Annotated in this window: 68 protein-coding genes (1 of these 68 cut by a window edge); 52 read left to right on the plus strand and 16 right to left on the minus strand. The window is 40.4% G+C overall.

Going from position 1 to position 54,788, the window contains the following annotated elements; translation table 11 throughout:
* The 41 genes from rpoC to cysM all read left to right on the plus strand — a co-directional run.
* Positions 1–2,051: the end of a DNA-directed RNA polymerase subunit beta' gene (gene rpoC, locus BVC88_RS03955; protein ID WP_075349315.1), read on the plus strand. 2,263 nt of this gene lie to the left of the window's left edge; the window shows 2,051 of its 4,314 coding nt (coding positions 2,264–4,314); the start codon falls outside the window, past its left edge; its stop codon occupies positions 2,049–2,051.
* A gap of 60 nt (positions 2,052–2,111) precedes the next feature.
* Positions 2,112–2,435, plus strand: a complete 324-nt coding sequence (locus tag BVC88_RS03960) for a DUF3467 domain-containing protein (RefSeq protein WP_075349316.1) — start codon at positions 2,112–2,114, stop codon at positions 2,433–2,435.
* Positions 2,436–2,533: 98 nt separating this feature from the next.
* The gene (rpsL, locus tag BVC88_RS03965; protein ID WP_075349317.1) at positions 2,534–2,944 is read left to right on the plus strand and encodes a 30S ribosomal protein S12; all 411 of its coding nucleotides are present in this window, start codon (positions 2,534–2,536) and stop codon (positions 2,942–2,944) included.
* Positions 2,945–2,962: 18 nt separating this feature from the next.
* Positions 2,963–3,430, plus strand: a complete 468-nt coding sequence (gene rpsG, locus BVC88_RS03970) for a 30S ribosomal protein S7 (protein ID WP_075349318.1) — start codon at positions 2,963–2,965, stop codon at positions 3,428–3,430.
* 5 nt (positions 3,431–3,435) lie between these two features.
* Positions 3,436–5,556 (plus strand): elongation factor G, encoded by a 2,121-nt coding sequence (gene fusA / locus BVC88_RS03975; RefSeq protein WP_075349319.1) that lies wholly within the window; start codon positions 3,436–3,438, stop codon positions 5,554–5,556.
* Between the two features lie 12 nt (positions 5,557–5,568).
* On the plus strand, positions 5,569–5,874 hold the full coding sequence (gene rpsJ / locus BVC88_RS03980) for a 30S ribosomal protein S10 (protein WP_024284766.1): 306 nt from the start codon (positions 5,569–5,571) through the stop codon (positions 5,872–5,874).
* A 245-nt stretch (positions 5,875–6,119) separates the two neighbouring features.
* Positions 6,120–6,752, plus strand: coding sequence for a 50S ribosomal protein L3 (rplC, locus tag BVC88_RS03985; protein ID WP_075349320.1), 633 nt, complete (start codon positions 6,120–6,122; stop codon positions 6,750–6,752).
* Between the two features lie 3 nt (positions 6,753–6,755).
* Positions 6,756–7,385 carry a 50S ribosomal protein L4 gene (rplD, locus tag BVC88_RS03990; RefSeq protein WP_075349321.1) on the plus strand — a complete coding sequence of 210 codons (630 nt, stop codon included), beginning with the start codon at positions 6,756–6,758 and terminating at the stop codon, positions 7,383–7,385.
* Positions 7,386–7,389: 4 nt separating this feature from the next.
* Complete coding sequence (gene rplW, locus BVC88_RS03995; RefSeq protein WP_075349322.1) at positions 7,390–7,677, plus strand: 50S ribosomal protein L23; 288 nt, start codon at positions 7,390–7,392, stop codon at positions 7,675–7,677.
* Positions 7,678–7,690: 13 nt separating this feature from the next.
* Positions 7,691–8,515: a 50S ribosomal protein L2 gene (gene rplB, locus BVC88_RS04000; RefSeq protein WP_075349323.1), complete on the plus strand. Its 825-nt coding sequence runs from the start codon at positions 7,691–7,693 to the stop codon at positions 8,513–8,515.
* Between the two features lie 2 nt (positions 8,516–8,517).
* Complete coding sequence (gene rpsS, locus BVC88_RS04005) at positions 8,518–8,796, plus strand: 30S ribosomal protein S19 (RefSeq protein WP_075349324.1); 279 nt, start codon at positions 8,518–8,520, stop codon at positions 8,794–8,796.
* A gap of 2 nt (positions 8,797–8,798) precedes the next feature.
* Positions 8,799–9,191, plus strand: coding sequence for a 50S ribosomal protein L22 (gene rplV, locus BVC88_RS04010; protein WP_075349325.1), 393 nt, complete (start codon positions 8,799–8,801; stop codon positions 9,189–9,191).
* 9 nt (positions 9,192–9,200) lie between these two features.
* Positions 9,201–9,932 (plus strand): 30S ribosomal protein S3, encoded by a 732-nt coding sequence (gene rpsC, locus BVC88_RS04015; protein ID WP_075349326.1) that lies wholly within the window; start codon positions 9,201–9,203, stop codon positions 9,930–9,932.
* 23 nt (positions 9,933–9,955) lie between these two features.
* Positions 9,956–10,375: a 50S ribosomal protein L16 gene (gene rplP, locus BVC88_RS04020; protein WP_075349327.1), complete on the plus strand. Its 420-nt coding sequence runs from the start codon at positions 9,956–9,958 to the stop codon at positions 10,373–10,375.
* Between the two features lie 9 nt (positions 10,376–10,384).
* Positions 10,385–10,567 carry a 50S ribosomal protein L29 gene (gene rpmC, locus BVC88_RS04025; RefSeq protein WP_075349328.1) on the plus strand — a complete coding sequence of 61 codons (183 nt, stop codon included), beginning with the start codon at positions 10,385–10,387 and terminating at the stop codon, positions 10,565–10,567.
* A gap of 19 nt (positions 10,568–10,586) precedes the next feature.
* Positions 10,587–10,850 carry a 30S ribosomal protein S17 gene (gene rpsQ, locus BVC88_RS04030; RefSeq protein WP_075349329.1) on the plus strand — a complete coding sequence of 88 codons (264 nt, stop codon included), beginning with the start codon at positions 10,587–10,589 and terminating at the stop codon, positions 10,848–10,850.
* Positions 10,851–10,852: 2 nt separating this feature from the next.
* Positions 10,853–11,221 carry a 50S ribosomal protein L14 gene (gene rplN, locus BVC88_RS04035; protein WP_075349330.1) on the plus strand — a complete coding sequence of 123 codons (369 nt, stop codon included), beginning with the start codon at positions 10,853–10,855 and terminating at the stop codon, positions 11,219–11,221.
* Positions 11,222–11,223: 2 nt separating this feature from the next.
* Complete coding sequence (gene rplX / locus BVC88_RS04040; protein WP_075349331.1) at positions 11,224–11,568, plus strand: 50S ribosomal protein L24; 345 nt, start codon at positions 11,224–11,226, stop codon at positions 11,566–11,568.
* The gene (gene rplE, locus BVC88_RS04045; protein ID WP_075349332.1) at positions 11,561–12,121 is read left to right on the plus strand and encodes a 50S ribosomal protein L5; all 561 of its coding nucleotides are present in this window, start codon (positions 11,561–11,563) and stop codon (positions 12,119–12,121) included. The genes rplX and rplE overlap by 8 nt, the downstream gene beginning before the upstream one ends.
* A 3-nt stretch (positions 12,122–12,124) precedes the next feature.
* Positions 12,125–12,394 (plus strand): 30S ribosomal protein S14, encoded by a 270-nt coding sequence (gene rpsN, locus BVC88_RS04050; RefSeq protein ID WP_075349333.1) that lies wholly within the window; start codon positions 12,125–12,127, stop codon positions 12,392–12,394.
* An 84-nt stretch (positions 12,395–12,478) separates the two neighbouring features.
* The gene (rpsH, locus tag BVC88_RS04055; RefSeq protein WP_075349334.1) at positions 12,479–12,874 is read left to right on the plus strand and encodes a 30S ribosomal protein S8; all 396 of its coding nucleotides are present in this window, start codon (positions 12,479–12,481) and stop codon (positions 12,872–12,874) included.
* Positions 12,875–12,883: 9 nt separating this feature from the next.
* A complete protein-coding gene (gene rplF, locus BVC88_RS04060) occupies positions 12,884–13,441 on the plus strand; it encodes a 50S ribosomal protein L6 (RefSeq protein WP_075349335.1) in 558 nt (185 codons plus the stop codon).
* A gap of 6 nt (positions 13,442–13,447) precedes the next feature.
* Positions 13,448–13,798: a 50S ribosomal protein L18 gene (gene rplR / locus BVC88_RS04065; RefSeq protein WP_075349336.1), complete on the plus strand. Its 351-nt coding sequence runs from the start codon at positions 13,448–13,450 to the stop codon at positions 13,796–13,798.
* Positions 13,799–13,804: 6 nt separating this feature from the next.
* Positions 13,805–14,323: a 30S ribosomal protein S5 gene (gene rpsE / locus BVC88_RS04070; protein WP_075349337.1), complete on the plus strand. Its 519-nt coding sequence runs from the start codon at positions 13,805–13,807 to the stop codon at positions 14,321–14,323.
* A 5-nt stretch (positions 14,324–14,328) separates the two neighbouring features.
* Positions 14,329–14,508, plus strand: coding sequence for a 50S ribosomal protein L30 (rpmD, locus tag BVC88_RS04075; protein WP_075349338.1), 180 nt, complete (start codon positions 14,329–14,331; stop codon positions 14,506–14,508).
* A gap of 2 nt (positions 14,509–14,510) precedes the next feature.
* The gene (gene rplO / locus BVC88_RS04080) at positions 14,511–14,957 is read left to right on the plus strand and encodes a 50S ribosomal protein L15 (RefSeq protein WP_075349339.1); all 447 of its coding nucleotides are present in this window, start codon (positions 14,511–14,513) and stop codon (positions 14,955–14,957) included.
* A 4-nt stretch (positions 14,958–14,961) separates the two neighbouring features.
* Positions 14,962–16,281: a preprotein translocase subunit SecY gene (secY, locus tag BVC88_RS04085; RefSeq protein ID WP_075349340.1), complete on the plus strand. Its 1,320-nt coding sequence runs from the start codon at positions 14,962–14,964 to the stop codon at positions 16,279–16,281.
* 1 nt (position 16,282) lies between these two features.
* Complete coding sequence (gene map / locus BVC88_RS04090) at positions 16,283–17,056, plus strand: type I methionyl aminopeptidase (protein WP_075349341.1); 774 nt, start codon at positions 16,283–16,285, stop codon at positions 17,054–17,056.
* 1 nt (position 17,057) lies between these two features.
* Positions 17,058–17,276, plus strand: coding sequence for a translation initiation factor IF-1 (infA, locus tag BVC88_RS04095; protein ID WP_009034195.1), 219 nt, complete (start codon positions 17,058–17,060; stop codon positions 17,274–17,276).
* 6 nt (positions 17,277–17,282) lie between these two features.
* Positions 17,283–17,399 carry a 50S ribosomal protein L36 gene (rpmJ, locus tag BVC88_RS04100; RefSeq protein WP_075349342.1) on the plus strand — a complete coding sequence of 39 codons (117 nt, stop codon included), beginning with the start codon at positions 17,283–17,285 and terminating at the stop codon, positions 17,397–17,399.
* A gap of 4 nt (positions 17,400–17,403) precedes the next feature.
* A complete protein-coding gene (gene rpsM, locus BVC88_RS04105; protein ID WP_075349343.1) occupies positions 17,404–17,781 on the plus strand; it encodes a 30S ribosomal protein S13 in 378 nt (125 codons plus the stop codon).
* 14 nt (positions 17,782–17,795) lie between these two features.
* Positions 17,796–18,194 carry a 30S ribosomal protein S11 gene (rpsK, locus tag BVC88_RS04110; protein WP_075349344.1) on the plus strand — a complete coding sequence of 133 codons (399 nt, stop codon included), beginning with the start codon at positions 17,796–17,798 and terminating at the stop codon, positions 18,192–18,194.
* Between the two features lie 18 nt (positions 18,195–18,212).
* Positions 18,213–18,818, plus strand: a complete 606-nt coding sequence (rpsD, locus tag BVC88_RS04115; protein WP_075349345.1) for a 30S ribosomal protein S4 — start codon at positions 18,213–18,215, stop codon at positions 18,816–18,818.
* A gap of 37 nt (positions 18,819–18,855) precedes the next feature.
* Positions 18,856–19,845 (plus strand): DNA-directed RNA polymerase subunit alpha, encoded by a 990-nt coding sequence (locus BVC88_RS04120; protein ID WP_075349346.1) that lies wholly within the window; start codon positions 18,856–18,858, stop codon positions 19,843–19,845.
* A gap of 5 nt (positions 19,846–19,850) precedes the next feature.
* Positions 19,851–20,393, plus strand: a complete 543-nt coding sequence (rplQ, locus tag BVC88_RS04125) for a 50S ribosomal protein L17 (protein WP_075349347.1) — start codon at positions 19,851–19,853, stop codon at positions 20,391–20,393.
* A 119-nt stretch (positions 20,394–20,512) separates the two neighbouring features.
* Entirely contained in the window at positions 20,513–21,610 is a 1,098-nt protein-coding gene (carA, locus tag BVC88_RS04130) for a glutamine-hydrolyzing carbamoyl-phosphate synthase small subunit (protein ID WP_075349348.1), read from the plus strand.
* A gap of 22 nt (positions 21,611–21,632) precedes the next feature.
* Positions 21,633–22,916 carry a phosphopyruvate hydratase gene (gene eno / locus BVC88_RS04135; RefSeq protein WP_075349349.1) on the plus strand — a complete coding sequence of 428 codons (1,284 nt, stop codon included), beginning with the start codon at positions 21,633–21,635 and terminating at the stop codon, positions 22,914–22,916.
* Positions 22,917–23,011: 95 nt separating this feature from the next.
* Positions 23,012–23,299, plus strand: a complete 288-nt coding sequence (locus BVC88_RS04140) for an FtsB family cell division protein (RefSeq protein WP_075349350.1) — start codon at positions 23,012–23,014, stop codon at positions 23,297–23,299.
* Complete coding sequence (locus BVC88_RS04145; protein ID WP_075349351.1) at positions 23,280–23,831, plus strand: hypothetical protein; 552 nt, start codon at positions 23,280–23,282, stop codon at positions 23,829–23,831. Before BVC88_RS04140 ends, BVC88_RS04145 begins: the two co-directional genes overlap by 20 nt.
* Positions 23,832–23,851: 20 nt before the next feature.
* A complete protein-coding gene (gene epsC / locus BVC88_RS04150; protein WP_075349352.1) occupies positions 23,852–24,697 on the plus strand; it encodes a serine O-acetyltransferase EpsC in 846 nt (281 codons plus the stop codon).
* A complete protein-coding gene (gene cysM, locus BVC88_RS04155) occupies positions 24,684–25,562 on the plus strand; it encodes a cysteine synthase CysM (RefSeq protein ID WP_075349353.1) in 879 nt (292 codons plus the stop codon). The genes epsC and cysM overlap by 14 nt, the downstream gene beginning before the upstream one ends.
* Before the next feature lie 89 nt (positions 25,563–25,651).
* Here the strand turns inward: cysM and BVC88_RS04160 are convergent, their stop codons facing one another.
* The 5 genes from BVC88_RS04160 to BVC88_RS21280 all read right to left on the minus strand — a co-directional run bounded on the left by BVC88_RS04160 (position 25,652) and on the right by BVC88_RS21280 (position 28,125).
* A complete protein-coding gene (locus tag BVC88_RS04160; protein WP_075349354.1) occupies positions 25,652–26,347 on the minus strand; it encodes a DUF2490 domain-containing protein in 696 nt (231 codons plus the stop codon).
* A gap of 50 nt (positions 26,348–26,397) precedes the next feature.
* Positions 26,398–27,171, minus strand: a complete 774-nt coding sequence (locus BVC88_RS04165; RefSeq protein WP_083638995.1) for a carbonic anhydrase — start codon at positions 27,169–27,171, stop codon at positions 26,398–26,400.
* A 114-nt stretch (positions 27,172–27,285) separates the two neighbouring features.
* Positions 27,286–27,582, minus strand: coding sequence for a hypothetical protein (locus BVC88_RS04170; RefSeq protein ID WP_075349355.1), 297 nt, complete (start codon positions 27,580–27,582; stop codon positions 27,286–27,288).
* Positions 27,583–27,661: 79 nt separating this feature from the next.
* Entirely contained in the window at positions 27,662–27,955 is a 294-nt protein-coding gene (locus BVC88_RS04175; protein WP_075349356.1) for a hypothetical protein, read from the minus strand.
* Positions 27,952–28,125, minus strand: coding sequence for a hypothetical protein (locus BVC88_RS21280; RefSeq protein ID WP_175574369.1), 174 nt, complete (start codon positions 28,123–28,125; stop codon positions 27,952–27,954). Before BVC88_RS21280 ends, BVC88_RS04175 begins: the two co-directional genes overlap by 4 nt.
* 108 nt (positions 28,126–28,233) lie before the next feature.
* Between BVC88_RS21280 and BVC88_RS04185 the strand changes: the two genes are divergently transcribed.
* Positions 28,234–28,593: a hypothetical protein gene (locus BVC88_RS04185; protein ID WP_075349358.1), complete on the plus strand. Its 360-nt coding sequence runs from the start codon at positions 28,234–28,236 to the stop codon at positions 28,591–28,593.
* A gap of 350 nt (positions 28,594–28,943) precedes the next feature.
* Here the strand turns inward: BVC88_RS04185 and BVC88_RS21115 are convergent, their stop codons facing one another.
* Positions 28,944–29,156, minus strand: coding sequence for a hypothetical protein (locus BVC88_RS21115; protein ID WP_139316521.1), 213 nt, complete (start codon positions 29,154–29,156; stop codon positions 28,944–28,946).
* A gap of 807 nt (positions 29,157–29,963) precedes the next feature.
* Between BVC88_RS21115 and BVC88_RS04200 the strand changes: the two genes are divergently transcribed.
* A complete protein-coding gene (locus BVC88_RS04200) occupies positions 29,964–30,443 on the plus strand; it encodes a hypothetical protein (RefSeq protein ID WP_075349361.1) in 480 nt (159 codons plus the stop codon).
* A 755-nt stretch (positions 30,444–31,198) separates the two neighbouring features.
* Here the strand turns inward: BVC88_RS04200 and BVC88_RS04205 are convergent.
* From BVC88_RS04205 to BVC88_RS04220, 4 genes are all read right to left on the minus strand, one after another.
* The gene (locus BVC88_RS04205; protein ID WP_075349362.1) at positions 31,199–31,630 is read right to left on the minus strand and encodes a putative quinol monooxygenase; all 432 of its coding nucleotides are present in this window, start codon (positions 31,628–31,630) and stop codon (positions 31,199–31,201) included.
* A 130-nt stretch (positions 31,631–31,760) separates the two neighbouring features.
* Positions 31,761–32,276 carry a hypothetical protein gene (locus BVC88_RS04210; RefSeq protein ID WP_139316522.1) on the minus strand — a complete coding sequence of 172 codons (516 nt, stop codon included), beginning with the start codon at positions 32,274–32,276 and terminating at the stop codon, positions 31,761–31,763.
* A gap of 257 nt (positions 32,277–32,533) precedes the next feature.
* Positions 32,534–35,680, minus strand: coding sequence for an Eco57I restriction-modification methylase domain-containing protein (locus BVC88_RS04215; protein ID WP_075349364.1), 3,147 nt, complete (start codon positions 35,678–35,680; stop codon positions 32,534–32,536).
* Positions 35,681–36,465: 785 nt separating this feature from the next.
* Entirely contained in the window at positions 36,466–37,377 is a 912-nt protein-coding gene (locus tag BVC88_RS04220; protein WP_075349365.1) for a sugar phosphate isomerase/epimerase family protein, read from the minus strand.
* Between the two features lie 110 nt (positions 37,378–37,487).
* On the opposite strand from BVC88_RS04220, the gene BVC88_RS04225 reads away from it, so the two are divergent.
* Genes BVC88_RS04225 through BVC88_RS04240 form a run of 4 tightly spaced genes read left to right on the plus strand, consistent with a single transcriptional unit; the run spans position 37,488 to position 43,739 of the window.
* Positions 37,488–38,216 carry a hypothetical protein gene (locus tag BVC88_RS04225; RefSeq protein WP_075349366.1) on the plus strand — a complete coding sequence of 243 codons (729 nt, stop codon included), beginning with the start codon at positions 37,488–37,490 and terminating at the stop codon, positions 38,214–38,216.
* Positions 38,213–40,954: a TonB-dependent receptor gene (locus BVC88_RS04230; RefSeq protein ID WP_075349367.1), complete on the plus strand. Its 2,742-nt coding sequence runs from the start codon at positions 38,213–38,215 to the stop codon at positions 40,952–40,954. Before BVC88_RS04225 ends, BVC88_RS04230 begins: the two co-directional genes overlap by 4 nt.
* Complete coding sequence (locus BVC88_RS04235; protein ID WP_075349368.1) at positions 40,954–42,108, plus strand: DUF4249 domain-containing protein; 1,155 nt, start codon at positions 40,954–40,956, stop codon at positions 42,106–42,108. Before BVC88_RS04230 ends, BVC88_RS04235 begins: the two co-directional genes overlap by 1 nt.
* 2 nt (positions 42,109–42,110) lie before the next feature.
* A complete protein-coding gene (locus BVC88_RS04240; RefSeq protein ID WP_075349369.1) occupies positions 42,111–43,739 on the plus strand; it encodes a hypothetical protein in 1,629 nt (542 codons plus the stop codon).
* Between the two features lie 34 nt (positions 43,740–43,773).
* On the opposite strand, the gene rsmG is transcribed toward BVC88_RS04240, so the two are convergent.
* The 3 genes from rsmG to BVC88_RS04255 are packed head-to-tail and all read right to left on the minus strand — an operon-like array spanning position 43,774 to position 46,159.
* Positions 43,774–44,418: a 16S rRNA (guanine(527)-N(7))-methyltransferase RsmG gene (gene rsmG / locus BVC88_RS04245; protein WP_075349370.1), complete on the minus strand. Its 645-nt coding sequence runs from the start codon at positions 44,416–44,418 to the stop codon at positions 43,774–43,776.
* Positions 44,418–45,029, minus strand: coding sequence for a sigma-70 family RNA polymerase sigma factor (locus BVC88_RS04250; protein WP_075349371.1), 612 nt, complete (start codon positions 45,027–45,029; stop codon positions 44,418–44,420). The genes rsmG and BVC88_RS04250 overlap by 1 nt, the downstream gene beginning before the upstream one ends.
* Entirely contained in the window at positions 45,020–46,159 is a 1,140-nt protein-coding gene (locus BVC88_RS04255; protein ID WP_075349372.1) for a glycosyltransferase, read from the minus strand. Before BVC88_RS04255 ends, BVC88_RS04250 begins: the two co-directional genes overlap by 10 nt.
* Positions 46,160–46,278: 119 nt before the next feature.
* On the opposite strand from BVC88_RS04255, the gene tgt reads away from it, so the two are divergent.
* Genes tgt through BVC88_RS04270 form a run of 3 tightly spaced genes read left to right on the plus strand, consistent with a single transcriptional unit; the run spans position 46,279 to position 49,393 of the window.
* Positions 46,279–47,409 carry a tRNA guanosine(34) transglycosylase Tgt gene (gene tgt, locus BVC88_RS04260; RefSeq protein ID WP_075349456.1) on the plus strand — a complete coding sequence of 377 codons (1,131 nt, stop codon included), beginning with the start codon at positions 46,279–46,281 and terminating at the stop codon, positions 47,407–47,409.
* Position 47,410: 1 nt separating this feature from the next.
* Positions 47,411–48,484, plus strand: a complete 1,074-nt coding sequence (locus tag BVC88_RS04265; RefSeq protein ID WP_075349373.1) for an LptF/LptG family permease — start codon at positions 47,411–47,413, stop codon at positions 48,482–48,484.
* Positions 48,485–49,393 (plus strand): DMT family transporter, encoded by a 909-nt coding sequence (locus BVC88_RS04270; protein WP_075349374.1) that lies wholly within the window; start codon positions 48,485–48,487, stop codon positions 49,391–49,393. It abuts the gene before it with no gap.
* Between the two features lie 5 nt (positions 49,394–49,398).
* Here BVC88_RS04270 and BVC88_RS04275 read toward each other — a convergent pair whose 3' ends face one another.
* The 3 genes from BVC88_RS04275 to ispE are packed head-to-tail and all read right to left on the minus strand — an operon-like array spanning position 49,399 to position 50,814.
* Positions 49,399–49,731 (minus strand): type II toxin-antitoxin system PemK/MazF family toxin, encoded by a 333-nt coding sequence (locus BVC88_RS04275; protein WP_075349375.1) that lies wholly within the window; start codon positions 49,729–49,731, stop codon positions 49,399–49,401.
* Positions 49,718–49,960: a ribbon-helix-helix domain-containing protein gene (locus BVC88_RS04280; protein ID WP_075349376.1), complete on the minus strand. Its 243-nt coding sequence runs from the start codon at positions 49,958–49,960 to the stop codon at positions 49,718–49,720. Before BVC88_RS04280 ends, BVC88_RS04275 begins: the two co-directional genes overlap by 14 nt.
* A gap of 41 nt (positions 49,961–50,001) precedes the next feature.
* Positions 50,002–50,814, minus strand: coding sequence for a 4-(cytidine 5'-diphospho)-2-C-methyl-D-erythritol kinase (gene ispE / locus BVC88_RS04285; RefSeq protein ID WP_075349377.1), 813 nt, complete (start codon positions 50,812–50,814; stop codon positions 50,002–50,004).
* 527 nt (positions 50,815–51,341) lie between these two features.
* Between ispE and ilvD the strand changes: the two genes are divergently transcribed.
* Together ilvD and ilvB are read left to right on the plus strand one after the other, a co-directional pair.
* Positions 51,342–53,021 carry a dihydroxy-acid dehydratase gene (gene ilvD / locus BVC88_RS04290; protein ID WP_075349378.1) on the plus strand — a complete coding sequence of 560 codons (1,680 nt, stop codon included), beginning with the start codon at positions 51,342–51,344 and terminating at the stop codon, positions 53,019–53,021.
* 70 nt (positions 53,022–53,091) lie between these two features.
* A complete protein-coding gene (ilvB, locus tag BVC88_RS04295; protein ID WP_075349379.1) occupies positions 53,092–54,786 on the plus strand; it encodes a biosynthetic-type acetolactate synthase large subunit in 1,695 nt (564 codons plus the stop codon).
* The last annotated feature ends 2 nt before the right edge of the window (positions 54,787–54,788 follow it).

The following is a 54,788-nucleotide window of genomic DNA, read 5'->3' on the forward strand; positions in this document are numbered from 1 at the left end:
ACCTTCAAGGTTCTGTTGGTGAAATCATCGAAAACCCAATTCTATCTAACTTCAAAGAGGGACTAGATGTATTGGAGTATTTCATCTCAACACACGGTGCACGTAAAGGTCTTGCTGATACTGCATTGAAAACAGCCGATGCTGGATACCTAACCAGAAGATTGGTGGATGTTGCACAAGACATGATTATCACTGAAGATGATTGTGGAACATTGAGAGGATTGATCGTTCAGCCATTAAGAGACAACGACGAGATTGTTGAGCCACTTTCTGAGCGAATCTTAGGAAGAGTTTCTGTTCATGATTTGTATGATCCAGTTACCGATCAATTGATCGTGGAAGCTGGTTCTGAAATCGATGATGAAGTAGCTCGTATCGTGGATGAGTCAACAATCGAAGAAGTAGAGATCAGATCAGTATTGACTTGTGAAACTCGAAGAGGGGTTTGTGCGAAGTGTTATGGTAGAAATCTTTCTACAGGTAACATGGTTCAAGAGGGAGAGTCTGTAGGTGTTATTGCAGCTCAATCTATTGGAGAGCCAGGTACTCAGCTTACACTTAGAACTTTCCACGTTGGGGGTACTGCTTCCAACATGGCTGTAGAAGCTTCTGTGCTTGCAAAGTTTGAAGGTGTGGTTGAATTCGATGAAGAATTGAGATGGCTAGAAACAACCAACAAAGAAGGTGAGCCACTTTCTGTTGTGATGGGTAGATCTGGTGAAATAAAAATTAATGATTCCAAAACTGGAAAAACTTTAGTTTCAAATCACGTTCCTTATGGTGCTATCCTCAACGTGAAGGATGGTCAAAAAATCGCAAAAGGTGAATCACTTTGTAAGTGGGATCCATATAATGCGGTTATCCTTTCTGAATTTGATGGTAAAATTGAATTTGATGCAATTGTGGAAGGAGTTACTTTCAAAGAAGTAGCTGATGATCAGACTGGATTCCGTGAGAAGGTAATCATTGATACAAAAGATAGAACCAAAAACCCTGCGATTCTTGTCAATTATGGTGATGAATCAAAAGGATATAATATTCCAGTTGGAGCTCACTTAGCTGTAGAAGCTGGTGAAAAAGTAAAGGCTGGACAGATTTTGGTGAAAATCCCAAGATCAGTAGGTAAGACAAGAGATATTACCGGAGGTCTTCCAAGAGTAACTGAGCTATTCGAAGCAAGAAATCCATCCAATCCGGCTGTGGTATCTGAAATCGACGGTGTAGTAACTTACGGAGGTATCAAAAGAGGTAATAGAGAAATAATCATTGAATCTAAGGATGGTGTGATTAAGAAATACATGGTATCTCTTTCTAAGCATATTTTGGTTCAGGAGAATGACTTTATCCGAGCTGGTGAGCCATTGTCAGATGGCGCAATTACTCCAAATGATATTCTATCAATCAAAGGCCCAACTGCAGTACAGGAGTATTTGGTGAATGAGATTCAGGAAGTTTACCGTCTTCAGGGTGTAAAAATCAATGACAAGCATATTGAGGTAATTGTATCTCAAATGATGCAAAAAGTTGAAATCCTTGATGCTGGTGATACTGGATTCCTTCAGAATCAAGTAGTCGATAAGTGGGCTTTCCGTGAGGAAAATGACAATATCTTGGATAAGAAAGTAGTAATGGACGCAGGTGAATCTTCGACATTGAAGCCTGGTATGATCATTTCTGCAAGAAGACTAAGAGACGAGAACTCGAGCTTGAAGCGTAAAGATCTTAAACTGGTAACAGTAAGAGATGCAGAGACAGCAGTTTCTAAGCCGACCTTGCAAGGTATTACTGCAGCTTCTTTGGGTACTGAAAGCTTTATCTCAGCGGCCTCCTTCCAGGAAACCACCAAGGTGCTTTCTGAAGCAGCCATCAGAGGTAAGCGTGATGAGCTTAAAGGATTGAAAGAAAACGTAATTGTTGGGCACTTGATCCCTGCTGGTACTGGTCAGAGAAGACTCCAGCCAATCATTGTAGGATCTCAAGAGGAATACGATAAACTTTCTGATAGTATCGAGCGAAGTAACTCGAAGAGAACTAGTGAGGCGATCCTTTAATAGGATCTTAATATGAATTGAAAGGCCTGTATCCATACAGGCCTTTTTTAATCAAATACTATGGAAGACGAGAAAGAAAAAAACAGGGCAAATCAACAAATCAATATTGAGCTATCTGAAGAAGTTGCTGAAGGTGTTTACTCTAATTTGGCTATGATCGCTCATTCTAATTCTGAGTTTGTAATAGATTTTATTCGGCTTATGCCGGGTGTTCCTAAAGCAAAAGTCAAATCACGAGTTATTGTGACTCCTGAGCATGCTAAGCGACTTTTGGCAGCATTGAAGGATAACATAGAAAAGTATGAGGCCGCATTCGGGAAGATTAACCAATCCGGTGGAGCCCCTCAATTCCCAATCAGTTTTGGGACTCCGGGAGAGGCTTGATAAAAATATAACTTCCTAAGTTTGTTCCTTTTATTAAGTTCATTACCTTTGCAGTCCAAAATTTAACAGTTTACAGGAAAACTAAATTTTATCAGTTAATGCCTACTATTCAACAATTAGTAAGAAAAGGTAGAACTACACTGGAAACCAAATCAAAATCAAGAGCTTTGGATTCATGTCCACAGCGAAGAGGAGTTTGTACCAGAGTATATACTACAACCCCTAAGAAGCCTAACTCTGCGATGCGTAAAGTGGCTAGGGTGAGATTGACAAACGGAAAAGAAGTGAACGCTTATATTCCTGGAGAAGGTCACAATTTGCAAGAGCACTCGATCGTATTGATCAGAGGTGGTCGTGTGAAAGATCTGCCAGGTGTGAGATATCACATCATCCGAGGTGCACTAGATACAGCAGGAGTAAAAGACCGTAAGCAAGGTCGCTCTAAGTATGGTGCTAAAAGACCGAAAGCAGGTAAGGGTGCTCCAGCTGCTCCGGCAAAAAAGAAATAATCAAAACATTCAAAAGAAATGAGAAAAGCGAAACCAAAGAAGAGATATATTCTTCCTGATCCAAAGTTCAATGATACCTTGGTAACCAAGTTTGTGAACTGTCTAATGGTAGATGGGAAGAAGAGTATTGCTTACAACATTTTCTACGATGCAGTAGAAAAGGTAGAATCCAAAGTAGGTGAGAATGGTCTTGAAGTTTGGAAAAAAGCGCTTAACAATATTGCTCCATCCGTAGAGGTGAAGAGTCGTAGAGTTGGTGGTGCTACATTCCAAGTTCCAATGGAAGTCCGACCTGAAAGAAAGATGGCCCTTGGAATCAAGTGGATGATCAACTATGCTCGAAAAAGAGGTGAGAAGACTATGATGGATCGTCTTGCTGGAGAAATCATTGCCGGTGCAAAAGGCGAGGGTGCTGCAGTGAAAAAGAAAGATGATACACACAGAATGGCTGAGGCTAACAAGGCGTTCTCACACTTTAGATTTTAATTAGGATGGCAAGAGACTTAAAATATACAAGAAACATAGGCATTGCTGCGCACATTGATGCTGGTAAAACCACTACCACTGAGCGTATTCTTTTTTACTCCGGTGTATCTCACAAGATTGGTGAGGTTCATGATGGAGCTGCGACAATGGACTGGATGGCTCAGGAGCAAGAGCGTGGAATCACGATCACTTCTGCTGCAACTACAGTTTTTTGGAACTATAGAGATCAAAAATATCAAATAAATATCATCGATACTCCAGGCCACGTGGATTTCACTGTAGAAGTGAACCGTTCCCTTCGAGTATTAGATGGACTGGTTTTCCTGTTCAGTGCTGTGGATGGTGTTGAACCACAGTCTGAAACTAACTGGCGATTAGCTGATAATTATAAAGTAGCTCGAATCGGGTTTGTTAATAAAATGGATCGTGCTGGTGCTAACTTCCTTGAGGTGTGTAAGCAAGTAAAGGAAATGTTGGGTAGCTATGCTGTTCCTTTGCAGATTCCAATCGGAGCTGAAGATAAATTCACCGGTGTAGTTGATTTGATCAATAACCGTGGTATCGTTTGGAACGAAGATGATTTTGGAATGACCTTCAACGAAGTTCCTATTCCAGAGGATATGTTAGAGGAAGTAGAGGAGTGGAGAGAGCATTTGCTAGAGGCTGTTGCTGACTACGATGAATCTTTGATGGAGAAATTTTTCGAAGATCCAAACTCAATTACTGAAGAAGAAATTCTAAGTGCATTAAGAAAAGCAACTATAGACATGAAAATTGTCCCTATGGTTTGCGGTTCTTCTTTCAAAAATAAAGGTGTACAAACTATGCTTGACTTAGTGATGGAGCTTCTTCCTTCACCACTAGACAAGGATGATATCATCGCTCACGATCGTGAGGACGAAGAATTGGAAGTTAGAATCTCTCCTGACGAAAAGGAACCTTTTACTGGTTTGGCCTTTAAAATTGCTACTGATCCTTTTGTAGGTAGACTTTGCTTCGTAAGAGCATATTCTGGAATCTTAGAATCTGGTTCCTATGTATTTAATAGCCGATCTGGTAATAAAGAGCGTATCTCACGTGTATTCCAAATGCATGCGAATAAGCAAAATCAGATTGAGCGGCTAGTTGCTGGTGATATTGGAGCTGTTGTTGGTTTCAAAGATATTAAGACTGGTGATACACTTTGTGATGAAAAGCGTAAAGTAGTATTAGAGTCAATGGTTTTCCCAGAGCCTGTTATTGGATATGCTATCGAGCCTAAGACTCAAGCAGATGTTGATAAATTAGGTATGGCTATCGCCAAGCTTGTAGAAGAAGATCCTACACTTCAAGTAAATACTGATCACGAAACTGGTCAGACTATCTTGAGAGGAATGGGAGAACTTCACCTAGATATTATCATCGACCGATTGAAGCGTGAGTTTAAGGTTGAAATTAATCAAGGTGCTCCTCAGGTTGCATACAAAGAAGCTCTATTTGGCTCTGTTGAGCACAAGGAAGTTTACAAGAAGCAGACTGGTGGTAAAGGTAAATTTGCAGATATCGTATTCGAACTTGGTCCTAAGGATCCTGATCCTGAGACTGGTGAAATTAAACCAGGTCTTGATTTCGTAAATGGCATTGTAGGTGGTGTAATTCCAAAAGAATTTATTCCTTCTATCCAAAAGGGTTTCGCTGAGAGCATGAAGAATGGACCTCTCGCAGGCTACCCAATTGAATCCATGAAAGTGAGATTATTTCATGGCTCTTTCCACGATGTCGATTCTGATGCACTTTCTTTTGAACTTGCGGCAAGAATTGGTTTCAAAGATGCAGCTAAGAAATGTAAGCCTCAATTGCTTGAGCCAATTATGTCTGTAGATGTAGTGACTCCTGACGAATACACTGGTCCAATTACCGGTGATTTGAACAGAAGAAGAGGACTTATGAAGGGTATGGATACTAAAGGTACATCCTCTGTAGTAAGAGCTGCAGTTCCTTTGTCAGAGTTGTTCGGTTATATTACCGATTTGAGAACAATTACTTCAGGTAGAGCAACGGCATCATTGACGTTCTCTCACTACGAGCCAGTTCCAAATAACATTGCAGAAACTGTAATTGCTAAAGTTAAAGGTCAGAAAGACTAATCAAAAATTGCGATGAATCAGAAAATTAGAATAAAACTAAAATCATACGATCATAGCCTGGTGGATAAGTCATCAGAGAAGATCGTTAAGGCAGTGAAAGCCACTGGCGCAGTCGTAGTAGGTCCAATTCCATTGCCTACTAAGAAGGAGAAGTTCACCGTGTTGAAATCTCCACACGTAAACAAGAAAGCTAGAGATCAGTATCAACTTTGTACCTATAAAAGACTAGTTGATATTTATTCAAACTCTTCTAAAACTGTTGATGCACTGATGAAAATCGAGCTTCCATCAGGTGTAGATGTAGAGATCAAAGTTTGATCGGACTTTCAAAATAAAGTAAAAGGCCTGTTTTTCGAAGCAGGCCTTTTTATTGAAAGCTCTTTTAAATTACTTCAAAAAGGTTTTTGAATTAAATTTTAAGAAAAAGGAATGAATTATTTTCTAATACTTTGAAAATATAGGAGTTCCGGTTTGTTGCAGAATTTTATTTCAGTAACTTTGCAGTCCTTTAAAAGGGCCCAAGCAAATAATTGTTTGTGGATTATCAAAATATCTTAGTATAGATGTCTGGTATTATAGGAAGAAAAGTAGGTATGACTAGCATTTTCAGTGCCGATGGACGTAATGTCGCATGCACGCTAATAGAGGCTGGTCCTTGCGTAGTGACGCAAGTAAAAAACGTCGAAACAGACGGGTACAACGCAGTGCAGTTGGCTTATGGTGAGCGTAAAGAGAAAAATACGCCAAAACCATTAGTTGGTCATTTCAAAAAGGCCGGCACAACGCCAAAGCAGAAAGTTGTTGAGTTCAGAGATTTCCGGGTCGAATTTGAAGGCCAGGTTGATTTAGGAGCTACTGTGAAGAGTTCAGAAGTATTTGTTGAAGGTGACTTCATCGATGCAATTGGAACTTCAAAAGGTAAAGGATTCCAAGGTGTAGTTAAGCGGCATGGATTTGCTGGTGTTGGTGGACAAACCCACGGTCAGCATAACAGAGCGAGGCACCCAGGTTCAATTGGTGCATGTTCTTGGCCATCCAGAGTATTCAAAGGAATGAGAATGGCTGGAAGAACTGGAGGAGATAGAGTAAAAGTAATCAACCTTCGTGTGTTGAAAATTTATGCTGAGCAAAATCTCTTGTTAGTTTCTGGTTCAGTGCCTGGTCCTAAAAATTCTTTCGTTATTCTAGAGAAGTAAGCCATGGAATTAGCAGTAATCAATCATAAAGGAGAAGACACGGGTAGAAAGATCAGTTTATCTGATGAGATTTTCGCAATCGATCCTAACGATCATGCGATCTACCTTGATGTGAAGCAGTACTTAGCCAACCAAAGACAGGGGACGCATAAGTCGAAAGAGAGAAATGAAATAGCAGGATCAACTAAAAAGATCAAAAAGCAAAAAGGTACCGGTGGTGCTCGAGCTGGATCTATCAAGTCTCCTCTATTCCGAGGTGGAGGAAGAGTATTTGGCCCACAGCCAAGAGATTATTCCTTCAAATTGAATAAAAAAGTAAAGCAACTAGCTAGAAAATCTGCCTTGTCCTACAAGATAAAGGATAACAGTCTGATGGTATTGGAAGATTTATCTTTCGATACACCAAAGACAAAAAGCTTTTTAGCACTTCTTAGTGGACTTTCCCTTACAGACAAAAAGACAATCTTGGTACTTCCAGAAGAAAACAAGAATGTATATCTGTCTAGCAGAAACCTTCCTAAGTCAAAAGTTGTGACTGTAAATGATGTAAATACTTACCAACTCTTGAATGCTGACCATTTGGTTATCTGTGAAGGATCTGTAAGTAAATTGGAAACCATTTTATCGAAATAAGACAATGGATATTCTAAAGCAGCCCCTAATTACAGAAAAGATTTCCGCCATGAATGAAAGAGGCGTTTATGGATTCATCGTAGAAAAAACCGCGAAGAAACCAGAAATCAAAAATGCTGTAGAGAAAACGTTTGGTGTAAAAGTGGTATCGATTAGAACCATGAGATATGCTGCAAAGCATAAATCAAGATACACCAAAGCTAAAGTTGTGTCAGGTTTTACAAATGCTTTCAAAAAGGCAATTGTAGAAGTAGCTGATGGAGAGGTAATTGATTTTTACGGAGAAGTTTAATTGAATCAATATCATGGCAATTAAAAAGTTAAACCCTGTTACTCCTGGAACGAGATTTAGAGTAGCTCCAGCTTTCACCGAGATTACCTCGGCTAAGCCAGAGAAGTCTCTACTTGCTCCATTGAAGAAATCAGGAGGAAGAAATAATGAAGGTAAAATGACTGCTCGCTATATCGGTGGAGGTCATAAAAGAAGACTCAGAATTGTAGACTTCAAAAGAAACAAGTTTGGTGTACCAGCTACTGTAAAGAGCATTGAGTACGATCCAAACAGAACGGCTCGTCTAGCCCTACTTTATTACGCTGACGGTGCTAAAACCTACATTATCGCTCCGGAAGGTTTGTCAGTAGGACAAACAGTGATTTCCGGTGAGAAAGTTGCACCAGAAGTGGGCAACGCTATGCATCTGGAGAATATTCCAATGGGTACAATTGTACACTGTGTGGAATTGAAACCTAATAAAGGTGCAGCTATGGTAAGAAGTGCTGGAGGATATGCGCAGATCGTAGCCCGTGAAGGGAAATACGTGACTGTGAAGCTTCCTTCAGGCGAGATGAGAATGGTTTTAGGAGTTTGTATGGCTACTGTTGGTACAGTATCAAATGGAGACCATATGAACGTAGTATTGGGAAAAGCTGGTCGTAAGAGATGGCTTGGAGTTAGACCTCGTACAAGAGGTGTGGCTATGAACCCAGTCGATCACCCTATGGGTGGTGGTGAAGGTCGTTCTTCTGGAGGACATCCAAGATCAAGAAAAGGTCTTTTGTCTAAAGGTAAGAAAACCAGATCTCCGAAGAAGTATTCAAACAAGTTCATCATTAGCAAAAGATCTAAATAATTATGGCACGTTCATTAAAAAAAGGTCCTTACATCGAGCACCATTTAGTAAAAAAGGTGGATGCATTGAACGAATCAGGAAAGAAGTCTGTAATCAAGACTTGGTCAAGAAAATCAATGATTTCTCCAGATTTCGTAGGACATACCTTCGCTGTGCATAATGGGAATAAGTTCATTCCAGTATTTGTAACAGACAACATGGTAGGTCATAAGCTAGGTGAATTTGCTCCTACCAGAAATTTCAGAGGCCACATCGCCAAAAAAGATAAAGGAAAGAGATAATCATGGAAGCAATAGCAAGATTAAATAACGTTCCTACTTCTCCGCGTAAAATGCGCCTTGTGGCTGACCTTGTCAGAGGCAAGAGAGTAGGATTAGCACTTAGCATTTTGAAGTTTACTCCAAATCACGGTGCCCTTAGACTAGAGAAATTGCTGCTTTCAGCAGTAGCTAACTGGCAGGCAAAAAACCCGGATGCTAAGTTGGAAGAAGCTGACCTATTCATCAAAACTGTAATGGTTGATGAGGGTAGATCTCTTAAGAGATTAAGACCTGCCCCTCAAGGTAGAGGACATAGAATCCGCAAAAGATCAAATCATGTAACCTTGGTAGTTGATGCATTCATCGATCAGGACGTTACCGCTGATGTAGTAGAAACAAACGAAAAGGCAAATTAAGAACAGACTATGGGACAAAAGATCAACCCAATAGGATTTAGACTTGGTGTAGTCAAAGGCTGGGATTCCAACTGGTATGGTGGGAAAGACTTCGCTGAAAAACTATACGAAGATCAGCAAATCCGTAAGTACGTCCTTGCCAGAATCCCTAAGGGAGGAATTTCCAAGGTAATCATTGAGCGAACGCTTAAGAGAATTACATTGACAATTCATACTGCCCGTCCAGGAGTCGTAATTGGTAAAGGTGGAGCCGAAGTAGATAAGCTGAAAGAGGAATTGAAAAAAATCACCAACAAGGATATTCAGATAAATATCTTTGAAATTAAGCGACCAGAAATGGATGCTAAATTAGTAGGTGAGTCAATCGCTCAGCAACTTCAAGCAAGAATTTCTTTCAGAAGAGCAATGAAGCAATCCATTGCAGCGACCATGAGAGTGGGTGCAGAAGGAATTAAAGTTAAACTTTCAGGACGTCTAGGTGGAGCTGAAATGGCTCGATCTGAAATGTACAAAGAAGGAAGAATTCCTCTTCATACTTTGAGAGCAGATATTGATTACGCACTTTCCGAGGCTAAAACAGTCTATGGAATTATCGGAATCAAGGTATGGATTTTCAAAGGTGAGGTTTACGGAAAGAGAGATCTTTCTCCAAACCAAGGTGCTGCTAATGAGCCTAAAGGCCCACGTAATGCAGGTCCTAAGAGAGATAATGGTCCTAGACGAAGAAAAAGAAATAACTAATTTTCACCCATAAGTGAGAACTCATGTTACAGCCAAAAAGAACTAAATATAGGAAAATGCACAAGGGTCGTGTCAAAGGTCTTGCACAAAGAGGGCATTCGCTTTCTTTTGGCAACTTTGGCATCAAATCCCTTGAGCCAGGATGGATCACCTCCCGTCAGATCGAGGCAGCTCGTATCGCAATGACGAGAGCGATGAAAAGAGAAGGTCAAGTTTGGATCAGAATTTTTCCTGACAAACCGATCACAAAGAAGCCCGCAGAGGTTCGTATGGGTAAAGGTAAAGGTGCTCCTGAATATTGGGTCGCAGTTATCAAACCAGGAACAATTCTTTTCGAGGCAACAGGCGTAAGCTTGGAAACCGCTCAGGAAGCGTTGAGACTTGCCCAGCAGAAGCTGCCGGTAAGTACCCGATTTGTTGTTCGTAGAGATTACGCTGAATAATATAGCACTATGAAAAATACCGAGATCAATTCACTTTCCGCAAGTGAAATTGCAGAGCGAGTAGTCGCAGAGAAAGAGAACCTGACCAAACTACGGTTTGCTCACTCAATTTCTCCAATAGAGAATCCTAATAGAATCCGCGAGACCAAGCGCTTTATCGCAAGATTAAAGACTGCATTGGCTGCCAAATAACTAGCTAACAGAAAAAAAAATGGCTACGATAGAGAGAAATCTTCGAAAAGAAAGAATTGGTAAAGTGGTAAGTAACAAGATGGATAAATCCATTACCGTAGCAGTTGAGCGTCGCGTAAAGCACGCTATGTACGGGAAGTTTATTTCCAAAACTACCAAATTGATGGCTCATGACGAGAAAAATGAATGTAACCCTGGTGACACGGTGAAAATCAGCGAAACTCGTCCGCTGAGTAAAAACAAGCGTTGGAGAGTAGTTGAAATTATTGAAAGGGCTAAATAATTATGATACAGCAAGAATCCAGACTAAGCGTAGCGGATAACTCAGGTGCCAAAGAGGTATTGGTAATCCGTGTGTTGGGTGGAACCAAGAAGCGATATGCTTCAATTGGTGACAAAGTTGTAGTGACTGTTAAATCAGCCCTTTCGTCCAGCAATATGAAAAAAGGTACCGTTTCAAAAGCGGTTATTGTCCGAACTAGAAAAGAAATAAGAAGAAAAGACGGTTCTTATATCCGATTCGAGGACAACGCAGCTGTTTTATTGAACAACAATGACGAGCCAAGAGGTACTCGTATCTTCGGCCCAGTTGCAAGAGAGTTGAGAGAGAAGCAGTTTATGAAAATCGTTTCATTGGCCCCTGAAGTATTGTAATCATGGAAAGAAAAATGAACAAGCAAACAAAGCTTCATATCAAAACCGGTGATACTGTAAAGGTGATTGCAGGAGATGATAAAGGCAAAACAGGAAAAGTACTTTCAGTTGATAAGCAAAAAAGCAGAGCTATTGTTGAAGGTCTTAACATGATTACAAAACATGTTAAACCTACTGCAGCTAAGCCTCAAGGCGGAATCGATAAAAAGGAAGCTTCAATGCACATTAGTAACCTAATGCTTGTAGATCCTAAAACAGGAGAAACTACCAGAACTGGTCGTAAAGCAGGTGAGAATGGAAAATTAGTAAGATACTCTAAGAAAACCGGGGAGGTGATCAATGGCTAATCCTAGAATCAAACAAAAATATTTGAACGATATCGTTCCAGCGTTGAAAGAGAAGTTTCAATATTCCTCTGTAATGCAGGTTCCTAAATTGACTAAAATAGTCATTAATAAAGGTATCGGTGCTGCTGTTGCAGACAAGAAATTAGTTGACCAAGGGGTTGAAGAACTTTCCTTGATCACTGGTCAGAGAGCTGTCTCTACTAAAGCTAAAACTTCAGTCTCTAACTTCAAGTTGAGAGAAGGTATGCCAATTGGAGCCAAAGTTACCCTAAGAGGTGACATGATGTATGAATTTCTTGATCGTCTAATGACAGTCGCGCTTCCTAGAGTAAGAGATTTCAAAGGCATATCTGATAAGGGATTTGATGGAAGAGGTAACTATACCCTAGGGGTACAGGAGCAAATCATTTTCCCTGAGATTAGCATCGAGAAAGTAAATAGAATTTCAGGAATGGACATAACTTTTGTCACTTCTGCAAATTCAGATGAGGAAAGCTTGGAACTAATGAGAGCTTTCGGAATGCCTTTCGTTAAAAACACTAAAGAAGACTAAATCATGGCAAGAGAGTCCATCAAAGCTCGTGAGAGAAAAAGAGAGCGTCTGGTAGCCAAGTATGCTGATAAAAGAGCAGCCCTTAAAGCTGCTGGTGATTATGAAGCACTTGACAAACTTCCAAAAAACGCATCACCTGTAAGACTTCATAATAGATGCAAGCTTACTGGTCGTCCAAAAGGCTACATGAGAAAATTCGGTATCAACAGGGTGACCTTCAGAGAAATGGCCTCAGCAGGCAAGATCCCTGGAGTGACAAAGTCCAGCTGGTAAATAAAACGACAGTAGTTTTTATTATAAAAATCAATTCGTAACTTTGCACGCCCAAAACGGGTGTAGCTAGACTTAAAAAATATCATGACTGATCCAATAGCTGATTATCTGACTAGGTTGAGAAATGCGATCAAAGCATCTCACCGAATCGTTGAGATACCTGCTTCTAATATCAAGAAGGAGATTACGAAAGTATTGCACGACAAAGGATATATTCAGAATTACAAATTTGAAGAAAACGGTCCTCAGGGAACGATCAAAATTGCACTGAAATTTAACCCTACGACGAAGCAGAACGCAATCGTAAGCCTAAAGCGTGTTAGTACGCCAGGTCTCAGAAAATATGTTAAACATACGGAGCTTCCAAGAGTAATTAATGGCTTGGGAATAGCAATCGTATCTACCTCTAAAGGTGTAATGACCGATAAAGAGGCCCGGACTGAGGGTGTAGGTGGAGAAGTTCTTTGCTACGTATATTAATTTACTATCATGTCTAGAATAGGTAAAAAATCAATAAATGTACCCAGCGGTGTTACTGTAGACGTCTCAGCTCATGGAGTTGTGACTGTTAAAGGTCCTAAGGGTACTCTTGTTCAGGAGGTTAATCCTGATATCAAGGTAAAAGTAGAAAACAACGAAATCGTTGTTGCTAGACCTACTGATTCCAAAAGACACAAATCTTTTCACGGGCTTTACAGATCCCTTATCAATAACATGGTAATTGGTGTATCTGAAGGTTACAAGAAGGATTTGGAACTTGTTGGTGTAGGTTTCAAAGCGTCAAATCAAGGACAAGTTTTAGAACTTAACCTTGGTTATTCCCACAGTATTTTCTTTGCGCTTCCGAATGAAGTGTCTTTGAAGACAGAGACTGCAAAAGGTAAAAATCCAATTATTACTTTGGAATCTATTGATAAGGAATTGATAGGACAGATAGCTGCAAAAATCAAATCTCTTCGTAAGGTTGAGCCTTATAAAGGTAAAGGTGTGCGCTTCGTTGGTGAACAAGTTAGACGTAAGGCTGGTAAGACTGCCGGTAAAAAATAATAAGTTATGGCATTTAATAAGAGTTCCAGAAGACTTAGAATCAAGCAAGGTATCAGAAGAAAGATTTCTGGTACAGATTCCAGACCTCGTTTGTCAGTATTCAAAAGCAATACAGGCATCTATGCGCAGCTTGTTGATGATCTTAAAGGTCATACTTTGGCACATGCGTCTTCCAAAGAATTGGGAGCAAAAGCCAACACAAATGTTTCAGTATCTAAGGAAGTAGGGAAAAAACTTGCTGAAAGAGCTGTAGCAAATGGAGTAAACGAAGTCGTTTTTGACAGAAATGGTTACCTATATCACGGAAACGTGAAAGCTTTAGCAGATGGTGCTAGAGAGGGAGGCCTTAAATTTTAATCCGTTATGTCTCAATTAAGAAGAAAGCCTATTAGGGCTACAGATACAGACTTAAAAGAAAAAGTAGTTGCAATCAACCGGGTAGCCAAAGTGGTTAAAGGTGGTAGAAGATTCTCTTTTTCAGCTATAGTTGTAGTAGGAGATGGTCAAGGTGTGGTAGGTTATGGTTTGGGTAAAGCCAATGAAGTAACTGACGCTATCACCAAAGGCATCGAAGACGCAAAGAAAAACTTGGTAAAAGTACCAGTTTTAAAGGGCACTATTCCTCACGAGCAACTTGGTAAGTTCGGTGGTGGATTTGTTTTGATCAAACCAGCTGCTGCAGGTACTGGTGTTATTGCTGGTGGTGCAATGCGTGCTGTATTGGAAAGTGCAGGCGTTACAGATGTACTAGCTAAATCAAAAGGATCATCTAATCCCCATAACGTAGTGAAAGCTACAATTGATGCACTTGTTCAACTTAGGGATGCGATTTCTGTGTCACAGCAGAGAGGTGTGAAAATGTCTAAAGTATTTAACGGATAATTATCATGGCTAAGATCAAAATCACTCAGACAAAAAGCATCATTGACAGACCAAAGGATCAGAAAGCTACTATTACTGCTTTAGGCCTTGGTAGAATCAGCAAATCTGTTGTTGTAGAAAATACACCTCAGATTGCTGGAATGGTAAATAAAGTTAATCACCTTGTAAAAGTGGAGGAAGCTTAATTATGAAATTGCATACATTAACCCCAGCTGAAGGATCTACCAAAAATCGTAAGAGAATTGGTAGAGGTACAGGTTCAGGAAGAGGAGGGACTTCAACAAGAGGTCATAAAGGAGCTAAATCAAGATCTGGATATAAGTCTAAACTTGGTTTTGAAGGTGGTCAAATGCCTCTTCAAAGAAGAGTTCCTAAGTTTGGCTTTAAAAGCTTGAACAGAGTTGAATATAAGCCAGTAAATTTGGATACCTTGCAAGGCTTATCTGAACAATACAGCCTCGATGTGATAAACATGGAAGCTCTAGTTGCTCATGGTATTGCTTCAAAAAATGACAAAATCAAAATCCTCGGTGGAGGAGAATTGAAGTCCAAATTAGACGTGTCCGCTCACAAATTCTCTGCTTCAGCTGTAGCTGCTATTGAGAATGTTGGTGGATCGGTAAACCAGATTTGAATTAATGAAAAAGTTTATTTCGACAGTTAAGAATATTTTCTCCATCGAAGACCTACGAGTGAGAATCATGAATACGATCGGTTTTCTGATCATATTTAGATTAGGTTCTTATGTAGTACTTCCTGGAGTGGATCCTTCCAAATTGGGAGGTCCTCAAGAAGGTATCTTTGGATTGATAGATACATTCCTTGGTGGTGCGTTTAGTAATGCATCCATCTTTGGATTGGGTATCATGCCATATATCTCTGCATCCATTGTTTTGCAGTTGCTTACTGTCGGAGTTCCCTACTTTCAAAAGATGCAGAAAGAGGGTGAGTCTGGAAGGAAGAGAATCAACCAGATCACTCGGGTATTAACCATTCTGATTACGATCGCTCAGGGTATTGGTTACGTGAGTGCCACGATTATCCCGACTGGTGCAGTAATGATTAGCACTTCACTGTTTATGGTTAGCTCTCTTGTGTTGTTATCAGCAGGTACCATGTTTTGTATGTGGCTTGGTGAGAAAATCACAGAAAAAGGTATTGGAAACGGTATCTCTATGCTTATCATGATTGGAATTATCTCTAGATTTCCTGGTGCTCTCATTGCAGAAGGTGTTGAAAAAGGTGGTTCTGGAATGCTATTATTGCTTATTGAAGCAGGTGTTTTATTCTTTGTAGTTGTAGGGGTAATTGCTCTTACAGAGGCTACAAGAAGAATTCCTGTTCAGTATGCAAAACAAGTAGTAGGCGGTAAAGTATACGGAGGTCAACGTCAATACATCCCTATTAAAGTCAATGCTTCAGGTGTAATGCCGATCATTTTCGCTCAATCTTTAATGTTTGTCCCTGCTTTAATCGCTCAGATTTGGGCTCAGGATAATGACATTGCAAACTATATCGGTACAACATTTAGTGATTTCACTTCTTGGCAGTACAATTTATTATTTGCAGCGATGATTATCATTTTCACATTCTTTTACACGGCAATAACCGTCAATCCGGAGCAAATTGCTGAGGATATGAAACGAAATGGTGGATTTGTTCCGGGAATAAAACCTGGTGCTCCGACTTCTGAGTTTATAGATGGAATTATTTCTAAGATTACTTTACCAGGTTCTATTCTGCTAGCTGCTGTCGCTATCTTGCCAGCATTAGCGATTATTTCTGGTGTTGGTGCTGAGTTCGCACAATTCTATGGAGGTACTTCATTGCTAATTATGGTTGGAGTGATCATGGATACGCTTAGACAAATTGAGAGTTATTTATTGATGAGACATTACGAGGGAATGATGAAGAGTGGTAATATGAAGAATAATCCTTCTAATTACCAAGTAGCTTAAGATGATTCATTACAAGACTTCAGAGGAAGTTAAGTTAATAAAAGAGAGTGCAGACATATTAGCAAAAGCTCATGGAGAAGTAGCTAAGTATGTTAAAGAAGGGGTAAAGACCTCTTTTCTAGATAAGATTGCTGAAGAGTATATTAGGGATAATAAGGCAGTTCCATCCTTCAAAGGATACAATGGATTTCCTTCCTCTTTATGTATTTCAGTGAATGAAGTGGTTGTCCATGGATTTCCCAGCGATTATGAATTGAAAGATGGCGATATAATCTCAGTTGATTGTGGAGTCTTTCACCAAGGTTTTCATAGCGATTCCGCTTATACGTACCCTATTGGTGAGGTCTCTCCGGCTATTATTGAGCTCTTAAAAGCTACTAAAGATTCACTTTATCTTGGTATTGAGCAAGCCAAATTTGGTAATCGAGTAGGTGATATTGGTAATGCTATTCAAAAGTATGTTGAAGCTAAAGGTTACACGGTTGTCCGTGAATTAGTTGGACATGGTTTAGGGAAGAGCCTTCATGAATCTCCTGAAGTTCCGAATTATGGTAAAAAAGGTAGCGGACCATTATTAAAAAGTGGAATGGTAATCGCAATTGAGCCTATGGTTAATCTTGGCAGTAGAAATATTGTTCAGGAAAGAGATGGATGGACGATTCGTACTGCGGATCGAAAAGCATCTGCACACTATGAGCACACAGTTGCGATATTTGAAGATAGAACAGAGGTTTTGACAACCCATAAATACATAGAAGAGAATTTTAAATTCTAATATGGCTAAACAGACATCAATAGAGCAAGACGGAACTATCGTAGAAGCATTATCTAATGCAATGTTTAAGGTAGAACTAGAAAATGGACATCAATTGATCGCTCATATTTCTGGGAAAATGAGGATGAATTATATTAAGATCCTTCCTGGAGACAAAGTTAAATTGGAATTATCTCCCTATGATTTATCAAAAGGTAGAATAGTATATCGATATAAATAAACTGATATGAAAGTAAAGACATCTATCAAAAAGAGAAGTGTTGACTGTAAGTTGATCCGTAGAAAAGGGGTCCTTTATGTCATCAATAAGAAGAATCCAAAGTTTAAACAAAGACAAGGTTAAGATTATGGCTAGAATTGCAGGTGTAGACATACCAGACAATAAGCGAGGCGAAATCGGACTTACCTATATCTTCGGAATTGGAAGAAGTTCTGCTAAAGCTATCCTTAGCAAGGCCGGTATCTCTTTCGATAAAAAGGCAGGTGAGTGGGATGATGATGAATCAACCGCTATTCGTAACATTATTGCTGAAGAATTCAGAACAGAAGGTGTTCTGAAGTCAGAAGTCCAATTGAACATCAAACGACTGCTTGATATCGGTTGTTACAGAGGGTTGAGACACAGAAAAGGACTTCCTGTTCGTGGTCAGAAGACTAAGAACAATGCCAGAACAAGGAAGGGTAAGAGAAAAACAGTTGCCAACAAAAAGAAAGCAACTAAATAAAACCTGATTAGATTATGGCTCAGAAAAGAAACGATAAAGCAAAGGGTAAAAAGAGAGTAGTAAAGGTAGAAGCTGTAGGGCAGGTACACATCAAAGCCTCCTTCAACAATATCATCATCTCAATTACCAATAATGCAGGACAAGTGATATCTTGGGCCTCTGCCGGTAAAATGGGTTTCAGAGGATCGAAGAAAAACACTCCTTACGCAGCACAAATGGCCGCTCAAAATTGCGGGCAGGTAGCATACGACTTAGGTTTGAGAAAAATCGAAGTTTTTGTAAAAGGTCCAGGTGCTGGTCGTGAATCAGCGATCAGAACGTTGCAAAACGTAGGATTAGATGTGACGACTATAATAGACGTGACACCTATGCCACACAATGGCTGTCGTCCTCCTAAGCGTAGAAGAGTTTAATTATAAAATTGTAACAGAATGGCTAGATATACAGGTCCTAAAGCAAAGATCGCCAGAAAATTTGGTGAGCCTATCGAAGGGCATAGCAAAGCGCTACAGAAAAAGAATTACCCTCCAGGACAGCATGGTAGAGGTAGAAGAAAAAAGCAGTCAGAATACGCTATCCAGCTTGCTGAAAAGCAAAAAGCAAAATACATCTATGGTGTATTGGAGAGACAATTCGCAAAAATGTTTGGTATTGCTTCTAGAAAATCTGGAATAACAGGTGAGAACCTACTTCAGCTTCTAGAAGGAAGATTAGACAATACTGTGTACAGAATGGGTATTTCTCCAACTAGAAGAGGAGCTAGACAGCTCGTTTCACACAAGCATATTCTTGTGAATGGTGATGTGGTAAATATTCCATCTTATACACTTAAGCCAGGTGATGTGGTTTCAGTAAGAGAGCGTTCAAAGTCTCTTGAAGCAATCACTAGTAGCTTAGCTGGTAGAGGTGCAAACAAATATCCTTGGTTAGAGTGGGATGGCACGTCGTTGACCGGCAAATTCGTCAGTGTACCAGGTAGAGATGATATTCCTGAGAATATCAAGGAACAACTCATTGTCGAACTTTACTCTAAGTAATTTTAATATTTTCAGCTTTTAAAAAAGAACGAGATATATGTCCATTCTAGCATTTCAAATGCCCGAGAAAGTGGTTATGGAAAAGGCCGATGACTTTCATGGCTTATTCACTTTCAAACCACTCGAAAAAGGCTATGGAGTTACTATTGGTAACGCCCTAAGAAGAATTTTGCTTTCTTCTTTGGAAGGTTATGCAATCACTTCGGTTAAGATCCCTGGTGTAGTGCATGAATTTTCTACCATCGAAGGTGTAGTTGAAGACGTGACAGATATTATTTTGAACTTGAAGCAAGTGAGATTCAAGAAAGTGCATGAAGCATTTGACGGAAAAATCACCGTAGAGATCAAAAACCAATCTGTTTTGACTGCAGGGGACATCGCCAAGTTCACATCTTCCTTCGAAATTCTAAATCCAGATTTAGTGATTTGTCATATCGACGAGGCTAAGAACTTTGAGATGGAATTGGTAGTCGAAAAAGGAAGAGGATACCTACCAGCTGAGGAGTCCAAGCCAAAAGAACAAATCTTCGGAACCATCGCAATCGATGCTATTTTCACTCCTATTAAGAACGTGAAGTATAGCGTAGAAAATACCCGAGTGGAACAGAAGACTGACTTCGAAAAATTGATCCTTGAAGTTTCTACAGATGGTTCTATCCATCCTGAGAAAGCACTTCAAGAGTCTGCTAAAATTTTGATTCAACACTTTATGTTATTCTCTGACCAAACTATGGTCCTTGATTCAACTGGAGTTGCTGAGCCGGAGCCTATCGACGAAGAGTTCTTGCACATGAGAAAATTGTTGAAGACTTCATTGAGTGATCTTGACCTATCGGTTAGAGCATTCAACTGTCTTAAAGCAGCTGATGTGAAGACTTTAGGAGATCTTGCCAGACTTGAAATTTCTGATATGATGAAATTCAGAAACTTTGGTAAGAAATCGCTTGCAGAATTAGAGCAGCTTATCCAAGATAAAGGATTGACTTTTGGAATGGATATTTCAAAATATAAACTTGATGAAGAATAATTAATATGAGACACGGTAAGAAATTTAACCACCTTGGAAGGAAGGCTGCTCACCGAAAGGCAATGCTTTCTAATATGGCGACTTCGCTGATTCTTCACAAGCGTATCTCCACCACGCTTGCCAAGGCAAAAGAATTGAAGAAATATTTGGAACCTCTTGTGACTAGAGCTAAAGAGGATACTACTCACAATAGACGTATGGCTTTCTCTTATTTGAAAAATAAAGAGGCAATCATCGAATTATTTGGAGGAGTAATTGAGAAAGTAGCAAATCGTCCAGGAGGATATACCCGAATCATCAAGACAGGTTTTAGATTAGGTGACAACGCAGAAATGTGTATCATTGAATTGGTAGACTTTAACGAATTGATGCTTAAGGATGCTAAGCCTGCGAAAAAGACTACTAGAAGATCTAGAAGAGGTACTTCTACAACTGCTTCAGCTTCTGATGCGAAAGTAGAAACTCCTGCTGTAGAAGCTAAAGCTGAAGAGCCTAGTGCTCCTGAGGCAAAAGAAGATTCATCTGAAGGCGAAACTGAAGAAAAATAAGTTGAAGCCCTTGCTGACTATATCAAAGGATTGGACATTCGTTCAATCCTTTTTTTATACCCTTTTCTATCCTAATCCTTCCCAATAAATATTTAACTTTGGACAACTCAAAAAGAACGATGATTAAACAAAAAGCAACTTTACTCTTAGCGGATGGAACTGTTTTTCACGGTTCATTGATTGGAAACCCTGGAACAAATGGTGGCGAAATTTGCTTCAACACTGGAATGACCGGGTATCAAGAGATTTATACAGATCCATCTTACACCGGTCAGATAATTGTCACTACTACCTCTCATATCGGGAACTATGGTGTAATTGATGAAGAGGTAGAATCTGATCATCCCACTATTGGAGGGATTGTGGTTAACAGCTTCTCTGATGTGTATTCCAGATTGGATGCTGACGGATCACTTCAGGATTATTTGGTAAAAAATGAGATTACCGGTATTGCTGATATCGATACAAGAAAACTTGTTCGTCATATAAGATCCAAGGGAGCTATGAATGCCATCATCAGTTCAGAATTTGAAGATAACCTTGAAGGTCTTTATGCTGAACTCGAAAAGGTTCCTGACATGAATGGTCTTGAACTTTCTTCTGCAGTCTGTACTCAGGAACCTTATTTCTACGGGGATGAAAATGCCTCTATAAAGGTTGCCTGCCTTGATTTTGGTATCAAAAGGAATATCCTTAGAAATCTTGCAAGCAGAGGAGTATACTGTAAAGTATTTCCTGCTAAAACCAAACTTTCCGAAATGGAAGCGTGGTCACCTAATGCATATTTTCTTTCCAATGGACCAGGTGATCCTGCTGTGATGGAATATGCAGTGGCTACGACTAAAGATATTTTGGCAACAGGCAAACCTATTTTTGGGATCTGCCTTGGACATCAGATTCTTGCTGAATCCTGTGGGATTTCAACATATAAGATGCACCATGGACATAGGGGATTGAATCATCCGATCAAAAATTTGAAAACCGGAAAAAGTGAAATTACCTCACAAAATCACGGTTTCAATATTACTAGAGAAGATGCAGAGAACAATCCAGAGGTAGAAATTACCCATGTTCATTTGAATGACAATACTGTTGCAGGAATCCGATTGAAAAATAAGCCTGCTTTTTCAGTACAATATCACCCGGAATCTTCACCAGGTCCTCATGATTCGAGGTATCTTTTCGATGATTTCATTTCTTTAATTAATCAAAATTAAATCCTATAAACCTTTTAAAACTATGACGTTGATTCAATCAATTCATGCAAGACAAATTCTAGACTCTAGAGGAAATCCAACCGTTGAGGTGGATGTATATACCGAAAACGGAGCCTTCGGCAGAGCAGCAGTACCTAGCGGTGCTTCGACTGGTATCAACGAAGCTGTAGAGCTTCGTGACGGCGATAAAAAAGCTTACATGGGCAAAGGAGTGATGAAAGCTGTTTCCAATGTAAATGACATTATTGCTTCTGAGCTAGTTGGCTTTGACGTATTTGAGCAAAATCTAATCGATCAAATCATGATCGAGTTGGACGGAACTCCCAATAAAAGTAAGCTTGGCGCTAATGCAATCTTAGGTGTTTCATTGGCCGTAGCCAAAGCGGCTGCAATGGAGTCAAATCAACCACTTTACAGATATGTAGGCGGAGTAAACGCTAATACGCTTCCAGTTCCGATGATGAATATCATTAATGGTGGTTCTCACTCAGATGCTCCAATTGCCTTCCAAGAGTTTATGATCCGTCCGGTAGGAGCTCCTACTTTCTCTGAAGCCATGCGAATGGGGACTGAGATTTTTCATAACCTAAAGAAAATCCTTCATGACAAGGGCTTGAGTACTGCAGTAGGTGATGAAGGTGGCTTTGCACCAAATTTCTCCGGCGGAACAGAAGAGGCACTAGCCTGTATTCTTGATGCGATTTCCAAAGCTGGATACGAAGCTGGAAAAGACGTAACTATCGCATTGGATTGTGCTGCTTCTGAGTTTTTTAAAGATGGAAAGTATGATTATAAGAAATTTGAAGGTGATACAGGAAGAACTAGAAGCCGTGAGGAGCAGGTGAATTACCTTGCAGAACTTTCCGAGAAATACCCAATCGACTCTATTGAGGATGGTTGTGCGGAAGAAGATTGGGAAGGTTGGGCAATGCTTACTGCGAAAATTGGTGATCGTGTACAATTGGTAGGTGATGATCTTTTTGTAACCAACGTGAAATTCCTGAAGAGAGGAATTGAGGAGAAATCAGCGAACTCAATCTTGATCAAAGTAAATCAGATCGGTACCCTTACCGAAACGATCAATGCAGTAAATCTTGCTCATAAGGCTGGTTTTACAGCTGTGATGTCGCATCGATCTGGCGAAACTGAAGACTCTACCATTGCTGACTTAGCGGTTGCTTTGAATTGTGGACAGATTAAGACTGGTTCCGCATCTCGTTCTGACCGTATGGCTAAATACAATCAATTGCTTCGCATCGAAGAGCAGTTGGGAGATTCCGCGATATTCAACGGTAAATTTGCCTGATCAATTCTCTGATCAAATGTAAAATGAAGACAGTCTTTCGGGGCTGTCTTTTTTTTGCATCATTTTTGTAACTTGATCAGCAAATCGAAATCTTTATGAGTAAGTACCTCAAATACACCAAGAATTTTTACTTTTTAGGATTGGCATTTTTCCTCGCTTGGATGATTTTTATTGATTCTAATAGTGTGATCAATCAAGTCAAACTAAGCAGCAAACTGAACACACTGGAGGATCAAAGAGACTTTTATTTGGAACGTAAAGCTAAAATTAATGCCGAACGTGAGGAGTTAATGAGTAATCCCGAACTTTTGGAAAAGTTTGCCCGTGAAAGATACCTAATGAAAAAACCGACTGAGGATCTCTATGTTATTGTCAAAAAGTAAAACACTCCTATTATTTTTCATCTTTTTCATTGGTTTGGCTTCCGCTTCCATGGCTCAGCGGGAATACTACCCTGGTGATAGTATTCCATTCAAGGACAGGCTTTATTTTGGAGGAAACTTCGGGATGCAGTTCGGTACAGTGACTCTAATCGATGTTTCACCTTTAGTAGGAGTCATGATTACTCCAAAATTCTCATCGGGAGTAGGGATTACCTACCAGTACTTTAATGATCAAAGATATATCGGAGGAGAGACCTCTTCCTACGGCGGTAGGCTCTTCAGCAGATACAACGTCCTGCCTAATATTTTCCTTCACGCAGAATACGAATCCATCAATTTTGACAATTATAATTTCCTATCTGAGCGTTTTGAACGTATCTGGTCTAACGCACTTTTTTTGGGCGGCGGATATTTTGCCCCATTTGGACCTAGAGGCGGAGCTAATTTTACTTTTTTGTACAACGTCCTGCATGACAATCTTCGATCACCCTATGGTGAACCTTATGTGATTCGAGTGGGTTTTGTACTGTAATCAAACCTAGTCAAACCTTCATGGATTCTTTTATTTCAAAACTCTTTCTTGCCCACCAAGAATGCTCGGATTGTCCTTCCCCAAAAGTAATTAAACAGTTTTTTGAAGAATTACTGGGATTGCTTTTCCCCGAGTATACAGTAGAAAAAATCAGTGAAAAGGAAGAGTTGTCAGCGAAATTGGATCAACTTCAAAATAGTTTTACTTCGATTCTGAGTAGAAACAAACATTTGTTCGAGGGAAAGGCAGAATTGATTTCTCAGAAGTTTTTCCAAAACCTCGAACGTATCTACGATTGGGTGCATCAGGATATAGATGCGATGTATGCCGGAGATCCGGCAGCTAAATCCAGAACTGAGATTCTTCGGAGTTATCCCGGTTTTTACGCGATTGCTGCCTATCGAATTGCCAATCAAATGCATCGCCAACGAATCCAGCTTATCCCACGAATGATTACTGAATTGGCACATAGCCGTACCGGAATTGACATTCACCCGGGAGCAACCATAGGCCAATATTTCTGTATTGATCATGGTACTGGAGTGGTAATCGGCGAGACTACTGTAATCGGTGATCATGTCAAAATCTATCAGGGAGTCACACTTGGAGCACTTAGCGTAGAAAAGGCTGATGCAGATAAAAAGCGCCATCCTACCATCGAAGATTATGTGGTTATTTATGCTGGTGCTACGATTTTGGGAGGAAAAACTACAATTGGTAAAAACAGCGTCATCGGTGGGAATGTCTGGTTGACCAAAAGTGTACCCGCCGGTAGCAAAGTGTACTATCAAGCGCAGATGTATCATTCAGATTCTGCAGTGACAGATTTATATATTTTTAAAAACGAAGAAGATGCGACTAGTTGAACTAATCGGGAATACTCCTTTGATTGAATTGGAACATATTCCTACCAATCCGAATGTAAAGATTCTATGCAAGCTGGAAGGTCAAAATCCAGGCGGAAGTGTGAAAGATCGAGCAGCCTTTAATATGCTCCAAGCGGCACTAGAGCGGGGAGAAATCAAATCAGGAGATAAATTGGTCGAAGCTACGAGTGGAAATACTGGAATCGCTCTGGCGATGGTGGCCAAAGTTCTTGGACTGGAAATGACGCTGATCATGCCGGATAATTCTACCAAAGAACGAGTCTTGACCATGGAAGCTTATGGGGCCAAAGTCATTTTGACCCCTGCTGCCAAAACCATTGAGTATTCTAGGACCCTTGCTGAGGAAATGAATGCCAACGAAGGGTATTTCATGCTGGATCAATTTGCTAATCCGGATAATTACCTGGCGCATTATAAGACAACTGGTCCTGAAATCTGGAATGATACAAATGGAAAAGTAACTCATTTCGTCTCTGCAATGGGGACTACAGGGACCATTATGGGAGTTTCTAAATATCTCAAAGAGAAAAATCCCGCAATCCAAATCGTCGGCACCCAACCTACCGATGGATCCAGTATCCCAGGGATCCGAAGGTGGTCCAAAGAATTTTTACCCAAGATTTTTGATGCTTCTCGGGTGGATCAGGTGATTGATGTGAGTCAGGATCAAGCTACAGCAATGACTCGCCGAATGGCCAAAGAAGAGGGGATCCTTGCAGGAATGAGTAGTGGAGGAGCATTATTTGCCGCTCTGGAACTTGCAAAAACATTGGACTCCGGACTAATCGTCTGCATTACCTGTGATCGTGGTGATCGCTATTTGAGCTCGGATCTGTTTGGGTGAAATTTACTTGAAAAAGTATTTAACTTGAAAAAATGGGTGAGGACATTTTCCCCACCTATTTTTAAAAGACAATAAACCAACCTACCAAATTAAAAATTATGATGAAGGCTAAACTGAAGTTGGCCTTTAGCCCATTCATTAGTGGTTTGCTTCATCCAGCCTGATTGAACTCTCAAATTATTTTGGAGTCCATACCCTAGCCCCAGATAGGTTCTATTCCTGTCAAAGAACTGAACGCTTCTCCCATCTCCAATTTCTTTTTGGCCGTTAATGAAAATCTCATTGTAGAGGGCTAGATAAAGCGCATTTTTCTCGAGTTTAGTTTTATTTAAGGGTACGTTTAGGAATAAATTATACCGATAGCGAGTTCTGAAATCTTGGTTTTCGACCCAACGTTGTTCAAACCTCAATCGATGCGTCAGAAAAAATCTCCCTCCGATTTTTTGAGGGAAAAGAGCTTCCTGATAGATTCTATTTTCAGCTGTGTTTAAGTCATCTTCACCAAAGGCTCCTGAAGAAATAAAGGCATATCCGGCGGTAAAGGTGATTACGGCATTTTTCGGGGTATAGGTTAGACCTGTTCTAAGCAACAATTGTTCTTTATCAGAGCCTAGATTCCAAGACCGATATTGATAATCTCCTTGAATTCCAAATTGACTATTCTGGAATTTTTTCGTGAAGAAATACATATACCATGCACCAAGTTGATCTTGGTTAAAATTAGTTTGGGCTTTTCCTACGGTGCAGATTAATAGCAGGAAAATGGCGACATAGAGTTTTTTCATGGAGAAGTAATTTGGGAATCCGGGTCTTTTCGAATTCCCGAAAATCCATTTTATTTTTTGGAAAATTTAGGCAAACTGGTTATAGTTTCTTCTATAAAGTTTACATATCCTGTATTGAGATCATAAACTGCGCCCACGATTAGGACTTCTCCAGCATCTGATTTTCTACTAAGTACTGGTTCCAGGCTTCTCAATTCTTTTACTTGTTCGATTACATTTTCCCGAATGGCAAAATCTAAAGCTTCTTTTGCTGGGAGGTTGGCTGCCTTTGCTTTGAGGGAGGCAGGCTTGATAGCATTGATCAGCGTTACTACGTGACCAGGAGGGTTTTCGGGCAACTTCATTGCTGCATCCACTGCTCCACAGGATTCATGCCCTAAGACTACAATTAATTTTGTGCCTAACACGGCGGATCCATACTCTATGGTGCCATAGGAGGCTTCTGCCATGACTTGGCCTGCCGTTCTGGTGATGAAAATATCTCCAACTCCCTGGTCAAAGATGATTTCGTTAGGAACCCTACTGTCTGCACATCCCACGATGGTCGCAAACGGAGCCTGACCTCCTGAGTTGTTCTTTAGATCTGCATTAGTTTGTCGGGGACGGATACTTTTATCCTCTGCAAATCTTCGATTGCCATAGATGAGTTTTTTAATCCCATAATAGGGATCCGCAAATGCGGTATCTCGGTCTGCAAAATATTCTCCCTCTTTTACTTCGAGAAGTCTGTTAATTTCGGAGCTTGATTGTGCTTGAGATGAAAATATCGTCAATACAAAGAAATAGGGTATAGCAACAAATGCTAACCATGTTTTGGTTTTCATTTTTTTTGATTTAGAAGTAGTGAAATAAGGGGGTCTCGTCCTTTTCAGGAGGAGTAGGACTTCTTTGGATTAGTCCCAGCCTAGGAGTAATCCAAAGAAGATTTCTTCTACAGGCTAGGCTTGGTGTTCGGGGGGATTTTCGGCAGCCTTTTGATCAAGGCTTGAAAAAAATAAAGTGATCCATTTGTGCTTTGGACCTAGAAAAGTACTAGGGACAATCATTTCTCCTAAAGATTTTTCCACAAACCACTCCATTTTAACTTCTTCTTCTCCTTCTAATTCCAACTCCAAGTTCATTTCAATTGAACTATCCTTGTCAGCAGTCAAAGCAGAATGATTGTCACCCAAAACTCCTACAAGGAGCATCAGCGCGCAAATCAAACAAGAAATAAGCTGCTTTGGTAAATACATGGTTGAATCTTTGGTCTATGAACTTGGTAGGGAGGAAAAGGTTTGATTTTTTTTGAAGCTTGCTAGTAACTAGAATTGGCTAGTTGATCAATTTATTAATCAGCCCATCTTTACCTTGGGAGATCGAGTCCAGTTTCTTGCTGGTTCGGTCTAGCAAAGAATCCAGTTTTTGGATTTTTTCGGTTTCTTGATTGATCAGGGAATCTAAGGTAAGGACCTTCTCTACTTCCTGATTGACTAGAGAATCCAAGGCCTCGGCATGCTCCAAAGCTCTGGAAAGTTTTTTTGAAATTTCTTCTGCGGAATTTCCACATGAGCTGATCAGCAAGAGAAATATCCCCAATCCGCTGATTTTTAAGAAATAGCTTTTCATCTGTTTATAATTTGATTTTTAATGGTCATATAGCCTGTCCCGTCCCGATACATATCGGGATCGGGAGAGTCTCGCATTTCGATCCAGATAGCCATCGGGACATCCCACTGTGTGACGTTATCGTCATGCTCGATTTTATAATAATTGATTTTGGGCAGGGATACGGGCAAAAAGGTGCGGGAGTTTGATTTTATTTTTGAAGGGAATGCAAAACTAATTTCTGTAACCTTGTTCCAATAAGCTCCGTTGCACTCCCTTAAAATCAAAAACCAATTATTATGAAACTACTTAATTTTCTTTCGAAATGGAGAAACAAAACAGGTTTAGAAGCCCGAAAGACTATGTTATTGCTCACTTTAAGTTTGGGCACTTTGGGAATGGTAGAGGGGACCACCTTGAGGGATTCCGATTCTACCGCCATATCCTTAGAAGAGGAGTCTTTGCGGATAGAGATAAAACTGGATGGCTTGCCGGAACTACCGTCACTGACTTTGGTAGATAAAAATTTAAATCTGGTAGCCCAATTTTACGGAAATACCCAAATATTGAAAAAAAGATTCGAAGCCGTGTTCCAAGAGGCCATATTGCTAACGGAATACAACCAAGGAAGGATTTATTTGGTCCCTTCTCAAGAGTGAAATTGAAAGGGAAGTAGGTTGAGCATAAGTGATGACACTTGTGCTCTTTCTTTTAATCTTAAATGAAAAAGACTTAGGATCAAAATCCATGGGGAGAGAAGTGACGAAGGATTAAATCAAGGACAGAAAGGATTTAAAATCAGAAAGCTTAATTCAGAAATCTGAAAATTTCAACCATTGAGCATATGAAGGATTTTTTTTTACCACAAAGCCCACAAAGGTTTTCGCAAAGGACACAAAGGATTTAAAATCAGAAAGCTTAATTCAGAAATCTGAAATTTCAATCACTGCGGATTATAAGGTTTTTTTTAACCACAAAGTCCACGAAGGTCTCGCAAAGACGTTTTGCCTCAGTTCTTATCTCCACGAATCGCAAGAAATTCACCTAGTCTAGCGCTAGTGCCGAAGGCACAAAACCATTCATGACCATGGGTGGAGCTTGCGGAACCCATGGTAAAAGAAATAACAATCAATCCCACTCCCGCGCAGGATCTCCATCTGGAAAACAAAAGAATATGCGGGAGGATGGATACGGATTTTTTTACCCCGGTTTGTGTTTCCACAAACCGAAATTGTCAATGCCTGGTTTTGAGTCTCCACAAACCGCAATTAGCTTGAGATTGGATTGAGATTGAAAAAGACGGCAAAGCCGTCCAACCTTTCTATACCGCGTCCGCCGTGGCGGAGCCCTAGGTGCAACCTAGGGAAAAATGTGATCAAGAGAGGTAGACGACAACCCTGAATGGGGTTGAACTTAGAGGGGGAATTGTAAATTTCTATCTGATATAAGGGTGTAATTACTCCCGTACTGCTGTCGGGATTACGCCCAGGCAAACATTCTTCTACACCCAGTCCGGGTAGTGGGATTTTTTTAGCCACGAAGGGCGCAAAGGATTAAATCAAGGATACAAAGGTTTTTTTTACCGCTCCCGACAATGGTATGGGAACCCTCAAAGGTTTTCGTGAAAGCCACAAAGGGTATTTAGAATTCTTTTTCTGTGGTTCGTTTCTTCACGAAATACAATTAATTGCAAACATGGGATGTGGATTTTTTGTCTTCAAATATCAATACGTAAAGATGATCCTGAAAGGATCTAACCTTTCAATAGCCTCCGGTGCAACCGGAGGTTAAGGATTCGAGATGGGAATGTCAACCCTGAAAGGGTTGAACTTTGCCTCGGTTACTGTCCCCACGAAACGCAAGGTGGAATTACAAAACAGCATAGTCGATGTCCATGCGATGTTCTGATTTTCCAGAATTCCCTTTATTGAACTGAAAAAATAATTTAACCTAGGTGTTTGGTTTTAAAATAAAAGGATTTAACTTAAACGTAAGTTTTTAAACAATCTTCACTTAACCAATTTTTACAATGGAGAATAAAATTTCCTACATGATCCCAACAGCGGATCTGAAGCAGATCAAAGAAGCGATCGCAGTGTTACAGGCCAAATTAGAGCCTAATTTGATTTCCCTTACCATTGAGGAGCGCAGGAACCTCAACAAGATGGGAGAGGTATCCAGACCTTTTGTAGAGAAGGTCATGGAGTATGTAGAGATCAATCCCGAATTCAAATCTCCCTACAACAATGTAGATGAGATGAACAAGGATTGGACATTGATCAACCAATTAGGATCTGTCTTCAACATTCTCAATCAGATTTGTTCCAATCTGGATGATACCCTGTTGGAAGCTGGGGCAGAAGTACTCGATCAAGCCAATAAGTACTATGGCTCGGTTCAGATCGCTGCCAAAGACGGTATGCCTAATTCCAAAAAAGTGTATGAAGATCTCGCCGTGCGCTACGAGCGAAGATCCAAGCGAAGGAACGGAGACCCCGCAGGAGTATAAGTTGAATAATCATCCTAAAGCCCGAGGCAATCGCCTCGGGTTTTTTTATGTGCAGTCCAGAATCCTTACGTTAAGTTATTACCACTCGAATTAAGGTGTTTACTACTCAAATTTGAGTCTTTACCACTCAACTTAAGGTGTTGAACACTTAAATTAAGGTGATTACTACTCGAATTAAGGTGATTACCAGTCAAGTTTGAGTCTTTACCACTCGAATTAAGGTGATTACCACTCAAGTTTGAGTGTTGAACACTCAAATTAAGGTGATTACCAATAAAGTTTGGGTGTTGAACACCTTAACTTGAATCCTTGCATGTCAAATGAACTCGTAATGATTCTAGGAAATTGTTCGACCCCACTGGGGTCCTTGTGATCCATTTGATATTCCTTTTCCATGGGTGAAACCCATGGCTATTGAAAGATTTGACCACATTGTGGTCATTTTTTAAATTTATTTTTTTCGATTTTAAAAGGAGATTGGATTGGGATTGAAAAAGACGGCAAAGCCGTCCAACCTTTCAATACCGCGTCCGCCGTGGCGGAGCCCTAGGTGCAACCTAGGGAAAAGGGTGAACAAGAGAGGAAGACGATAACCCTGAAATGCCTGTCCCGATTATTTCGGGGGGGAGGGTGAACTTTTTGGGATCCACGATAGACATCGGGAGGAATTGCTCCCGTAAGCTTTCGAGATTACACCCAGCGTCCATCGAACCTCAAAACTGAAAAGCAATAAACTACGCTCAGGTGGGGCAGACTCAATGGTCTGGCTTTTTTGCAATTCCAATTATATTAAGATCCACCAACTCCAAGGATTTGACCATATCCTTTACAGTTTCCTTGTATTTCAAAAAATGAGGGGTAAGGATATGCGTTTGGTAGGCAGCAGAATCGGCATAGATTTCCAATATTGTGATGGTGGTTGGATCACTTTTATCTGCGACTGCATGATACGATAAGACACCTTGCTCCACACGGACGGCTGTCTCCATTTGCTCTTTGAGTGCAGTGGTGTACTCCACTAATTGCAAGGGGTCCACCTTAATCTTGGCAAATCGTACCATTTGATCCCTTTCCTGCGCGAGGGCAGGAGTGCTTAATGTTAAGACCAGAAGAATGATGCAAAAACCAAAGCTGAGGACTTTGGTAAATCTTAGTTGCAGTTTGGATATTAGATTGCAGACCGTCATATATTTTCTTAATTACAAGTTTTTCAATTCCCCTCCACTATTCGAATCTCCTCCTCCGTCAATCCATATAACTTATACACCAAGGCGTCGATTTCGGCATCGAGGCGGTTGATTTCTGATTGGAGGGGCTTTAATTATTCTTATTGATTTCTTTTATATGATTTGAAATAGCTCCATGGATTTTATCCAGTAAATCAGAAGGTTTAAATTTTAATGTTTTTAAAATTGAAAGAGATCTTTCGAACGCAATGAATGTGACAAAAGATTGTAAAATAGCCTTATTAAAATTAATATCTATTTCGCTAGCTTGTGATTGAAAAGATAAAATATTATTAAATATTAATACAATAAAATAAACAGAATAAATAGTAAATCGTATGTTGTTTTCGGAAAGAAGATAGTCTGAAATTTCTTTATATTTAAGAATTTTATCAGGACTATCCGAACTACCAGGAGATATATAATTGATAAATTTTCTGATTTGGAAATTAAATATAACAGCACTAAACACAGCAAAAGTCCATGTCAAATATGTAATTAAAGTAGAAGATTCTACTAAACCAAAATATTCTAATGACCAAAATAGATAATATGAAACACTTATTACTAAACCAAAATACAAAATGGAATTCTTAATTAACTCCATAAAGGGTAGAATTAGAACTCCAAGAATCAGAAATAATTCTGCTGGAAATGAAATAATATTTATAATTTTTTTAAATATTTTAAATTTAATGAATTTGGACAATATTGTTAAAATTGAGATAAATACTAAGTATCCTACAAAATATCCCATAAAGGGATAATCTGGATCAAAATTCTTAATTAAGTAAATAAAGAAGAAAAAAATACCAAAAATAATTAAGAAGATAAATGTCGCCTTAATTTCCTTTATATAATTATTCATCCCTCACCCCCTTCCACTATCCTAATCTCCTCTTCCGTCAATCCATATAAGGCATACACCAAGGCGTCGATTTCGGCATCGAGTCGGTTGATTTCTGATTGGAGTGCTTGGGCTTTGGCTCTTTGTTCATTGAAGTAGGCCATCCACTCGGCCTCTTCCCCTAGGCTTAACTTCACCTTGGCCTTTTTCAACTCTCCCAAGAATCCCTTGAAATCTAAGGAAGGCCAGTTTTGGAGTTTGGTGGAGGGTTTGTCTATTGAGAATTTATGAGAAACATGGGTAAGAAAAGAAGATTCTACCAGCTGCTTTTTATCTGTAGCCTCAATAATTAAATCAGCTAACTGCTCGAAATTTCCCTCATGCCTAAATTCAGGAATAGGTATTTGTTCAAAATATTGAGGTTTAACTTCGATATATCCTCCACTTCTTACCACACAAATTGATTTTAAAAACAACCAGACAACTTTCGAATTTAAAATGCACAATAGGGTTTTCCGATCCGAGGGAATGAATACCGCTGGGGCGTTTACATAAACACTTTGATCATCAAAAGAGAATTTATTTGCATTTTGAAGATTAGGGAAAATTATTTTTGGTTCATTGAATAAACCATAATAGGCACAATTCCTTAACTCCCACCAAAAGTCGCCTTTATCATATCTCTTTTTGGCTGCTTCTTGATTAGGTAAAAGAATTTCCATTATCTCGGAAAAATCTGATTTCATTTTTTCTAGAGCCTGGTCTTCATTTATTTCAGCACCATATTTATTTTTTGTCCATCCTCTCGGAAATAGAATAAGTTTCTGTGAAGGTTTAGGAGTATTCCACTTCTTCATTTCCTTTCCTTCATAAATTAATTTCACATTTTCAGATAAGTTTAAATTTCCATCAGTTATAAAACATTCGTTTAACGCTGTTTTTACACCGTAATAACATTTGCCGAAAACTTGTCTCAAAGAATCAAATCGATTAATTTTTCCAAATAGAGTTATCTGTTCTTTGGGTAAGAAAGACCATGATGAATCTTCTAAAGAACTTTGAAGGACATCAATCTTTGGATTATTAGATATGTCAATTACAGTCGCTTGAGCTGAATTAGGAATCTTTACAAATGGGAATTCAGATATTTTATCAAGGTTAGTATCTAATATTATAATTACAGGATAAGTAGTTGCTCCTTCAAAAATTTGTACTTGCGTAAAATCTATATATTCAAAAATTCTTGATTTCTCTTTTAAATACTTTCTAAGTACAGTACCTGCAGATGTTTTATCGAAAGTATTTGAAATAAAACCCATAAGACCTTTTTCCTGATGAATCAAACTAGTTCCTAATTCATAGAAATATGCAAACAAGTCACTAGCAGGATTATATACATTATATTTTGTGGAAAAATACTGTAGATACTCAGTCAATAATTCAGCTCTAACGTAAGGCGGATTTCCCACCACCACATCAAAACCTCCTTTGGCAAAGACTTTTGGGAATTGATCTTGCCAATTGAAGGCCAAGTCTCCCGCTACTTCGGGATCGTCGATCAGGGAGTTGCCTACCTTTATATTGGAACTGAGGGTACTGAGTTTTCTTCCTTTTTGTGCGGTGCGCAGCCATAAGGAAAGGCGGGCTATCTCTACAGACTCTTCATTGATATCGACTCCGAAGATGTTGTTTTCCAGAATATGGTTTTCCACATTGGGGAAGATGATCGAGCTTCCGAAGAGCATGGATTCCAGTTCGTCCAGGTAGCGATGCTCCCCCATTAGGAATTCCAGGACTTGATTGAGGAAAGCGCCCGATCCACAGGCAGGATCACAGATTGCGAGTTGAAGGAGCCATGCGCGATAGGTATTGAGTTTATCCCGGAGTTCTATCCGTCGTTTTTGCTCCGCATCCTTGGTTTTGAAGACTTTTCCTCGTGCGAATTCCTCATCGTTGATTTCCAGTTCGGCTTTTTTCTCCGTGCAGAGTTTGCCGACGGTATTGTCCACGATGTGCTTGGTGATGTATTTCGGGGTGTAGAAGACCCCGTCTTTCTTTCGTTTGGTTTTGCTTTTGTCCACTTGGGTGCCATCAAGCGAGGCGCGGACATTCTCGATGTCATTCAGACTGTGCTCGAAGATATGACCGAGGATATTGGTGTCCACTTCGGATTCAAAGTCGTACTCGGTGAGCTTGAGGACGTGGGTTTTGAGCAGTGCATCCGAGATGCTGAGATTGTCCAGCATGGGATCGGGTGCGAAGAGTCCCCCGTTGTAGGCATGGATTTCGGCTTTGCCGGGTTGTACCCGACCGGAGTTCATGTAGCCGAAGTACTTTTTGAACCGATCGTAGAGCGGGCGGTACTCGTCCATCTCCCTGAGTTTGTCCCATTGCTTGACGATCTCGGAGATGGAGTTTGGCGGTAGCAGTCCTTTGTCTTCCGCAAAGAAGATAAAAAGAAAGCGGTCGAGGAGCTTTTGGCTTTTCTTATAGAGTAGGAGTTCGTCGATGCCGGGATTATTGGCGACCATATCCTGCCAGAGTTGCTGCTTGAAGGCGGAGTAGTCGGAATAGAGTTTTTTGGTGACTTGCTCTTCGATCAGGAGGGATTCTGTTTTGATCTGTTGGGCGATTCCTGCGAGCAGGTTATCCTTTTGCAGGAGTAGCCACATCAATTTGAATTCCTCCCACTGCATGTGGAGTATAGCGAATTCGACATGATCGACTGCATTGTGAATGTAGAAGCGCAGCTTTTCGAAGTTGCTCGTGATTACATAGATGCAGTCGGGCTGATTGTTTTTATAATTGAAGGCTTGATCACGGATTTTTTCCAGGTCCTTGGTGTCGGTTCCTTTGAGTTCGATCACGGCAAGTGCTTTGCCATCTTTCAGAATAGCACCATCCGTTTTCTTACTATCTTTGATGTTTTTGAGTTCGGTGGTGAGGTTATAGTCCGGATCGGGATTGATGGTATAGCCTAGGATATTGACGAATAATTCTCTGAGAAATCCCTCCTGAAACTGTTCTTCCTTGGAAGCCCGGATATTTTCCCGACGCATGGGATCGTGGAAATAGGACAAATAAGCCCCAAAAGCGGCATGCATGGTGGCATGTTCTTGATTGGAGAGGTGTTTTTTAAGAACTGAACTTTGAAATAGGGCCATGAAAAATTTTTAAGCTACAACCAGGTAAGAGGGAAATAAAGACATTTGCTTAGGCAGAAAGCTAAATTATTAGCCAAAATAGAAAAATAACTGAAAGATTGGGAGTTGAATTTTTCGAATTGTCAGTTTTTGACGGAAAAGATTATCAGAGATTTATTTTTGGGTTCTAAAACTTATTATGGATTGGTTGTAAAAAGTTAGACCCCAGCCGGGGTCATTTGATTCCTATTGGTATTGGTTAAGCCATGGGTTGCACCCATGGTTATTGACAGATTTGATCCTTTCAGGATCATAATTTTAAAGAGCGTAACTGCTCCTAGGGCTGTTGAGTGGTTTGATCCTTTCAGGATCATATTAGGATAGGAGTTATAGTAATGGATGATCTCGATGTGTTCAAACTTTTGTCGCTAAATCAGCTGGTACAAACCTGTGCGGAAAATTGGAACCTTTATAAAACAAGACCACGAAGTGGTCGAACCTCTCAATAACCCCCGGTACCCTCGATAGCGATCGGGGGTACCGGGGGAAACAATGCCAACGATACCTACACCAACCCTAAAAGGGTTGAATGCTAGATATATCCTCATTCTGCCGCGATTCGTGTCTCCACGAAACGCAATTACCTGAAATGGACTCCTACTTCGTCTTTCTTATCTCTTTCTGGTAAGAGCCATCTGCTAAGCCTCTGACAATTGCTTTCATCCAAACCTTCGAGGTTAAAAAAACCTCAAAGGTTAACCCTCGCCTGAAACGGTCTAGTACTTCGTCTTTCTTATCTCTTATTTTTAGAAAAACCGCTTCATTTTATTCAACCCTGTTGTAATCACATACTCCGCATCCATCGCATAGTAGGTCGGGTTGAAGAGCTCCAGCGAGAGGATAATCTCACCTCCCTTTGATTTCAATACTTCGGAGAGTTCCTTGATCGGCGCGGCTCCATCTCCCGGGAAAACGCGATCCTTGTCCTGCTGCTCCAGACGTGGGATGTCTGCCGGGAAATCATTCATATGGAAAATATCAATGGCATGCCCATCCAGCATGCGCATGCCTTCGAAGCCTGAACCGCCACGGAAAAGATGATAGATATCGGCCAGGATTTTTGCGTCTTTGTCATCCGCTGCAGCAGCTACAGCCATCGCCTGTCCCAAATGATAGAAAGAAGGATAAGCTCCCCAAAATTCCAACTGAGGCATTACTCCTGTCTTTCTGCCAAGTTCGAGCAGTCGCTTGTACTTTTCTCCAGCTTGCATCAGATCGAGTGGAGCTTCTGTGCCAATGGCCGGAGCCGCCACTCTAGGACAATCGAGCTCAGCCAGAATCCCCATTTCCTTTTCCATCTGTACAAAACCTGTCTTACTTTTCTCCGAATCCTGAGCCATCCAAGTCGGAAATCCAATGCAATCAAAGAATTTAAGGCCTGCGTCCGAAGCCAGTTTTTTTAAGGAAGCCAAGGATTTTCCTGTTTCCAGATACCCCTGAATCTCCATCATCCAAGGCTCAAAGCCATCATAACCCGCTCGGGCTGCCAGCTCGATAATCTCAGGTAAGCTGAGCTTTTGTCCTCGAATGGTGCTGGTATTTAGTGAAAACAGAAATTGAGTTTCAGCTTTTGGGGTAGTTGCTGCGAAAGCAGATCCAAGTGGAAGGGCTGCGGTGGTGAGTGCAAGCGATTTGAGCAGGGTTCTTCTATTGATCATAAGTCTTTAAAGTATGGGTGGTCTTATCCATTTAAAATCTACTTTAGCCTTTCATGAATATCTTTCAAGATTTGAATCATTTCTTCGGTACTATCGTGCAATAGATTTATATGCTAAAAATAACCTTTTTTCTCAGTGCCTTTCTTTTTTTGGGATGGTCGGCAAGTGGGCAGGTAGTTCAGGAGCCAAAAAGCTATTTGGCGCTTTATCAGGATCAGTTACCTTTTTTTCAAGAGTTAATTTCCGGTGGCCTATACGCTGATGCACCTAAGAATTTTGACGGGTTTCCGTTTTACAATATTCGGGTATTTGAACCCGGGGTGTTAAAAATCAATGAAGTAAGCTACAGTGAGGTTCCGCTACTTTACGATAGTCAGGCGGACTGGGTGATTACTTTTCATCCGATTTACAATCAAAAAATTCTTATAAAGTCTGAGAAAGTAGATGAATTCAAATTGAGTGATGGCTCAGTTTTCAGAAATTTCAAAGGCAATGATTCTTACACACATCATGAAAATGGGTTTTATGAAGTGTCTTTTGATGGAGAGATAAAGTTGTTGATTAAGCACTACAAAGTCCTTAAGCCCGTAAAAGAACTAGGCCAGTATACCAAGGAGTATGTTGAGTACAGTAATTTTTTTCTTTGGAATAAAGGACAGTTTGAACCCGTAAGTAGAAAGTCACAAGCGATCAAATTATTGGGCTTGGATAAAAAAGAAGTGAAGAAATCATTTAAGGGTAATCCCCTTGATTTTAAAAGAAATATGGAAGAATATCTCGCGAGATTAGTTCAGTTGAGAGTAGATTCTGATCAGGAATTTGAAGGTTTCGTCAAATGAAAAAGTTTGTACTCTTTTTTATCCTGTTGATTAGTGTTTTCCAAGTTGGATTTTCACAAACTACTACTCCAACCAAGCTTTCAGGAATGTATGCCGGTCTAAGTTTCGATCGATTTGTAGATCGAGTCGAAGGGGAAACAGCTTATCGGTTTTTTTATAAAGAATCTGACGTAGAAGAATTAACTGTAAATCTTCAGTTGACGAACTCAGACTTGAGACCTGCATTGGATCAGATTTTTGAAGGAAAAGGAATCACCTACCTGATTGATAAAAGTAACCAAGTCTGGATCACGAAAGGTAGAAAGTTGACCTTAGATTTTCCTTCCGATTACTTCGAGATTCAAGAGCGCACGGAAGGGGTGAGTTCCAGTTCGGATTCGCTTGAGGCTTTTGCAAAAAATAAACGATTTGTGATCGGTAGGGCATCAGATAATCCAAACTCGAAAACAGCAACTCTTAGCGGAGTGGTCACAAGTATTGAAACAGGTCAGCCGATAAATGGGGCAGTAGTTCTGGAAAAAGTGAATTACACCCAAATTGTCACAGATGCATCCGGTCGGTACAAGCTTACCCTTCCCAAAGGGAGACATGCCATCACCGTTCAAAATATAGGTGGATTTCAGGAGCAGCGACAGATCGATCTTTTGGGAGATGGAATATTGGATATGCGAATCGAGGAAAGCGTCCTTTCTCTGGATGAATTTGTCGTGAGTTCGGGAGCACTTTCGAATATCAATAAACTGGAAATGGGAGTGCAATCACTCAGTATGGCTGAAGTGAAAAGACTTCCGGCTGTATTAGGAGAAGTGGATGTACTTCGAGGGGTATTAACTATGCCTGGTGTGAATACCGTCGGTGAAGCCAGTGTAGGATTCAATGTAAGAGGTGGTGCAGCGGATCAAAATCTGATTTTATATAATCAGTCCACGGTTTTCAATCCCGCTCACGTATTTGGTTTCTTCTCAGCTTTTAATCCTGATATGGTCTCAGGAGTAGAACTTTATAAAGGTTCTGTTCCGGTGAATTATGGGGGGAGACTTTCTTCGGTGCTTCAGGTCGCTCCAAAATTTGGACAATCGGATAAGATCGGAGTGAGTGGAGGGATAGGGATCATGACTGGGAGACTAAGTGTGGAAGGTCCGATCAGTGATAAAACCACTTTTATTGTTGGAGGCCGTACTACCTATTCCAATTGGGCGCTGAATCTCCTTGAAGACGAAGCAGCCCTAAATGGCTCTCAGGCCTCATTCTATGATTTGAATGCGAATATCAGGCATCAGATCAATGAAAAAAACACCCTTGAATTTACCAGTTATTTGAGCAGCGATGAGTTCAGCTTTGATCCTGATACCACCTATTCGTATCAAAACCTAAATCTTGCCCTTTCATGGAGACATTTTTTCAATGATCAATTGGAGGGAAAATTCACGGCAGGATACGATAGCTATCAATTTGGGATCATCGGTCAGGACAATCCTCTGAATTCCTTTGATTTCAAATTTGATGTAGGGCAGATCCATGCTCGTGCGGATTTTGAATACCGCAAAAATGAGCGTCATATTTTGAAGTTTGGTCTGCATGCGATACAGTATCAGTTAAATCCGGGATCAAATAGTCCTTTTGGAGCAGAATCTATTGTCATTGAAGAAGATCTGGAGGATGAGCAAGCCCGGGAGATCTCGATCTATATAGGCGATGAGTTTTTTGTAAATGAGCGCCTGTCGATAAGTTATGGAGGTAGATATATGCTCTATCAATTATATGGTCCTTTGACAGTGAATCAATATGTACCAGATGCTCCAATTACGGAAAGCAATGTGATAGGGGAAGAGAGTTTTGGAAAGGGAGAGAATGTCAAAACCTATCATGGGCCGGAGTTTAGAGTCTCAGGAAGATACAATCTGAACAATCAATCTTCGGTAAAACTTGGATTCAATACCATGCGTCAGAATCTGCACTTACTCTCCAATACTTCAGCTATTGCTCCGACTGACTCATGGAAACTGAGTGATAGCTATATCAAACCACAAACAGGAGGGCAGGCTTCTTTGGGCTACTACCGAAATATGGCAGGAAACAGACTTGAGTTTTCGACAGAGGTGTACTATCGGTATATGAACAATCTGCTCGACTACCGATCCGGAGCTACGATTATTCTGAATGAAAATATTGAGCAAGATGTGCTCAACTCTGTAGGCAAAGCCTATGGAATAGAATTACTCCTCAAAAAGAATACAGGGGCTCTTAAAGGCTCTTTGGCCTACACTTACTCTAGGTCCCTGATGCAAACCTCTGATGAGCCAAGCATTGAAAAGATCAACAACGGAGATTTCTATTCCAGTAATTTTGATCAGCCACACCATGTGGTTTTGGTTGCCAATTATGAATTGAGTAAGCGATTGAACACTTCAATAAACGGAAATTACAGTACAGGAAGACCTGTGACACTTCCGATTTCAAAGTTTGAATATGCTGGATCGGAGCGAGTTTACTTTTCCGATCGAAATGCCTACCGAATCCCGGATTACTTCCGAATTGATATCTCTATCAATCTGGAAGGGAATCACAAAGTCAACAAACTTGCACATGCCTCTTGGTCAGCGGGAGTTTACAATGTGCTAGGTAGAAGCAATCCTTATTCTGTTTATTACACTCCAGTGGAAGGTCAGTTGCGCGGGTATCAATTGTCCATTTTTGCAAGACCAATTCCTTTCATCACATATAATTTCAGGTTCTAATGAGACGAATTCAGCTAGTAGTTTTGTTTTGCTTTTCTATCCTGATAGGATGTAGAGAGCCATTTGAACCAGAAATTAGAGCCACAGATTTGAATGTACTTGTAGTAGAAGGATATTTAGACTCAGAAGGTTTGCCAAGTATCCTGGATCTGTCTTATACCAGAAATATCCAGGATGAATTTAATTCAAGCTCCAAGGTATTTGGTGCAAATGTCTATTTGGAGAGTTCTGAAGGGGAGCGATTTGGATTGGTAGAGTTGGGAAATGGCAGTTATGAATTCAAGCATGATATTTCAGAAAGTGACACTTACGTGCTTCGGATATTTCTTCCCGACGGGACCAGCTACTCTTCTACTCGGTTGACTCCATTGATTACCCCTGATATTATTGATGTGGGTTTTGAGAAAAATGAAGCTGGGGTAGAGATCTTTTTGACTACAAAAGGAAATTCTGAAGCTGATGATTTTCTATGGACCTTTGATGAGACCTGGCAATTTCGGCCTCCGATTACTTCTCAGGTAAAATATGATCCAGAGCAAAAGGATGTGGTGCTTCGGGCTCCCGATGAGCGAATAGATTTGTGCTATTTGAGTAAAAGAAACTCAGATTTGATTTTAGAGACTTCCTCCAGATTTGAAGATCAGTTTGTGTTTAGGCAGACTATCAATCAGATTAATCAGGGTGATGAGCGGCTTACCATTCGCTATAGTATTTTGATTTCGCAAAAGGCACTGACCAAAGATGCTTCAGAGTTTTGGGAGATCTTGAAGAAGAATACCGATGATTTGGGATCGATCTTCAGTCCATTACCTTCAATAGTCACAGGAAATATGACTCAGGATCAAAATCCAAATGTACCTGTTATAGGTCAAGTTGGATTGGGGAAAGTACAGCAGCGAAGATTATTTATAGACATTCGGGATGTGGCACCTTGGAGAGCGGAAGTTCCCGAATATGAAAATTGTCTTCTTTCGGCCGATACAGTATTGATTCGAGATTATGATTCAAGATTCCGTTCAGGCGTCAATATTCCTGCACTACCGATCTATCCAGAGAATGCTTTCAATCCTATAGGTTATCGGTATTCTTCTTTGATCTGTGTGGATTGTACGCAGCGTGGTAGCAATGTTAAACCTGACTTTTGGGTAGATTAATTATGAATCAGGTGAAAAAATCAGCATTATTTTTAGGACTAATAATTAGCCTAATTGCTCAGACTGCGTTTGGGCAGACTCCCAAGTTGGATCCTGAGCAAGTCAGTTTTTCCATTCCAAAAAACATTTACTTCGGAGGGGAACGAATATGGATTAAAGCAGAGGCTTTTGCTGATGGTATCCCGGCACCTTCTCAGATTATCTATGCAGAATTAGTAAACCGCTACAATGAGTCAGTAGCCATTGCGAAAATGCCGCTGACTGACGGAGCAGCCTTCAACTTCCTGAGGATTCCGGCCAATCTGCCTTCAGATCATTATTTGTTGCGTGTTTTTACGCGTATAAGCCCTTATTTGGATTTAGAGTCAGGTCTTGTCCAACAATATGTTACCATTTTCAATAGTGCAGTTCCTCCTGAGGTGGTTGCCAGTCGCAAGACAATTAACAGTGCTGAGCCAAAAGATAATCTAATTTCAATATCCACTAATCAAGTCAAAGCTGGGGAAACAATTGAAATTACGCTGAATCAGGAAGTCAGAGATTTGGAGCTGGCAGTTTCTGTTAGTAATCCTTTCTTGGAAAATCAAAGCATTATTTTGTCTTCAGAGATTTACCAAGGGGTTGCACCTCGGACGCTGGTACCTGAGCTGTTTGGACATATCGTGGAGGCAAAGTTAGACCAAGAGAATCCAGACGCTGAACAACTTTACTACCTCTCTGTGCATGGTGCTAAATCGGCATTATTCACTGATAGACCTGATGAAAACGGGTCATTGTTTTTTGATGCTGGAGGGATGAAAAACTGGCGATTTATGGTGGCCCAGGCAAATAACAACAAAAGTTTGTTGGATCTATCCATTGTGTCTCCTGCCCCTAAAACAGAGTTTAAGGCTGGTTTCACTTTTCCTTTCTTGACAATCTCACCGGCTGATCAAGCCTATTTGCAGGAGTTGTTGAGAGGGGGACAGATTGAAGGGTATTTTGTGCAGGAATTTGACAGCAGTCCATTTCCGGTAGTAACTGGATTTGTAGAGGATCAGACGTATAATCTCGATGATTATACTCGTTTTGAATCGGTGGAAGTGGTCATTAAAGAGTATGTCCCTGAAGTTGGTGTGAAAACTGTCCAAAAAAGAAAGGAATATCGGGTTCTTGATAAAGTGAGAGGGGCAATTTTTGACGATAATCCCTTGATGCTGGTGGATGCTATGCCAGTCTTTGATTCTGATTTATTGGCGGCTTTTAACCCGAAAGGTTTACAGAAATTAGAAGTGCTGACTCGGAATTTCTACCTGAACGAGGAGGTATTTCCTGGAGTGATTAGCTTCAGTTCCTACAATAATAACTTCGGCGGTTTTCCTATTCCAACCAATGGTATGTACCTGGACTACCAAGGGATACTACCAAAAGTTTTGGAAAGTGAAAACCTATTCGCAGCCGTAGATTCTGATTCGAGAATTTTGGACTGGCGCACTGTTCTGTTTTGGTCGGAAACAGCCAATTCAAATTTGACCTCAAATAAAGTAACCTTGAAAGCTCCGGCCACAAAGGGCAAGTTTAGAGTCCGATTAGATTACCTTGATTCCAATGGAAAAAAGCAGACAACCTTCAAATATTTTGAAGTGAACTAGGTTACTTTGACATCAAATTCCTGATCTCAAGTGCTTATCGCTTATCCTCCCAAGGAAGGTAAACCACCTTTTTGGTCTCAAAAAATTCTTCCTTGAAATAATCCTCCAGATGATAGACAACGTAGGACTTGTCCAGTTCATCCATTTCCTCATCTACATCCCCGCCTTTTAGGTAGAGAATTCCATTTTGGAATTCGTTAAAATCCTCTTTTCGGATCTTGTTTTTTACCCAGGGATAAAAATTAGCCATCCTTGTGACTGCTCGGCTGATCACGAAATCATACTTTCGTACCAATTCCTCTGCTCGGGCTTGCTGCGCTTCTACATTCGCCAGTTTAAGCTGTTTCACCACATCTTTCACCACGGTGATTTTTTTTCCAATGGAATCTACCAAATGGAAATGAGTGTCTGGAAATAAGATGGCTAATGGAATCCCCGGAAAGCCGCCTCCTGTGCCGATATCGAGTACTTTAGTGCCAGGTTGGAATTCCATTACTTTGGCAATTCCTAGCGAATGAAGCACATGGTGCACATAGAACTGCTCCATGTCCTTTCGACTAATCACGTTTATTTTTGAATTCCAATCGGCATAGAGCTCCTCTAAGCCAGCAAACTGTGCTAGCTGTGTTTCACTTAAGCCGGGAAAATAGGTAGCGATTAAATCAGTGCCTGTTTGCATTAAATATGTTTTTCTTTGCCTGCAGCAATTTCATAGAGAAGCTCCCTAGATCGGTGCAATTGCGCTTTTACAGTTCCTAAAGGCTTCTCAAGTTCTTGAGCAATTTCCTCGTAGGAGAGTTCATCAAAGTATCGTAACTGAACCAGTTTTCTGTATTTGGCAGGAAGCTTATCTACAAAGATTCGTACCATCTCAATACGCTGAGTTCGGATGTATTCATCCTGAGGATTATTATCATCGTCCTCTACGTCAATCGTGACCGAATTCCCGCTATCATCAGAAAGGGTCCCGTTCAGACTCATGGTTTTGAGTTTTTTCTTTCGAATGAAATCAATGGTGTTATTGGTAGCAATTCGAAAAAGCCAAGTTGAGAAGGTATAATCTTTTTTGAAGCGATGAAGATTCTTAAAAGCTTTCGCGAAAGCTTCCATGGTCAAATCCTCTGCATCGTCAGCATCCCTGATCATTTTAAGGATCATGTAATAAACAGCTTTTTTGTATCGCCTCATGAGTGATGCAAATGCCTGCTGATCTTTGTTTTGCACAGCTTTATCTATCAGATCAAAATCCTCAAGAGCTTTGGTAGAAAAATCACGTTTATTTATTTCCATTGAATGTCTTTTGACTGATGGGAGATTGTCCCTAATATCCAAAAGTAACCCAAATACAAGAAATCCAGTAGCCAGATAGTTTTGGAGGTATTCGAACCTTGGATCTTTTTACTCGCCTTATCAAATATGATGGTAACAAGTATAGACCGTAGAAGGATAATACCGAAAACGACCAAAAAATGTTCCCAACTTTGGGCTAAACCGAAATAAATAAGCAAACCTATTCCTCCAATCCAGAATAAAGCATGTGAAAAAGAGAAAAATCCAATTTTTTGTTTGTCCTCGCTTGCATAGTACTTCCCCGCGTGGAGGTGTCTTTTCTTTTGAATCAGGTAATCTTTGCGATTTTCTTTTGGGATCGAAGTTGTGTTTGCAGCAGGATCCAGAACTATAGCAGCGTTTTTTCCATTTGCATATTGATTGACGAATAAATCGTCATCGCCGCCCTGAATATGCCAAAGTCCTTTGAAAGCTTTTGCTTCCATAAAAAAGCTTTTGCGATAGCAAAGATTCCTACCGACAGCCATGAAAGGCTTTTTCCACAAGCCAAAGGAAATGTAAAAAAGTGCAGTAAGAATAGTTTCAAATTGGATCCAGTTATTTAAAAAGCCTGATTTTTGAGCATAGCCCGAAAATCCAATTGCAAATGTTTTTTGTTCTTCTCTAACAGGAGCTGTCATTTTACGAATCCACTGATCCGAATCTGGTATACAGTCTGCATCGGTGAGTAGTATGACATCGTGCTTGGCCACTTTGATTCCCAGGGTCAATGCATACTTCTTTGAGGTGACATGGTTTGGGGTATATTTAATAGTGACGGATCGTAGCTTAGGATAGATCGCCATCATTTCTTCTAGCAATCGCTTGGTACGATCTGTTGATCTATCATTTACGATCATCACATCAAAAGACTCATAGTCTTGCTCAAAAAGTTTGGGGATCAGTACTTTCAGGTTTTGAAACTCATTGTGCGCAGCAACAAGAACAGTTACGCCCTCGAGATTTTTATCTGAGACAGAAGAGTTGGTTTTTGTTGAGGAAAAAGCAGTTTTCCCAAAAATAAATAACAGGTAAACCACCTGAATAGATATTCCAATACCGAATAATAACCAAAGTAAAAATAGGCCCATAGGTCAGTTTGCTGGGCAAATATAAAATCAAATTCAGCAAGTCATTTAAGAATAAGCGTATATTTTTGTACCCTTTGAGGACAATTGTGAAATATCTGTCCAAAATTCAATTCATAGCTATGAAGTTTACGCTTACAAAAAAAGATAAAGGGTCTAATGCACGTGCTGGGGTAGTCAGTACGGATCATGGTGAGATTCAGACTCCTATTTTCATGCCTGTCGGTACAGCTGGTTCTGTAAAAGCAGTGCATCAGCGTGAATTGGAAGAGGATATCAAAGCCCAAATAATTTTAGGAAATACTTATCACCTTTATCTCAGACCGGGTTTAGATATCTTGGAAAAGGCTGGGGGCTTACACAAATTCAACGGCTGGCAAAAACCAATTCTTACTGATAGTGGCGGGTATCAAGTCTTTTCTTTGGCAGGTACGCGAAAAATCAAGGAGGAAGGAGTGATGTTTAAGTCTCATATTGATGGATCAAAACACCATTTCACTCCCGAAAATGTCATGGATATCCAGCGAACGATTGGGGCTGATATTATTATGGCATTTGATGAGTGTACGCCTTACCCTTGTGAATACAGCTACGCTCGCAATTCTATGGAGATGACTCATCGTTGGCTAAAGCGATGCATTAATCGTTTTGATGAAACTGAGGGAAAGTATGGCTACAGTCAGACACTTTTCCCAATTGTCCAAGGATCGGTTTACAAAGACTTGAGAGTTCAATCTGCTGAGTTTATTGCTTCCTGTGATCGGGAGGGTAATGCGATCGGCGGGCTTTCGGTGGGGGAACCCGCTGAGATGATGTACGAAATGACAGAATTGGTGACGAATATTTTGCCCACTGAAAAGCCACGTTATTTGATGGGAGTGGGAACTCCAGCCAATATTTTGGAATGCATTGCTTTGGGAGTAGATATGTTTGATTGTGTGATGCCTACTCGGAATGCCCGAAATGGAATGCTTTTCACTTCAGAAGGTTTCATTAATATTCGAAACGAAAAGTGGAAAGATGATTTTACAGGAATTGATCCAGCCATTGGAGGATACGCCAGTACATTTTATTCGAAAGCCTATCTTCGGCACCTGACCATTAGCAAGGAGATATTAGCCGCCCAAATCGCAAGTATTCATAATTTGAGCTTTTACCTTTGGCTGGTAGGGCAGGCGAGGGAGCATATCCTTGCTGGGGATTTTAGCGTATGGAAAGATCAAATGGTGAAAAAAGTGAGCACTAGATTATAATATGAAGCTTCTCGACAAACTGATCATCAAGGATTTTCTCAAGACCTACTTTTTTGTCGTAGTGATGCTTGTCTTGATTGTATTGGTTTTGGATTTCACAGAAAAGAACGATACCTATATCCGTAATGAAGTCCCTTCCAGAGAGATTTTAAAGTATATGGGGAATTACGGACTCTACCTAAATAATCTTCTTACTCCGATTACGGTTTTTATATCTGTCATTTTCATCACCTCAAAAATGGCCGGGCGAACAGAAATCATTGCCATTTTGAGCAGTGGGGTCAGTTTTATGCGAATGCTCAGACCTTTTCTTTTTGCTGCTTCCATGATTGGTGCGATAAGCTTTCTTTTGAATGGTTGGATATTGCCAGTCGCTACTGCGGGAGTTAGCAGATTTCAGATGACCTATCTAGACAAGGGCAATGCTTCGAGTGAATCCAATATTCATATCAAGGTAGGACAGGATTCTTATGCTTATCTCAGTAGATTTTTCAAAACCTCAAATCAAGGCTACAACTTTACGCTGGAAACGATCCGTGATGGGGAATTGCTAAATAAACTTTCCTCAGATCGTATCGAGTGGGATACTGCAAAAAATGTTTGGACTTTGCGAAATTGGAGACTTCGTGAGTTGAGAGCGGATGGAGAGGACTATACCGTAGGAGAAAATCTTGATACCACCCTCTCGATTCGTCCCGAGGACTTTGATCTGCCAAAAAATCATCATGAGACGCTAAAACTACCTCAGTTAAGTAAACAAATCCGGATCTTGGAGGAGCGGGGAGCTGACAACGTGAGTTTTTACAAAATTGAGCGCTACGTTCGTTTTATGTCACCCTTTGCTGCAATTATTCTAACCTTTATTGGGGTGATTATGTCTGCCAGAAAGACACGAGGAGGATCTGGTTTTCAGATTGCGATGGGATTCTTGTTGGCATTTGTGTATATCATTCTTTTCATTCTTTCCAGAACTTTTGCGGAAAATGGCGCTGAGTACCCAATTTTAGCGGTATGGATGCCTAATATCATATTCGCTCTTACTGGATTATTTCTCTATAAAACTGTACCTCGCTAGATGAAGGCTTCGATTAAAGATTACCTGATGCTTCATCTCATTGTATTGATTTGGGGATTTACTGCGATTTTGGGATTGCTGATTTCTTTGCCTTCTATTGAGTTGGTCTTTTACCGTACGCTGATTGCTTCGGTCGGAGTAGCAGGAATTTTCCTGTTTAAAAAGAAAAGTATTCTCCTACCTTTTGATCAGATGATCAAGGTAGTCTTGGTTGGTTTCGTAATCGGATTGCATTGGATTCTTTTCTTTTGGTCGGCAAGAGTTTCAACAGCCTCTGTATGTCTGGCTGGCATGGCGACTACCTCGCTTTGGACTGCATTTGTGGAGCCGATTTTCAATCGCACTAAAATCAAATGGTATGAAGTTGCCTTGGGCTTAATGGTGATTTCTGGACTTCTGGTGATCTTCAGCTTTGAGTCTGGATATTGGCTTGGTTTAAGTCTGGCTTTAGCTGCCGCTTTTTTAGCTGCAGTATTTTCAGTTTTAAACAGTAATCTTGCCCACAAGCATAGTCCCTACCAGATCACCTTTTATGAAATGGCAGGTGCTTGTCTTTTTTCACTTTTATTTATGCCGATCTACACCAATTTTATCAGTTCTGAAGGATTGAAATTGAATTGGGAAGGCTACGATTGGTTTTGGCTATTTATTTTGGGAGGAATCTGTACCGTTTATGCCTTCTCGGTTTCTGTCGAATTGATGAAGCGACTCACCGTCTTTTCTATCAACCTGACGATTAATTTGGAGCCTGTTTATGGGATCATTTTGGCGGTACTGATTTTTGGGGAAAGTGAAAAAATGACTGCGCAGTTTTACCTCGGAACAGCTATTATTCTGGTTTCGGTACTGACTTATCCTGTGCTGAATTTTTGGAATAAAAGACGAAAGCCAGTGAGGTCTTTGGGGTGAATTTTTTAGAGCGTTGTTATATCATTCAAAGTCGCCAAGGCCTGTTTCAGTTCGGCCTCTTTCAATTCTCCTATTTTTTCAATCAAGCGGGTTTTTGAAACAGACCGAATGTGGAAAACCATTAATTCCGAAACAGATTTCAAACCGTTTTTTTGAGACGGTTCCAAAATCGGGTTTCCTTGATAATTTTTGATTTTTGAAGTTAAAGGAGCGATGATGACCACTTTCAAAAACTTATTCATCAGATTTCCACTCAGAATTACTGATGGCCGTCTTCCGGATTGTTCAGATCCTTCAGTTGGGTTAAGGTCGACATACCAAATCTCACCTTGCTTCATTCTCAAGCTGTGTAAGGTAGTCTTCCATTCCTTCTTCCGCGAGCGCAATCATGTCTGAATCGTTATCTGCTTGACGATAAGATTTGACATATTCGGCTCGCTTGAGATGATCAAGATAGAGGGAAAGTGCTGCTTCAATCAGCTTGTTTTTTGGAAGCTTCAGTTTTTTTGCATATTCTGAAAGCTTATCAAGCAGATCATCCGGCAGTGTACTAGTGAATGTTGCCATTATATTTTGTATTTATGAAACATAAATATAAATCACATTTATCAATCTAGCATGCTCTCAAAATAAAAATAATTTCCCCGCAGTTTAATTGAATCAGGCTTTTCCTCAAACAAACCAAATACACTCGAACCCGATCCTGACATCGCAGCATAAAATGCACCAGCATCATAAAGTCTTTTTTTGATCTCCGCTATCTCTGGATGGTTGGGAAATATACTTTCTTCAAAGTCATTGATCAGTTCATCTTTCCAGCGGCTCCGATCTGCAAGCACTTCTTTAAGATTAGTCTTAGCGAGAGCAGGGCTTACGCCGGCATAGGCTTCTTTAGTACCGATATGAATTAGAGGATTGATCAAAACCAAATGAGTTCCTTTCAGGTCTAAGTCGATATGCTCTAAAATCTCTCCTCTTCCGGTAGCGATTTTGGGGGTGTTTTCTACAAAAAAAGCACAATCACTCCCTAGTTCAGCGGCATATTCTTCCAGAAAGAAATCATCCAGCAGCAAGTCAAAAAGATTGTTCATTAGTTTGAGCGCAAAAGCGGCATCTGCGGATCCTCCCCCCAAACCAGCTCCAATGGGGATGTTTTTATGTAAGTGAATATTCAGGTGCGGAAGATTTGGAAAGTCTTTTTTCAAAAGCTGATAAGCTTTCAGAATCAGATTGTCTTTTTCATTTCCCGGAATGGTAATTCCCGTGGATGCGAAACTGGTTTTCTTTGGATCCACGATCATTTCCAGGGCATCCAAGAGCGGAATCGGAAGCATGCAGGTTTCGATCTCGTGGTAGCCATCTTTTCGTTTGGAAGTGATATGGAGGCCAAGATTGATCTTGGCGTTTGGGAAAGAAATCATGGTTTTTTGCTTTGAAACAAAAATAGAAGTTTTATCAACTGAATATTAGAAGTTTTTCATTTTGATAAAATGATAACAAATCTGTTTATTATTGAAGTAAATGTGGGCTATTGAATTTTTTGTTAGAAAAAAGGAAATTTTTTTTCATAAATATTGAAAAACCATAAAATCAATACAATATTTTGAGAAATGAAATATTGAACAAATCATTATCTGAAATACAGGGGTGTTTGCTAGTAAATACAGATGATAATTTTGAAAAAAATAATTATACCTCTATGTTTTAGAGATCAAATATTGAAAATGTAAAATTAAATATTGTAAGTCTGCTCAAACGGTTTTAAGTTTGGGAAGTGATTTACTATCATAATCTATCAAACCTAGACAATCATATGTACCGAGTGGTCTTCTTGCTAAGCTTTATTATTCTCATTGGATCTTAATGTGAGGCACTAGACTATTTATATCAATCGAATAAAAATCTAAAGTGCCTCATTCAACTGAGGCATTTTTTTTTACCCTATCCTATGAATCTGAAAAAATACAGTTGGGAAATCAGTGACAACGACGAGCATCCGGCAGGGAAAGCGATGCTTTATGCCACAGGTTTGAGTGATAAAAAAATGAAGCAGCCCTTTGTAGGGATAGCCAGTTGCGGCTATGAGAGTAATCCCTGTAATATGCACCTCAACGACTTCGCCGGTTTGATCAAGAATTCTTCACAGGATCACGATTTGACCGGTTTAGTTTTTAATACCATAGGGATTTCTGATGGGATTTCTATGGGAACAATGGGCATGAGGTATTCGCTTGTCTCAAGGGATATCATCGCAGACTCAATTGAGTCATTTATTCTAGGTCACTCCTTTGACGCTTGTATTGCACTTGCAGGATGTGATAAGAATATGCCAGGAGCCATCATGGGTATGCTTCGAATTGATCGTCCTTCTATTTTGGTTTATGGGGGTACCATCGCCTCAGGAAATTACAAAGGGGAGAAATTGAATATCGTTTCTGCTTTTGAGGCTTTTGGTAAGCGAATTAATGGGGCTATCTCAGATGAAGATTACGATGGAGTGATCCGAAATGCCTGTCCCGGAGCGGGTGCTTGTGGAGGAATGTACACAGCAAATACCATGTCATCAGCTATTGAAGCAATGGGGATGTCGCTACCGTACTCCGCATCTTATCCTGCCAATTCTCCTGAAAAACTCGAAGAATGTCGTCAGGTAAATAAATACATGCGCATTCTCCTGGAGCGAGACACTAAACCAAGTGATATCATTACTAGGAAAAGTATAGAAAATGCAGTTCGAGTAGTGATCGCTCTTGGCGGAAGTACCAATGCAGTGCTCCATTTACTGGCTATTGCCCAGACGGCAAGAATAGATTTTACTTTGCAGGATTTCAAAGCACTGAATGCGAAAACGCCGATGATTGCAGACTTTAAGCCATCAGGAAAATTTTTGATGGAAGATCTTCATGAGCAAGGTGGATTGCCGGCATTCATGAAGTATTTCTTGGAAAAGGGGTTTTTACATGGCGATTGTTTGACAGTTACTGGAAAAACGCTGGCCGAGAATCTAGAGAATATTGACCCGATTGTAGCATCGATGGTCAACGTGATACATCCAGTGGAAACTCCGATTAAGCCGGAAGGACACCTTTGTATCCTATCGGGAAATCTTGCGCCAGATGGGGCAGTGGCTAAAATCACCGGTAAAGAAGGAAAAGCATTCACTGGGCCGGCTATTGTTTTTGATTCTGAGCAGGAGGCAAACGATGCCATTCGTGATCATCAAGTGAAAGCCGGAGATGTGGTAGTGATCCGAAATGTCGGACCGAAAGGTGGTCCTGGAATGCCTGAAATGCTCAAGCCTACTTCCATGATTATTGGAGCAGGACTGGGTTCTTCTGTTGCATTGATTACTGATGGAAGGTTTTCCGGAGGAACTCACGGATTCGTTGTAGGCCATGTCACTCCCGAAGCTTGGACAGGAGGGCCGATAGGTCTACTCGAAAATGGGGATCAAATCACGATTGATGCAGATTCAATGGAGATTTCTGTTGCTGTTTCTGCAGAGACTTTTGCCGAGCGAAAAAAGACTTGGAAACAAAAGGAGGTTCCTGGACTTCAGGGAACACTCAAAAAATACAATAAACTAGTAGCTACTGCTTCAGAGGGATGCGTGACAGACAAATTCTAACCTTTGAAATCGAGCAGAAAGAAAGACATTATAGTATCGGGATAACCTTTGAAAACCCAATAACAAACAGATGAAAGAATCTAAAATCAGAGGAGCGGACATTGTAGTAAGAGCACTTATAGAAGAGCAGGCAGATGTGATTTTTGGTTATCCCGGAGGAGCGATCATGCCTGTATATGATGCCTTGTATGATTATCATGATCAATTGAGACATGTGCTCACTAGGCATGAGCAGGGTGCGATTCACGCAGCACAGGGATATGCCCGGGTTTCGGGAAAAGTAGGTGTCTGCATAGCTACCTCAGGTCCCGGAGCTACCAATCTAATTACTGGATTAGCCGATGCTCAGATTGACAGTACGCCTTTGGTATGCATTACTGGTCAAGTTGCAGCACATTTATTGGGGACAGATGCATTTCAAGAGACTGATGTGTTAGGGATTTCTATGCCCGCCACCAAATGGAATATACAGGTCAGAAGAGTAGAAGATATTGCCCCTGCAATTGCAAAGGGGTTTTACATCGCAAAATCAGGAAGACCAGGTCCTGTTTTAATTGATATTACAAAAAATGCTCAGGTAGATTTTGGTGAGTTTAATTATGTTAGATGCGAAGGCTTTCGTTCTTATAAAACTCAGATTCCGGTGGAAAAGAGTGCTATCCAAGAGGCCGCATTTTTAATTAACATGGCCAAAAGACCCTATCTTCTTTTTGGACAAGGAGTGATTCTTGGAAAAGCGGAAGATGAGTTGAAATCTTTTTTGGAAAAGAGTGGGATCCCTGCTGCTTCAACCTTGTTGGGTTCAGGGGCATTATCCCAAGATCACCCAAATTATGTAGGCAAATTAGGGATGCATGGCAACTATGCGCCAAATCTACTGACCAACCAATGCGATATATTAATCGCTGTGGGGATGCGTTTTGATGATCGTGTTACAGGCGATTTGAAGCGATATGCAAAGCAAGCAAAAGTTATTCACCTCGAGCTTGATCCTGCAGAAATCAATAAAATCGTAAAATGCGAAGTTGCGGTTGTTGGGGACTCTAAAGAAAGCCTTGCGCTGTTGACAGAGGCCGTCAATCAAAAATCCCATCCGGAATGGATGGCTAAATTCCGCGAATTGGAAGAAGAAGAAAATGCCGCTGTAATCACCAATGACCTGAAGCCTACAAAAGCCGGCTTGACGATGGGAGAGGTGATCCATCAGATTAACCAATATAAAGCGGATGATGCCGTGCTTGTGACAGATGTTGGACAGCATCAGATGATCGCTTGGCGATATTTTAATTATAAGAAAACAAGAACTCAAGTCACTTCAGGAGGATTGGGCACAATGGGCTTTGCGCTCCCTGCGGCACTTGGAGCACAACTTCACGATTATTCCAGACAAGTGATTTGTGTAGTTGGAGATGGGGGTATCCAGATGACCATTCAGGAACTTGGTACAATAATGCAAACTAAAGCCCCTGTAAAAATTGTGCTTTTGAATAATAACTTTCTAGGCATGGTGAGGCAATGGCAGCAGATGTTTTTTGACAAGCGCTATTCTTTCACCGAACTGGATAATCCGGATTTTATCAAAATCGCAGAAGCTTACAGTATCAAAGCCCAAAAGGTCACAGAAAGAGGTGATTTGCAAGAGGCAATTGAGGATATGCTAATCCACGACGGGCCATTCTTCTTAGAGGTAGTGGTGGAGAAAGAAGACAACGTTTTTCCAATGATCGCTACCGGATGTTCGGTAGAAGAAGTCAGACTTAGCTAAAA

This window comes from Algoriphagus marinus, assembly GCF_001936475.1.
Lineage (GTDB): Bacteria > Bacteroidota > Bacteroidia > Cytophagales > Cyclobacteriaceae > Algoriphagus > Algoriphagus marinus.

Bases quoted from the DNA above. Each gene is read 5' to 3' on its own strand.
- BVC88_RS03960 (WP_075349316.1), top strand. From the start codon at position 2,112: ATGGAAGACGAGAAAGAAAAAAACAGGGCAAATCAACAAATCAATATT.
- rpsL (WP_075349317.1), top strand. From the start codon at position 2,534: ATGCCTACTATTCAACAATTAGTAAGAAAAGGTAGAACTACACTGGAA.
- rpsG (WP_075349318.1), top strand. From the start codon at position 2,963: ATGAGAAAAGCGAAACCAAAGAAGAGATATATTCTTCCTGATCCAAAG.
- fusA (WP_075349319.1), top strand. From the start codon at position 3,436: ATGGCAAGAGACTTAAAATATACAAGAAACATAGGCATTGCTGCGCAC.
- rpsJ (WP_024284766.1), top strand. From the start codon at position 5,569: ATGAATCAGAAAATTAGAATAAAACTAAAATCATACGATCATAGCCTG.
- rplC (WP_075349320.1), top strand. From the start codon at position 6,120: ATGTCTGGTATTATAGGAAGAAAAGTAGGTATGACTAGCATTTTCAGT.
- rplD (WP_075349321.1), top strand. From the start codon at position 6,756: ATGGAATTAGCAGTAATCAATCATAAAGGAGAAGACACGGGTAGAAAG.
- rplW (WP_075349322.1), top strand. From the start codon at position 7,390: ATGGATATTCTAAAGCAGCCCCTAATTACAGAAAAGATTTCCGCCATG.
- rplB (WP_075349323.1), top strand. From the start codon at position 7,691: ATGGCAATTAAAAAGTTAAACCCTGTTACTCCTGGAACGAGATTTAGA.
- rpsS (WP_075349324.1), top strand. From the start codon at position 8,518: ATGGCACGTTCATTAAAAAAAGGTCCTTACATCGAGCACCATTTAGTA.
- rplV (WP_075349325.1), top strand. From the start codon at position 8,799: ATGGAAGCAATAGCAAGATTAAATAACGTTCCTACTTCTCCGCGTAAA.
- rpsC (WP_075349326.1), top strand. From the start codon at position 9,201: ATGGGACAAAAGATCAACCCAATAGGATTTAGACTTGGTGTAGTCAAA.
- rplP (WP_075349327.1), top strand. From the start codon at position 9,956: ATGTTACAGCCAAAAAGAACTAAATATAGGAAAATGCACAAGGGTCGT.
- rpmC (WP_075349328.1), top strand. From the start codon at position 10,385: ATGAAAAATACCGAGATCAATTCACTTTCCGCAAGTGAAATTGCAGAG.
- rpsQ (WP_075349329.1), top strand. From the start codon at position 10,587: ATGGCTACGATAGAGAGAAATCTTCGAAAAGAAAGAATTGGTAAAGTG.
- rplN (WP_075349330.1), top strand. From the start codon at position 10,853: ATGATACAGCAAGAATCCAGACTAAGCGTAGCGGATAACTCAGGTGCC.
- rplX (WP_075349331.1), top strand. From the start codon at position 11,224: ATGGAAAGAAAAATGAACAAGCAAACAAAGCTTCATATCAAAACCGGT.
- rplE (WP_075349332.1), top strand. From the start codon at position 11,561: ATGGCTAATCCTAGAATCAAACAAAAATATTTGAACGATATCGTTCCA.
- rpsN (WP_075349333.1), top strand. From the start codon at position 12,125: ATGGCAAGAGAGTCCATCAAAGCTCGTGAGAGAAAAAGAGAGCGTCTG.
- rpsH (WP_075349334.1), top strand. From the start codon at position 12,479: ATGACTGATCCAATAGCTGATTATCTGACTAGGTTGAGAAATGCGATC.
- rplF (WP_075349335.1), top strand. From the start codon at position 12,884: ATGTCTAGAATAGGTAAAAAATCAATAAATGTACCCAGCGGTGTTACT.
- rplR (WP_075349336.1), top strand. From the start codon at position 13,448: ATGGCATTTAATAAGAGTTCCAGAAGACTTAGAATCAAGCAAGGTATC.
- rpsE (WP_075349337.1), top strand. From the start codon at position 13,805: ATGTCTCAATTAAGAAGAAAGCCTATTAGGGCTACAGATACAGACTTA.
- rpmD (WP_075349338.1), top strand. From the start codon at position 14,329: ATGGCTAAGATCAAAATCACTCAGACAAAAAGCATCATTGACAGACCA.
- rplO (WP_075349339.1), top strand. From the start codon at position 14,511: ATGAAATTGCATACATTAACCCCAGCTGAAGGATCTACCAAAAATCGT.
- secY (WP_075349340.1), top strand. From the start codon at position 14,962: ATGAAAAAGTTTATTTCGACAGTTAAGAATATTTTCTCCATCGAAGAC.
- map (WP_075349341.1), top strand. From the start codon at position 16,283: ATGATTCATTACAAGACTTCAGAGGAAGTTAAGTTAATAAAAGAGAGT.
- infA (WP_009034195.1), top strand. From the start codon at position 17,058: ATGGCTAAACAGACATCAATAGAGCAAGACGGAACTATCGTAGAAGCA.
- rpmJ (WP_075349342.1), top strand. From the start codon at position 17,283: ATGAAAGTAAAGACATCTATCAAAAAGAGAAGTGTTGACTGTAAGTTG.
- rpsM (WP_075349343.1), top strand. From the start codon at position 17,404: ATGGCTAGAATTGCAGGTGTAGACATACCAGACAATAAGCGAGGCGAA.
- rpsK (WP_075349344.1), top strand. From the start codon at position 17,796: ATGGCTCAGAAAAGAAACGATAAAGCAAAGGGTAAAAAGAGAGTAGTA.
- rpsD (WP_075349345.1), top strand. From the start codon at position 18,213: ATGGCTAGATATACAGGTCCTAAAGCAAAGATCGCCAGAAAATTTGGT.
- BVC88_RS04120 (WP_075349346.1), top strand. From the start codon at position 18,856: ATGTCCATTCTAGCATTTCAAATGCCCGAGAAAGTGGTTATGGAAAAG.
- rplQ (WP_075349347.1), top strand. From the start codon at position 19,851: ATGAGACACGGTAAGAAATTTAACCACCTTGGAAGGAAGGCTGCTCAC.
- carA (WP_075349348.1), top strand. From the start codon at position 20,513: ATGATTAAACAAAAAGCAACTTTACTCTTAGCGGATGGAACTGTTTTT.
- eno (WP_075349349.1), top strand. From the start codon at position 21,633: ATGACGTTGATTCAATCAATTCATGCAAGACAAATTCTAGACTCTAGA.
- BVC88_RS04140 (WP_075349350.1), top strand. From the start codon at position 23,012: ATGAGTAAGTACCTCAAATACACCAAGAATTTTTACTTTTTAGGATTG.
- BVC88_RS04145 (WP_075349351.1), top strand. From the start codon at position 23,280: ATGTTATTGTCAAAAAGTAAAACACTCCTATTATTTTTCATCTTTTTC.
- epsC (WP_075349352.1), top strand. From the start codon at position 23,852: ATGGATTCTTTTATTTCAAAACTCTTTCTTGCCCACCAAGAATGCTCG.
- cysM (WP_075349353.1), top strand. From the start codon at position 24,684: ATGCGACTAGTTGAACTAATCGGGAATACTCCTTTGATTGAATTGGAA.
- BVC88_RS04160 (WP_075349354.1), bottom strand. From the start codon at position 26,347: ATGAAAAAACTCTATGTCGCCATTTTCCTGCTATTAATCTGCACCGTA.
- BVC88_RS04165 (WP_083638995.1), bottom strand. From the start codon at position 27,171: ATGAAAACCAAAACATGGTTAGCATTTGTTGCTATACCCTATTTCTTT.
- BVC88_RS04170 (WP_075349355.1), bottom strand. From the start codon at position 27,582: ATGTATTTACCAAAGCAGCTTATTTCTTGTTTGATTTGCGCGCTGATG.
- BVC88_RS04175 (WP_075349356.1), bottom strand. From the start codon at position 27,955: ATGAAAAGCTATTTCTTAAAAATCAGCGGATTGGGGATATTTCTCTTG.
- BVC88_RS04185 (WP_075349358.1), top strand. From the start codon at position 28,234: ATGAAACTACTTAATTTTCTTTCGAAATGGAGAAACAAAACAGGTTTA.
- BVC88_RS04200 (WP_075349361.1), top strand. From the start codon at position 29,964: ATGGAGAATAAAATTTCCTACATGATCCCAACAGCGGATCTGAAGCAG.
- BVC88_RS04205 (WP_075349362.1), bottom strand. From the start codon at position 31,630: ATGACGGTCTGCAATCTAATATCCAAACTGCAACTAAGATTTACCAAA.
- BVC88_RS04210 (WP_139316522.1), bottom strand. From the start codon at position 32,276: ATGGAGTTAATTAAGAATTCCATTTTGTATTTTGGTTTAGTAATAAGT.
- BVC88_RS04215 (WP_075349364.1), bottom strand. From the start codon at position 35,680: ATGGCCCTATTTCAAAGTTCAGTTCTTAAAAAACACCTCTCCAATCAA.
- BVC88_RS04220 (WP_075349365.1), bottom strand. From the start codon at position 37,377: ATGATCAATAGAAGAACCCTGCTCAAATCGCTTGCACTCACCACCGCA.
- BVC88_RS04225 (WP_075349366.1), top strand. From the start codon at position 37,488: ATGCTAAAAATAACCTTTTTTCTCAGTGCCTTTCTTTTTTTGGGATGG.
- BVC88_RS04230 (WP_075349367.1), top strand. From the start codon at position 38,213: ATGAAAAAGTTTGTACTCTTTTTTATCCTGTTGATTAGTGTTTTCCAA.
- BVC88_RS04235 (WP_075349368.1), top strand. From the start codon at position 40,954: ATGAGACGAATTCAGCTAGTAGTTTTGTTTTGCTTTTCTATCCTGATA.
- BVC88_RS04240 (WP_075349369.1), top strand. From the start codon at position 42,111: ATGAATCAGGTGAAAAAATCAGCATTATTTTTAGGACTAATAATTAGC.
- rsmG (WP_075349370.1), bottom strand. From the start codon at position 44,418: ATGCAAACAGGCACTGATTTAATCGCTACCTATTTTCCCGGCTTAAGT.
- BVC88_RS04250 (WP_075349371.1), bottom strand. From the start codon at position 45,029: ATGGAAATAAATAAACGTGATTTTTCTACCAAAGCTCTTGAGGATTTT.
- BVC88_RS04255 (WP_075349372.1), bottom strand. From the start codon at position 46,159: ATGGGCCTATTTTTACTTTGGTTATTATTCGGTATTGGAATATCTATT.
- tgt (WP_075349456.1), top strand. From the start codon at position 46,279: ATGAAGTTTACGCTTACAAAAAAAGATAAAGGGTCTAATGCACGTGCT.
- BVC88_RS04265 (WP_075349373.1), top strand. From the start codon at position 47,411: ATGAAGCTTCTCGACAAACTGATCATCAAGGATTTTCTCAAGACCTAC.
- BVC88_RS04270 (WP_075349374.1), top strand. From the start codon at position 48,485: ATGAAGGCTTCGATTAAAGATTACCTGATGCTTCATCTCATTGTATTG.
- BVC88_RS04275 (WP_075349375.1), bottom strand. From the start codon at position 49,731: ATGAAGCAAGGTGAGATTTGGTATGTCGACCTTAACCCAACTGAAGGA.
- BVC88_RS04280 (WP_075349376.1), bottom strand. From the start codon at position 49,960: ATGGCAACATTCACTAGTACACTGCCGGATGATCTGCTTGATAAGCTT.
- ispE (WP_075349377.1), bottom strand. From the start codon at position 50,814: ATGATTTCTTTCCCAAACGCCAAGATCAATCTTGGCCTCCATATCACT.
- ilvD (WP_075349378.1), top strand. From the start codon at position 51,342: ATGAATCTGAAAAAATACAGTTGGGAAATCAGTGACAACGACGAGCAT.
- ilvB (WP_075349379.1), top strand. From the start codon at position 53,092: ATGAAAGAATCTAAAATCAGAGGAGCGGACATTGTAGTAAGAGCACTT.